This is a genomic window from Streptomyces sp. NPDC079020 (assembly GCF_044542225.1).
Taxonomy (GTDB): domain Bacteria; phylum Actinomycetota; class Actinomycetes; order Streptomycetales; family Streptomycetaceae; genus Streptomyces.
Map to the genome: position 1 here is coordinate 401431 of NZ_JBITUB010000007.1, position 57671 is coordinate 459101.

General features: G+C 70.2%; 45 protein-coding genes and 8 pseudogenes (2 of these 53 only partly in view). 29 read left to right on the forward strand and 24 right to left on the reverse strand.

Annotated elements, in window-relative coordinates; genetic code table 11:
• Nucleotides 1-67: the final stretch of a phosphatidylserine decarboxylase gene (locus tag ACIGJO_RS17820; protein ID WP_399958908.1), read on the forward strand. Its footprint begins 581 nt before the window's first position; only the last 67 of its 648 coding nucleotides appear in the window; its start codon lies off the left edge, out of view; it ends in the stop codon at nt 65-67.
• Nucleotides 68-89: 22 nt separating this feature from the next.
• Complete coding sequence (pssA, locus tag ACIGJO_RS17825) at nt 90-917, forward strand: CDP-diacylglycerol--serine O-phosphatidyltransferase (RefSeq protein WP_399959008.1); 828 nt, start codon at nt 90-92, stop codon at nt 915-917.
• A 75-nt stretch (nt 918-992) separates the two neighbouring features.
• On the opposite strand, the gene ACIGJO_RS17830 is transcribed toward pssA, so the two are convergent.
• The 6 genes from ACIGJO_RS17830 to ACIGJO_RS17855 all read right to left on the reverse strand — a co-directional run bounded on the left by ACIGJO_RS17830 (nt 993) and on the right by ACIGJO_RS17855 (nt 7098).
• Nucleotides 993-1781 (reverse strand): PIG-L deacetylase family protein, encoded by a 789-nt coding sequence (locus ACIGJO_RS17830; RefSeq protein ID WP_399958910.1) that lies wholly within the window; start codon nt 1779-1781, stop codon nt 993-995.
• Nucleotides 1782-2198: 417 nt separating this feature from the next.
• Nucleotides 2199-3452 carry an ABC transporter substrate-binding protein gene (locus ACIGJO_RS17835; protein ID WP_399958912.1) on the reverse strand — a complete coding sequence of 418 codons (1254 nt, stop codon included), beginning with the start codon at nt 3450-3452 and terminating at the stop codon, nt 2199-2201.
• Nucleotides 3449-4582, reverse strand: coding sequence for a branched-chain amino acid ABC transporter permease (locus ACIGJO_RS17840; RefSeq protein WP_399958914.1), 1134 nt, complete (start codon nt 4580-4582; stop codon nt 3449-3451). The genes ACIGJO_RS17835 and ACIGJO_RS17840 overlap by 4 nt, the downstream gene beginning before the upstream one ends.
• Entirely contained in the window at nt 4575-5465 is an 891-nt protein-coding gene (locus ACIGJO_RS17845) for a branched-chain amino acid ABC transporter permease (RefSeq protein WP_073722837.1), read from the reverse strand. The genes ACIGJO_RS17840 and ACIGJO_RS17845 overlap by 8 nt, the downstream gene beginning before the upstream one ends.
• Nucleotides 5462-6202 (reverse strand): ABC transporter ATP-binding protein, encoded by a 741-nt coding sequence (locus tag ACIGJO_RS17850; RefSeq protein ID WP_399959010.1) that lies wholly within the window; start codon nt 6200-6202, stop codon nt 5462-5464. The genes ACIGJO_RS17845 and ACIGJO_RS17850 overlap by 4 nt, the downstream gene beginning before the upstream one ends.
• 98 nt (nt 6203-6300) lie before the next feature.
• Nucleotides 6301-7098 (reverse strand): ABC transporter ATP-binding protein, encoded by a 798-nt coding sequence (locus ACIGJO_RS17855; RefSeq protein ID WP_399958916.1) that lies wholly within the window; start codon nt 7096-7098, stop codon nt 6301-6303.
• Nucleotides 7099-7505: 407 nt separating this feature from the next.
• On the opposite strand from ACIGJO_RS17855, the gene ACIGJO_RS17860 reads away from it, so the two are divergent.
• Nucleotides 7506-8285 (forward strand): PucR family transcriptional regulator, encoded by a 780-nt coding sequence (locus ACIGJO_RS17860; protein WP_399958918.1) that lies wholly within the window; start codon nt 7506-7508, stop codon nt 8283-8285.
• Between the two features lie 250 nt (nt 8286-8535).
• Here ACIGJO_RS17860 and ACIGJO_RS17865 read toward each other — a convergent pair whose 3' ends face one another.
• The gene (locus ACIGJO_RS17865) at nt 8536-9651 is read right to left on the reverse strand and encodes a glycerate kinase (RefSeq protein ID WP_399959012.1); all 1116 of its coding nucleotides are present in this window, start codon (nt 9649-9651) and stop codon (nt 8536-8538) included.
• A 134-nt stretch (nt 9652-9785) separates the two neighbouring features.
• Here ACIGJO_RS17865 and ACIGJO_RS17870 point away from each other — a divergent pair, with 134 nt between their 5' ends.
• Together ACIGJO_RS17870 and ACIGJO_RS17875 are read left to right on the forward strand one after the other, a co-directional pair.
• Nucleotides 9786-10280 (forward strand): NUDIX domain-containing protein, encoded by a 495-nt coding sequence (locus tag ACIGJO_RS17870; RefSeq protein WP_399958920.1) that lies wholly within the window; start codon nt 9786-9788, stop codon nt 10278-10280.
• A gap of 155 nt (nt 10281-10435) precedes the next feature.
• Nucleotides 10436-11686, forward strand: coding sequence for a hypothetical protein (locus ACIGJO_RS17875; RefSeq protein WP_399958922.1), 1251 nt, complete (start codon nt 10436-10438; stop codon nt 11684-11686).
• 42 nt (nt 11687-11728) lie between these two features.
• On the opposite strand, the pseudogene ACIGJO_RS17880 reads toward ACIGJO_RS17875, so the two are convergent.
• Nucleotides 11729-11863: pseudogene (locus ACIGJO_RS17880) on the reverse strand ((2Fe-2S) ferredoxin domain-containing protein); the annotation flags it as partial.
• A 52-nt stretch (nt 11864-11915) separates the two neighbouring features.
• Nucleotides 11916-12809, reverse strand: a complete 894-nt coding sequence (locus ACIGJO_RS17885; RefSeq protein WP_399958924.1) for a recombinase family protein — start codon at nt 12807-12809, stop codon at nt 11916-11918.
• 175 nt (nt 12810-12984) lie between these two features.
• Here ACIGJO_RS17885 and ACIGJO_RS17890 point away from each other — a divergent pair, with 175 nt between their 5' ends.
• The 6 genes and pseudogenes from ACIGJO_RS17890 (at nt 12985) to ACIGJO_RS17915 (ending at nt 23047) form a co-directional block, all read left to right on the forward strand.
• Nucleotides 12985-16206: a Tn3 family transposase gene (locus tag ACIGJO_RS17890; protein WP_399958926.1), complete on the forward strand. Its 3222-nt coding sequence runs from the start codon at nt 12985-12987 to the stop codon at nt 16204-16206.
• Between the two features lie 69 nt (nt 16207-16275).
• Nucleotides 16276-19773, forward strand: a pseudogene (locus tag ACIGJO_RS17895) (AAA family ATPase); the annotation flags it as partial.
• Between the two features lie 515 nt (nt 19774-20288).
• A pseudogene (locus ACIGJO_RS17900) lies at nt 20289-20453 on the forward strand (hypothetical protein); the annotation flags it as partial.
• A 30-nt stretch (nt 20454-20483) separates the two neighbouring features.
• Nucleotides 20484-21623, forward strand: a complete 1140-nt coding sequence (locus ACIGJO_RS17905; RefSeq protein ID WP_399959014.1) for a WD40 repeat domain-containing protein — start codon at nt 20484-20486, stop codon at nt 21621-21623.
• Between the two features lie 152 nt (nt 21624-21775).
• On the forward strand, nt 21776-22468 hold the full coding sequence (locus ACIGJO_RS17910) for a serine peptidase (protein WP_399958928.1): 693 nt from the start codon (nt 21776-21778) through the stop codon (nt 22466-22468).
• Nucleotides 22469-22699: 231 nt separating this feature from the next.
• The gene (locus ACIGJO_RS17915) at nt 22700-23047 is read left to right on the forward strand and encodes a hypothetical protein (protein WP_399958929.1); all 348 of its coding nucleotides are present in this window, start codon (nt 22700-22702) and stop codon (nt 23045-23047) included.
• An 8-nt stretch (nt 23048-23055) separates the two neighbouring features.
• On the opposite strand, the gene ACIGJO_RS17920 is transcribed toward ACIGJO_RS17915, so the two are convergent.
• Nucleotides 23056-23949, reverse strand: coding sequence for a recombinase family protein (locus tag ACIGJO_RS17920; RefSeq protein WP_399958924.1), 894 nt, complete (start codon nt 23947-23949; stop codon nt 23056-23058).
• Nucleotides 23950-24370: 421 nt separating this feature from the next.
• Nucleotides 24371-25024 (reverse strand): TetR/AcrR family transcriptional regulator, encoded by a 654-nt coding sequence (locus ACIGJO_RS17925; protein ID WP_399958931.1) that lies wholly within the window; start codon nt 25022-25024, stop codon nt 24371-24373.
• 154 nt (nt 25025-25178) lie between these two features.
• Between ACIGJO_RS17925 and abc-f the strand changes: the two genes are divergently transcribed.
• The 3 genes from abc-f (at nt 25179) to ACIGJO_RS17940 (ending at nt 28759) form a co-directional block, all read left to right on the forward strand.
• On the forward strand, nt 25179-26798 hold the full coding sequence (gene abc-f, locus ACIGJO_RS17930; RefSeq protein WP_399958933.1) for a ribosomal protection-like ABC-F family protein: 1620 nt from the start codon (nt 25179-25181) through the stop codon (nt 26796-26798).
• Nucleotides 26799-26846: 48 nt separating this feature from the next.
• Entirely contained in the window at nt 26847-27500 is a 654-nt protein-coding gene (locus ACIGJO_RS17935) for a CatB-related O-acetyltransferase (protein WP_399958936.1), read from the forward strand.
• A gap of 89 nt (nt 27501-27589) precedes the next feature.
• Complete coding sequence (locus tag ACIGJO_RS17940; RefSeq protein WP_164254423.1) at nt 27590-28759, forward strand: macrolide family glycosyltransferase; 1170 nt, start codon at nt 27590-27592, stop codon at nt 28757-28759.
• 38 nt (nt 28760-28797) lie between these two features.
• On the opposite strand, the gene ACIGJO_RS17945 is transcribed toward ACIGJO_RS17940, so the two are convergent.
• From ACIGJO_RS17945 to ACIGJO_RS17955, 3 genes are all read right to left on the reverse strand, one after another.
• The gene (locus ACIGJO_RS17945; protein WP_399958938.1) at nt 28798-31818 is read right to left on the reverse strand and encodes a Tn3 family transposase; all 3021 of its coding nucleotides are present in this window, start codon (nt 31816-31818) and stop codon (nt 28798-28800) included.
• Nucleotides 31819-31961: 143 nt separating this feature from the next.
• Nucleotides 31962-32144 (reverse strand): hypothetical protein, encoded by a 183-nt coding sequence (locus tag ACIGJO_RS17950; RefSeq protein ID WP_399958940.1) that lies wholly within the window; start codon nt 32142-32144, stop codon nt 31962-31964.
• Between the two features lie 42 nt (nt 32145-32186).
• Nucleotides 32187-32333, reverse strand: coding sequence for a hypothetical protein (locus ACIGJO_RS17955; protein ID WP_399958942.1), 147 nt, complete (start codon nt 32331-32333; stop codon nt 32187-32189).
• A gap of 847 nt (nt 32334-33180) precedes the next feature.
• On the opposite strand from ACIGJO_RS17955, the gene ACIGJO_RS17960 reads away from it, so the two are divergent.
• Entirely contained in the window at nt 33181-34425 is a 1245-nt protein-coding gene (locus ACIGJO_RS17960; RefSeq protein WP_399958944.1) for an IPT/TIG domain-containing protein, read from the forward strand.
• 625 nt (nt 34426-35050) lie between these two features.
• Here the strand turns inward: ACIGJO_RS17960 and ACIGJO_RS17965 are convergent.
• Both ACIGJO_RS17965 and ACIGJO_RS17970 read right to left on the reverse strand, forming a co-directional pair.
• Nucleotides 35051-35864, reverse strand: a pseudogene (locus ACIGJO_RS17965) (SDR family oxidoreductase).
• Nucleotides 35865-35952: 88 nt separating this feature from the next.
• Nucleotides 35953-36429, reverse strand: a pseudogene (locus ACIGJO_RS17970) (recombinase family protein).
• A 775-nt stretch (nt 36430-37204) separates the two neighbouring features.
• Between ACIGJO_RS17970 and ACIGJO_RS17975 the strand changes: the two are divergent.
• From ACIGJO_RS17975 to ACIGJO_RS18005, 7 genes are all read left to right on the forward strand, one after another.
• Nucleotides 37205-37363, forward strand: coding sequence for a hypothetical protein (locus ACIGJO_RS17975; RefSeq protein ID WP_399958946.1), 159 nt, complete (start codon nt 37205-37207; stop codon nt 37361-37363).
• A 130-nt stretch (nt 37364-37493) separates the two neighbouring features.
• Nucleotides 37494-38237 carry an IPT/TIG domain-containing protein gene (locus tag ACIGJO_RS17980; protein ID WP_399958948.1) on the forward strand — a complete coding sequence of 248 codons (744 nt, stop codon included), beginning with the start codon at nt 37494-37496 and terminating at the stop codon, nt 38235-38237.
• 177 nt (nt 38238-38414) lie between these two features.
• Nucleotides 38415-39017 (forward strand): IPT/TIG domain-containing protein, encoded by a 603-nt coding sequence (locus ACIGJO_RS17985; RefSeq protein WP_399958950.1) that lies wholly within the window; start codon nt 38415-38417, stop codon nt 39015-39017.
• A 200-nt stretch (nt 39018-39217) separates the two neighbouring features.
• Nucleotides 39218-40663, forward strand: a complete 1446-nt coding sequence (locus ACIGJO_RS17990) for an IPT/TIG domain-containing protein (protein WP_399958952.1) — start codon at nt 39218-39220, stop codon at nt 40661-40663.
• Nucleotides 40664-40740: 77 nt separating this feature from the next.
• Complete coding sequence (locus ACIGJO_RS17995; RefSeq protein WP_399958954.1) at nt 40741-41073, forward strand: IPT/TIG domain-containing protein; 333 nt, start codon at nt 40741-40743, stop codon at nt 41071-41073.
• Nucleotides 41037-41507: an IPT/TIG domain-containing protein gene (locus tag ACIGJO_RS18000; RefSeq protein WP_399959016.1), complete on the forward strand. Its 471-nt coding sequence runs from the start codon at nt 41037-41039 to the stop codon at nt 41505-41507. Before ACIGJO_RS17995 ends, ACIGJO_RS18000 begins: the two co-directional genes overlap by 37 nt.
• Before the next feature lie 294 nt (nt 41508-41801).
• The gene (locus ACIGJO_RS18005; RefSeq protein ID WP_399958956.1) at nt 41802-41930 is read left to right on the forward strand and encodes a hypothetical protein; all 129 of its coding nucleotides are present in this window, start codon (nt 41802-41804) and stop codon (nt 41928-41930) included.
• 186 nt (nt 41931-42116) lie between these two features.
• On the opposite strand, the gene ACIGJO_RS18010 is transcribed toward ACIGJO_RS18005, so the two are convergent.
• Nucleotides 42117-42548: a hypothetical protein gene (locus ACIGJO_RS18010; RefSeq protein WP_177328312.1), complete on the reverse strand. Its 432-nt coding sequence runs from the start codon at nt 42546-42548 to the stop codon at nt 42117-42119.
• Nucleotides 42549-43014: 466 nt separating this feature from the next.
• Between ACIGJO_RS18010 and ACIGJO_RS18015 the strand changes: the two are divergent.
• The 6 genes and pseudogenes from ACIGJO_RS18015 to ACIGJO_RS18040 form a co-directional block, all read left to right on the forward strand.
• Nucleotides 43015-43284 (forward strand): annotated as a pseudogene (locus ACIGJO_RS18015) (hypothetical protein); the annotation flags it as partial.
• Nucleotides 43285-43521: 237 nt separating this feature from the next.
• Entirely contained in the window at nt 43522-44310 is a 789-nt protein-coding gene (locus ACIGJO_RS18020; RefSeq protein ID WP_399958959.1) for a DUF4158 domain-containing protein, read from the forward strand.
• Complete coding sequence (locus tag ACIGJO_RS18025; RefSeq protein ID WP_399958961.1) at nt 44232-46544, forward strand: Tn3 family transposase; 2313 nt, start codon at nt 44232-44234, stop codon at nt 46542-46544. The genes ACIGJO_RS18020 and ACIGJO_RS18025 overlap by 79 nt, the downstream gene beginning before the upstream one ends.
• Before the next feature lie 175 nt (nt 46545-46719).
• On the forward strand, nt 46720-47061 hold the full coding sequence (locus ACIGJO_RS18030; protein WP_399958963.1) for a hypothetical protein: 342 nt from the start codon (nt 46720-46722) through the stop codon (nt 47059-47061).
• A 317-nt stretch (nt 47062-47378) separates the two neighbouring features.
• Entirely contained in the window at nt 47379-49361 is a 1983-nt protein-coding gene (locus tag ACIGJO_RS18035) for a tetratricopeptide repeat protein (RefSeq protein WP_399959018.1), read from the forward strand.
• A gap of 113 nt (nt 49362-49474) precedes the next feature.
• A complete protein-coding gene (locus tag ACIGJO_RS18040; protein WP_399958965.1) occupies nt 49475-50050 on the forward strand; it encodes a recombinase family protein in 576 nt (191 codons plus the stop codon).
• Nucleotides 50051-50123: 73 nt separating this feature from the next.
• Here ACIGJO_RS18040 and ACIGJO_RS18045 read toward each other — a convergent pair.
• Nucleotides 50124-50399, reverse strand: a pseudogene (locus ACIGJO_RS18045) ((2Fe-2S) ferredoxin domain-containing protein); the annotation flags it as partial.
• A 333-nt stretch (nt 50400-50732) separates the two neighbouring features.
• Here ACIGJO_RS18045 and ACIGJO_RS18050 point away from each other — a divergent pair.
• Nucleotides 50733-51317 carry a TMEM165/GDT1 family protein gene (locus tag ACIGJO_RS18050; RefSeq protein WP_329946590.1) on the forward strand — a complete coding sequence of 195 codons (585 nt, stop codon included), beginning with the start codon at nt 50733-50735 and terminating at the stop codon, nt 51315-51317.
• Nucleotides 51318-51440: 123 nt separating this feature from the next.
• Here the strand turns inward: ACIGJO_RS18050 and ACIGJO_RS18055 are convergent, their stop codons facing one another.
• The 6 genes and pseudogenes from ACIGJO_RS18055 to ACIGJO_RS18080 form a co-directional block, all read right to left on the reverse strand.
• Nucleotides 51441-51959: a methylated-DNA--[protein]-cysteine S-methyltransferase gene (locus tag ACIGJO_RS18055; RefSeq protein ID WP_399958968.1), complete on the reverse strand. Its 519-nt coding sequence runs from the start codon at nt 51957-51959 to the stop codon at nt 51441-51443.
• A gap of 19 nt (nt 51960-51978) precedes the next feature.
• Entirely contained in the window at nt 51979-53451 is a 1473-nt protein-coding gene (locus ACIGJO_RS18060; RefSeq protein WP_399958970.1) for an AlkA N-terminal domain-containing protein, read from the reverse strand.
• A 219-nt stretch (nt 53452-53670) separates the two neighbouring features.
• Entirely contained in the window at nt 53671-54237 is a 567-nt protein-coding gene (locus tag ACIGJO_RS18065; RefSeq protein WP_399958972.1) for an O-acetyl-ADP-ribose deacetylase, read from the reverse strand.
• 60 nt (nt 54238-54297) lie between these two features.
• Nucleotides 54298-55713, reverse strand: a complete 1416-nt coding sequence (locus ACIGJO_RS18070; protein ID WP_399958974.1) for a phytoene desaturase family protein — start codon at nt 55711-55713, stop codon at nt 54298-54300.
• 164 nt (nt 55714-55877) lie between these two features.
• Nucleotides 55878-56723: an inositol monophosphatase family protein gene (locus tag ACIGJO_RS18075; protein WP_399958975.1), complete on the reverse strand. Its 846-nt coding sequence runs from the start codon at nt 56721-56723 to the stop codon at nt 55878-55880.
• A 45-nt stretch (nt 56724-56768) separates the two neighbouring features.
• Nucleotides 56769-57671: pseudogene (locus tag ACIGJO_RS18080) on the reverse strand (oligopeptide/dipeptide ABC transporter ATP-binding protein); its annotated part runs 453 nt beyond the window's last position; the annotation flags it as partial.

Genomic DNA, 57671 nt, shown 5'->3' on the forward strand with positions numbered 1-57671 from the left:
TATCGATGTCGCGGTCGAGGTCGGCCAGGCCACCACCGCGGGGGTGACTCGAATTGACCGTGATTGATCCTGATACACAGGCGGGCTGGGTGCCGCAGGCCGCCGAGGAGAACGACCCCGACGGCACGGAGGACATGCCGCTCTCCATGCGGCTGTCGATAGCGGACACCCTCACTCTCGGTAATGCCACGTGCGGATTCATGGCGGTGTACTTCACCACCACGGGCATCCTCATCCCGCACCTCACGGGCAGCGACGAGTCGGGGATGGCCCGTCACTCGGCGGCCACCGCGGTGATCCTCATGCTCATGGCCGCGGTCTTCGACCTCTTCGACGGGCTCGTGGCACGCAAGCTGCGCTCCTCGCCGATGGGCGCCGAGCTGGACAACCTGTCGGACCTGATCAGCTTCGGGCTCGCCCCGGCCTACTTCGTGCTCGTGTACGGGATGGTCGCGGACGACGCCCACCAGCGGGTATCGGCACTGGCGGCGATCGTGGTGCTGCTGGCGGTCGTGCTCAGGCTGGCCAGATTCTCCTGCGTGACCATGAAGGACGGCATGTTCCAGGGCATGCCGAGCCCCTTCGGAGCACTGACGGTCGTCTCGATCGTGCTCCTGGAGCTGCCCTTCGTGCCGACGCTGCTCGCGATCGTCGGTGTGGCGTGGCTGATGGTGAGCCGGGTCGAGTACCCCAAGCCGCGGGGCGTCCTCGCGGTGGCGATGCTCAGCTGGATCGTGGCCGCGATGGGACTGCTCGCCGCATGGGCGTTCGACGCGCCCGGCGGTCAGCTGCTCCTCCAGACCGGCTGCGCACTCCAGGTCGTGCTGGGCGCGGTGATCCCGCTCTTCGCGACGGCCCGCCGGGTGAACACGTTCCGCGACAACCGGCGCGAGGCACGGGCGGCGCAGCTGCCGTGACCGCGCTCGCGCGACACCCGTGAGGGCCCGGATGCTCCCCAGCATCCGGGCCCTCATGCATGTGTGCCGCACGTCCTAGTGCCGTGAGGGTCCCCGCTCCGCCCGGCCGGTCGGGTCGCGCGGTTCCAGGGACCAGATCCGTTCGGTGCGCAGCGGCCCGTTGCGGACGAGGAAGTTGCCGTGGCCGGGGACGAGTGCGGCGAGCTGCGAGGCGTGGCACAGGACCGCCGCGCGCTTCGCCGCCCACTGCTCGTCCGTCAGCCGCAGCTCGTGCCGGAGGGTGACGTCGTGGTCGCGCAGGAGCTCCTGGTACGCGAGGCCGTACGCCTCGCTCCCGGCCAGGGCCTCGCACGCCTGCTCGGTGTCCCACTCGGGCAGATGCCCGGTGTACGGCAGGTCGGCGTACACCCAGGGCGCGGGGGCGCCCGCCTCGGCCAGGACCCGCATGGCGCGCAGCCGTACGGCTCGGTGGTCGCGCTGATTGGTGCCGAGCGGGGCGAGGACCCGGGTGCCGGGGGCGAGGCTCCTCAGGAGGTCGTCGAGAGCGGTCGGCCGGAGCCCGTCGCCGCTGTCGAGGTACGGGCCGTCGGGATGGTCGATGGTCACCTGCTCGACGCCGAGCAGCGCGCAGGACCGCGCGTCCTCGGCCCGGCGTACCGCATGGGCCTGCGCGCCGGTGGAGAAGCCGCCGAGGTCGTCCCAGTCGGAGGCCGGGGCGCCGGGGGCCGGGGCTCCGCCGTGGACGGTGACCACGGCGGTGGGACCCGGCAGGCCGGGCAGCAGTCCGGCCAGGGAGAGCGCGGCGTCGTCGAAGTGCGGCGAGAGGATGACGGTGCGCCAGGGGGGCGTGTGCGGCAGGGACATGAGGTGCTCCGGAAGGGGTGCGGCAGGGGTGATGGGCGCGACGGCCCGGTGGGCCGGACGCGGGCCCGGTCGCCATGGAGCTAATCATCACCAGCGCATCTTGGTCCAGACCAGAGACCGATACGTGACACGGATCGTGGCCGGCACCACGATCGTCTACGTGACCGTCCCCCCGGGCACCGAGGTCCTGGACGCCGGCCCGGCCCGGGCCCAGTGGTTCCAGGAGCGTACGAGAACGCCCGAGCGGGTCCGGCCGGGAATCGGCCGGACCCGCTCGGGCGTGCAGCGTGTGCTCGGTTGTTCAGCGCCCTGCCCGGCCGGGCCCGCGGAAGGCTCCGGCGGGCGGGGCTCCACGGATCACGGCGTCACAGGGCGGGGCTGCACGGATCAGGGCCTCACAGGGCGGGGCTGCACGGATCAGGGCTTCATCGTGAAGGACTCGGCCGCCGTGGCCACCGCGGCCGGGCGGATCACCTTGAGGCCACCAGGGGTCTTCGCGTCGGGCTTCATGATGACGCTCTGCCGGGTGGACGGCTCCGCCGGGTCCGAGAAGTCGTGCGACATCCCGAAGTCCGCTCCGTACCCCTTGATCGTGAGCAGCGCCTTGTCCACCCCCGCACGGGTCAGGTCCTTGGACTCGCACGCCTTCTTCAGCGCCTCGCCGAAGACGGACGCCCCCGTGTATCCGGCGACGACGCCGTTGTCCAGCCCGTCCTTGGGGTACTGCGCCGCATACTCCTTGGCGAGCTTGGCCGGGCCCGTGCCCGGGTCGCCGATCGGCAAGGTGGAGGCGGCGACGTAGTAGTCCTTGAGCAGGGCCGGGCCCGCCTGGGTCTTCAGCAGCTGCGGCGCGAACGCCGAGCTGTTGCCGACGACCGGGACATCGAAGCCGGTGGCCGCGGCCACACCGACGAGCGAGGCCGCCTGGCGCGGACCGGCGCTCACGACGACCGCCTTCACGCCGGCCTGCTTGAGTGCGGCGACCTGGGCGGTCATGTCGTTGTCGGTCGGCTTGATCTTCTGCTCGACGACGGTGAGGCCCAGTTCCTTCGCCGCGTACTTCGACCCGGCGAGGGCGTTCTCGCCGTAGTCGCCCTCGAAGTAGACATGGCCGATCCTGTCGCCCTTGGCGATGCGCTTCTCGGCCAGCAGGTAGTCGATCAGGTTGATCGTCTCGATGTCGTACGTGGCCCCGACGACCCGTACGTAGCTGGAGCCGAGCAGGTTCGCCGACCAGGCCTGCGGAAGGACGAGCCCCTTGTCCTGGCCGTCGATGCGCTGCTCGACCGCGGCGACGAACGCGGAGCCGATGAACTGGGTGAAGCCCAGTACCTCCGGCTCCAGTTCGGTGTAGGCGGCGATGGCCTTCTGCGGGTCGTAACCGTGGTCACGGACGGTCAGTTCGATCTTCCGGTCGCAGATTCCGCCCGCGGCGTTGGTCTGCTTCACCCACAGTTGCTGGGCCTGGGTGACGCTCTTGCCGAGCGAGGCGTACACCCCGGTCATGTCGGTCAGTGCGCCGAGGGTGATCTTCTCGGAGGTGACGCCCTCTCCGGTCTTCACCCCGCTCTTGTCCTTCTCGCCGCCGTCGCCCTCGGTGGCCTTTCCACTGCATCCCACGAGGGTGACGGTGAGGGCCGCGACCACGGCCGTGAGTGCTCTCAGTTTCATTTCTTCTCCCCAGAATTCTTCAGACGCGCGATGCCGCCGGGCAGGAACAGGACCACCGCGACCACCGCGGCGCCGTACAGATAGCGGGACGCCTCACCCGGTGCCAGTCCGCCCGTACCGGGCGCGGAGACAAGCGGGAGGGAGTCGCTGTAGTGAGTGAGCACCTGCGGGAGCAGGGAGACGAAGGCCGCGCCGACGACCGCTCCGGCGACGCTGCCGAGCCCGCCGATGACGATCATGGCGAGGTATTCCAGCGAGAGGATCATGCCGAAGTACTCGGGCACGGTCCGCTGGAAGAGCAGGGCGAGCAGGACGCCCGCCAGGCCCGCGTACATCGAGGACAGGACGAAGACCCCGGCCCGGTAGCGGGCCACCGGCACGCCCATCACGCCTGCGGCGATCCGGTGGTCCCGGATGGCGTTCATCGCCCGGCCCGGCCGCCCGCGCAACACTCCGCGGGCGAACAGTCCGCTGAGGAGCAGGGCGAGCAGGGCGACGTACCAGAGCTTCTCGGCGGACTGGAACGGCACGGCGGCGACGACGAGTTCGCTGTCGTCGAAGGTGAAGCCGAACACCGAGAGCGGCGGTACGGCACGGCCGTTGAAGCCACCGGTGAGCGAGCCCGCGTTGAACAGCACATGCTGGCCGATGAAGATCAGCGCGAGCGTGGCGATACCGAGGTACGCGCCGCGGAGCCGGCCCGCGATGGGGCTGAAAATCCCGCCCGCGGCTCCCGCCAGCAGCACGGCGAGGATCGCCGCGAGCCAGGCCGGGAGCCCGAGACCACTGAGCGCGTGCCCGTTCTCGGTGCCGCTCCCGCCCGCCAGGACGCAGTAGCCGTACGCGCCCACGGCGAGGAAGAAGGCGTGGCCCATGGAGAGCTGGCCGGTGGCCCCGGTGAGCAGGTTGATGCCGATGGCCCCGATCGCGGCGGCCATCGCGAAGAGTCCGGCCTGGAGCCAGAAGCGGTCCAGGTAGAACGGGAGGACCAGCAGCAGGACCGAGCCGATCAGCAGGACGTACGTACGGGGGCGGCGCAGCCGGCCGGTGAAGGTCTCCGCGGTCCCGGCGGTGCTCCCCGCTGCGGGAAGGACATCCGTGACGGCGGGTTCGGCGGTGGCGTCAGACACGGGCGAGCTCCTTCGTACCGAAGAGTCCCGCGGGCCGGATGAGCAGCACGATCACCATCACCAGATAGGGCGCCAGATCGCCGATGCCCCGGCCGAGGAAGGAGAGATCGCTCTGGTAGCCGGTGGCGAGCGACTCGGTGACACCGACGATGAGTCCGCCGGCGAGTGCCCCCGTCGTGGAGTCGAGTCCGCCCAGGATCGCCGCGGGGAACGCCTTGAGCGCGGCGAGCGAGGTGGCCCGTTCGAGGCCGGGGGTCGGGAACACGGTGAGGAAGAGCGCGGCGACGGCGGCGAGTGCTCCGGCGACCGCCCAGGCGGCGAGCGAGACCCGGCCGAGCTTGATCCCCATCAGGGCCGCGGTCTGCGGGTTCTCGGCGGCGGCCCGCATCGACACACCCCAGGAGGTGTAGCGGAAGGCGAGCAGGAACACCGTGATCAGCAGCCCGGCCGCGACGAACGCGGCGATGCGGGTCTGGGCGAGGGTGACACCTCCCACGGTGACGACCTCGTCGCCCCACGGGTCTCCGAGCGCCAGCACGTCCGTGCCCATGCGACGGGTGAGTTCGGTGGTGAGGAGGATGTCGACACCGATGGTGACGATGGCCAGGACGCTGTGGTCGCTGCCCCGGTAGCGGCGCATCACGAAGAACTCGATCGCCGCGCCGACGACCGCGGCACCCGCGATGCCGACACCGAGCGCCGGCCAGAAGCCGATGTCGTCGTGGAGCACGGCGGTGACATAACCGCCCGCCAACAGCAGCGACGCATGGGCGAAGTTGACGACCTCGGTCGCCTTGAAGATGACGACGAAGCCCAGCGCGATCAGCGCGTAGACCGAACCGATCGAGAGCCCGCCGAGGAGGAGTTCGATGAAGGTGGTCATTCCGGTGCCCCCAAGTAGGCCTGGACGACGGCCGGGTCGTTCTGGACCTCGGCGGGCGTACCGCCGGCGATCCTGCGTCCGAAGTCGAGTACGGTCACCGCGTCGGCGAGCCGCATCACCACCCCCATGTCGTGTTCCACCAGCACGATCGAGATGCCGAGGCTGTCGCGCACGTTCGCGACGACGGCCGCGGTGCGGCGTCGTTCGTCGGCGGTCATCCCGGCGATGGGTTCGTCCAGCAGCAGGACCTCTGGCTCCATGCACAGGGCGCGGCCGAACTCGACGAGCTTCTGCTGCCCGTACGGGAGGGCCCCGGCGGGACGCTCCAACTCCTTTTCCAGGCCGATGAATTCGGCGATCTCCCGAACCCGGTCCAGATGGCGCCGCTCCTCACGGGCGGCGGACGGCAGGCGCAGGCCGGTGGCGAGGAACCCGGAGCGGGTGAGCCGGTGCCGGCCGAGCAGCAGGCTGTCGGCGACCGTGGCGTGCGGCGGCAGGGCGAGGTTCTGGAAGGTGCGCGCGACGCCGAGTCCGGCGATCCTGTGCGGCGGGAGGCCGGTCAGCTCGGTGGTGCCGAGGTGGACGGTGCCCGAGGTGGCGCGGTAAACGCCGGAGAGCACGTTGAAGCAGGTGGACTTGCCCGCGCCGTTCGGGCCGATGACGGCGTGCACGGTGCCCGGTTCCACCGTGAACGAGACGCCGTCCAGGGCGGTGAGCCCGGCGAAGCGCACGGTCACATCGCGGACGGCGAGGGCCGCGGGGGCGGGCGCGGGGCCGTGGGCCCCGGTAGCGGTCCCGGCGGGTTTCGGTGCGCTGGGTGCGCTGGGTGCGTTCTTCACGCGGACCACCTGCTCAGGGTGCGGGCCGACCGGGCCGCCGGGTCGGCGTCCTCGGCGGCCGTCTCGTCGACGACGCCCAGATAGCGGCGGCGTACCTCGTCGGACGCGGCGAGTTCATCGGCCGGTCCGGACAGGGCGACCTCGCCGACGTCCAGGACGTACGCGGTGGAGGCGAGCCGCAGGGCGATGGCCGCGTTCTGCTCGACGAGCATGACGGAGGTGCCTGCCGCGTTGATCTCCTGAATGGTCTCGGCGATCCTGGCCGCCATCAGCGGGGCGAGGCCGAGGGACGGCTCGTCCAGCAGGAGCAGCCGGGGACCCGCCATCAGCGCCCGGCCCATCGCCAGCATCTGCTGCTCGCCGCCGGACAGCAGCCCCGCCCGCTGGTGCGCGCGCTGGGCGAGCACCGGAAACAGCTCGTGTACGCGGGCCAGCGCGGCGGTCACGTCCTTGCGCCCGCCGCGGGCCCCCAGTGCGCCCGCCCGCAGATTGTCGGCCACCGTCATCCGGGCGAACACCTGTCGCCCCTCCGGCACCTGGACCACTCCGGCGGCCACCACCTGGGCGGGCCGAAGCCCTTCCAGGGGCCTGCCGTCGAAGTGGATGGTGCCCGTGCCCGTTCCGCGGTGGAAGCCGAGGGTCCGCGACACGGCCCGCAGCAGCGTGGTCTTGCCGGCGCCGTTGCCACCGAGTACGGCGGTGATCGCGCCGGCCGGCACGTCGACGGAGACATCGCGCAGGGCCCGTACCGGGCCGTAGCCCACGGACAGCGCGCGGATCTCTAGCGTTGCCATGCGTCCTCCTCCTTCCGCCTTGTCGTGTTCGTGTTGTTGTTCGTTTTCGTGTGCGCTTTGGTGCTGGTGCTGGTGCTGGTGCTGGTGCTCGTGTCGTGGGTGCGTGCGCTGTGCCGCGCATGCACGTGGGGGGCGCTGTGGGGGCGAGCGCGGTGGGCGAGCGCGGTGGGGCGTGCCATGTCACGTGCCATGTGCCGCGTCGTGCCACCTGCCGCGTCGCCGGGGTGCCGCGTCGCGGGGTGTGCGCCGTGTGGTGCCACAGACCAGCACCGGAGCACACCGTGCGTCCACGGGGCGGGGCCGACTCGATGCGGGTGACCAGCGAGTGAAGGGCGCGGTTGTGCACGCGCACAGAGGACGGTGCCGCGCTTCGGCGCCCGCCGCGGCCGGTGGCATCCTCACCGCTCATGAGCGGCCGCAGAGCGCGCGAATGGGAACAGAGGATGCAGAGGCGCCGCAGGGACGAGCGGGGCCGGGCGCTGCTCGACGTACTGCTGGACGGCCGGGCGGTGCCGGGCCTCGCCCGGCGCACGGCGGCGTGCCTCGGGCTGCCCGAACGGGGGCGCTACGCGGTGGCGGTGCTGGGCGCCGACCGGGGTGATCCGGTGCGGCCGGCTCCCGTGCGGTGGGCCCTGGACACGGACGGCATGCGCTGGTGCTGGCGGACGCGGGCGGACTGCGAGATCGCCGTCGTCGCCCTGGGCGAGGGGAGTCTCGCCGCACCGGCCGCGCTGCTCGCGGAGCGCCGCGCGGGTCCGGCCGGGCTCAGTCCGGTGGTGGACGGTCTGGCCGAACTCGGCCTGGCCCGCAGGCTGGCCGGGTTCGCGCTGCTGACCTGTGCCCCGCGGGCGCGGGAGATCGTCCGGCTGGACGAGCGGCTGTCGACCGCGCTGGTGGTGAGCCGGCCCGAGCTGTCGGCCAGGCTGGTCAGCGAGGTGTTCGGTCCCCTGCTGGCTCTGGCACCCTCGGAGCGGACGCCGCTGGTGGAGACGCTGGAGGCGTGGCTGGAGTGCGGCGGGTCGGTGAGCCGGGCGGCGAAGCGGCTGCACTGCCACCGGAACACGGTGTTCAACCGCCTGCGGCGGCTGGAGGGGCTGACGGCGCGTTCGTTGTCGGTGCCGCGCGAGCTGACCGAGGTCATGCTCGCCCTGGACGCGTTCCGGCTGCCGCCGCCGTCACGGCCGTAGCCGGCGGGGATGCGGGAGGGTACGCGGGGGACGCAGGGAGGTGCGGTTCGCGTGGGCGGGAGACCGGGAACGGACCGCCGAACCCGGACCCGGTGGCCCCGGACCGCCGAACCCGGACCCGGTGGCCCCGGACCGGCGAACCCCGACCCGTGGACCCGGACCGGCGAACCCCCGGACCCGGTGGCCCCGCGGCCCCGCGGGGCCCGGGGTTCACCGGTCCGGGGGCCGTGACGCTGCGCGCCGCCCTGCCTCAGCTCAGGAAGTCGCGGGCGATCGCACCGGCGACCCGCTCCAGCAGTGGCCCGGCCTGGGCCATGCTGACGGCCGGGTCGGGCTCCAGCTCGGCGAGGGCGTAGGCACGCCGGATGCCCGCCCTGCCCAGCGCCTCCGGGGACAGCGCGAGCCTGCCGCAGACCGCGACGACATCGATCCCGGCGGCGCGGGCGGCCGCGGCGACTCCCGCCGGGGCCTTGCCGTGCAGCGTCTGCTCGTCCAGCGAACCCTCGCCGGTGATGACCAGCGTGGCGCGGGCGAGCGCCGGGGCGAAACCGAGGACGTCCAGCATGACCTCGATGCCGGGCCGGAAGCGGGCGCCGAGCGCGACCAGCGCCCCGTACCCGATGCCTCCGGCCGCGCCCGCGCCGGGCAGGGCCGCGTGGCCGGGGCCCAGGACCGAGGCGTAGTGGACGAGGGCCGCGTCCAGGACCGCGATGTCGTCCTCGGACGCCCCCTTCTGCCGCCCGTACACCTCGGGGGCCCCCTTCGGCCCGGTCAGCGGGTTGTCCACGTCGCTGGCCAGGATCAGGTCGACGTCCGCGAGGCGCGGGTCGAGCCCGGAGAGATCGGCCTCCGCCAGATCGGCGAGGCCTCCGCCGCCGGGGCCGACCGGCTTGCCGTCGGCGTCCAGGAAGCGGGCGCCGAGCGCGGCGAGCATGCCCGCGCCGCCGTCCGTGGTGGCGCTGCCGCCGACCCCGAAGACCAGGGTCCGGGCCCCCGCGTCGAGGGCGGCGCGCAGCAGTTCGCCCGAGCCGTACGTGGTGGCGGTGAGGGGGGCGAACACCCCTGCGGGGAGGTGCTGGAGCCCCGAGGCCTCGGCCATCTCCACCACCGCGGTGGACCCGCGCAGCGCGTAGGCCGAGGTCACCGGCTGCCCGAGGGGGCCGGTCACCCGCGCCTCACGGCGCTCGAATCCGGCGGCCACCGCCGCCGCGACCGTGCCGTCGCCACCGTCCGCGACGGGCAGGGCCTCGACCCGCACTCCGGGAACGACGGACCGCAGCCCGGCCGTCACCCGCTCCGCGACCTGTACGGCCGTGAGCGAGCCCTTGAACTTGTCCGCCGCGACGAGCACGCGGGCGGTCTCCATCTCTGCTCCGTCCGTCACCTTGCATCCCTTGCTTTCGAACAGGCAGTCGCGCCGCCCCGACCCTATCCGCACGACCCCTGATCTGCCCATGGGCGTCCATACGCGCGCCCGGAGCTGCCGCTACGCTGCCGGGGGTGACCTCCACCGACTACGCCGCGTACATCGCCGGACTCCCCCGTGTCCTGGCCGCCGCCGCCTCGCTGTTCCGCGACGGCCGGGGCCGGATCCTGCTCGTCGAGCCCAACTACCGTGAGGGCTGGGCGCTGCCCGGCGGAACGGTCGAGTCGGACACCGGCGAGGGTCCTCGGCAGGCCGCCCGCCGGGAGACGGCCGAGGAGATCGGGCTCGACCTGGAGCCGGGACGGCTGCTCGCCGTCGACTGGGCGCGCGGGACGGCCCGCCCGCCGATCGCCGCGTATCTGTACGACGGAGGAGTGCTCTCCGAGGAGCAGTTCGCGGCGATCCGGCTCCAGGAGGAGGAACTCCTGTCCTGGAAGCTGGTGCGGCCCGCCGAACTGGACGGCCATCTGCCGGCCCCCCTGCGGCGGCGGGTGGGGGCGGCGCTGGAGGTACTCGCGTCCGGTGCCGGGACGGTGGAGCTGGAGGACGGCGAACGGGTCGGTTCCTGACGGGCTCTCCGGCTGCACGCACCCTCGCATCGATCACCATGCCCATGTCAAGCTTGACAGGCCTCCGTACGTGACGGACTCGCTCGTTCACGCGCCATTGGTTCCTCGTGCATCCACGCCCGGCATCATCCGAGCTCCACGACAGGGGAGGGGTCATGCGCACACTCATGGGACGTATCGGCACACTGCGCGGGACAGCGGCAACGGCAGTGGTCTGCGCGGCGGTTGCCTGCACAGCACTGGCCGGCACCGGAGCGGGTACGGCCGCGGCGGCCGCACCCGCCGCCGTACGCGCGCCCTCGCCGCAGTCCCCGTTCGCGTCGCCGCCCACCGAGCCGTCCCCGCTGCCGTCCTCGGTCGACGGCGGCGCCTGGCGGTCAGGTCATGTCCAGGGCATGGCCATCGACCGCCGCAAGGGCTTCATGTACTTCTCGTTCACCGATCTGCTGGTCAAGACCGACCTCAGGGGCCGGCCGGTCGGCTCGGTCACCGGCTTCACCGGGCACCTCGGCGATCTGGACTTCAACGCGCGGGACGGCCGGGTCTACGGCTCGCTGGAGTACAAGGCCGCGAAGTCGTTCTACATCGCGATCCTCGACGCCGACCGCATCACCCGCATGGGCATGGACGCCCAGTCCACGGGCGTCGTCACGACTGTCCATCTCAGGGAAGTCGTACGGGACTTCATGGCCGACATGAACGGCGACGGGGTCTTCGACGGGGACACCGGCAACACTCCCGACCACCGGTACGGCTGCAGCGGCATCGACGGGGTGGCGTTCGGGCCGGAGTTCGGCAGGAAGCACGGGAAGCAGCGGCTGACCGTGGCCTACGGCGTGTACGCCAACACCGGGCGCGCGGACAACGACCACCAGGTCCTGCTCCAGTACGACATCGGCCGGTGGAAGAAGTACGAGCGTCCGCTCTCCGAGGCCGCTCCGCACACCAGCGGCCCCGCCCGGGTCGGCGGCAAGTACTTCGCGTACACCGGGAACACCACGTACGGCGTGCAGAATCTGGAGTTCGACGGGCACAGCGGCAACTGGCTGATGGCGGCGTACAAGGGCACCAAGCCCGGCTTCCCCAACTACACGGTCTTCGCGCTGGACGGCTCGAAGAAGCCCGTACGGGGCCCGGTCCGCGGGCAGCGGGAGCCGGAGCGCGGACTGCTGCTGCCGCTGCTGCGCGCGGGACTGCACGATGCGCCGACCGGGACGTACGGCTGGCCGGCTCCCGGGCAGTACGGCCAGTACGGACTGGTCTCGCTCGACGACGGGCGGTTCTACGTGGCCCGGAGCGGCACGGTCCAGGACGGCGGGGTCACCAAGCAGACCGCGCGAGCGGAGCTCAACACCTGGACGGGCCGCCCCCCGTCACCGTTCGGCCCGGTCGTTCCCGCGGTGTGACTCAGGGTGCAACCGGGTGTCATCGGGTGCCGTCGGCGGGGGCTAGTGATCCAGCTCGGCCCGGACGCGGCGCGAGGGCTTGAAGACGTAGAGGTCGAGGATCTCCGGGGCGTCCACGAGGCCGGGGCCGCCCGCCGCGGCCCAGGCCGAGATGTCCGCCACGGCGTCCGGGTCGTTGGGGTCCCAGTAGTTCTCGCCGAAAAAACAACGCTAAGGGCTGAGCCGCAGGTCAGCGTGCAGATTTCATCGCGGCTGTCTTCTCGTCGTGCTCGCGCAGCATCCGCATGACGGTCGCTGGTGAGGGGTGCTGGCCCTTTTTGGCGCCGGTGGTGATGATGAGCCGTTTGGCGATGTCGCGCAGGCTCATCTCCTTCTCGTCGCGCAGGTGAAGGGCCATGGACAGCATGGACTCGTCGGTGACGCCGGCGCCGCCGATGGTTTTGCCGCGTTTGCGGGCGGACTCGTGGCCTTCGAGGGTGCGGTCGCGAATGTACTCGCGTTCCATGCCGGACATGGCCGCCAGCACGGTGAACACGATGCCGGAGGGGTCGTGCGAGCCCTTCAATTCCCCGGTGAGGAACTCCAGGCCGACGTCGCTCGCCTTCAGCTCCTCGGCGAGCATGGCCAGTTCGATACCGCGGCCGAGCCGCTTATGCTCGTGGACGACGAGGGTGACGGCGACGCCGGAGGAGCGGATCTCACCGGCGAGCTTCACTGCGGCCTCCAGCTCGGGGCGCCGGGTGGCGCGGGTGGAGATCTTCTCCGAGAAGACCCGGGTCACCCCGGCCTCGGCGAGGGAGTCCAGCTGTGCGTCGAGGGACTGCCTCGCGGTCGAGGCACGGCAGTATCCGAGGCGTACGTGCCCGACCGGCTCGACGCCCCCGTTCACCGGCCGGGGCAGCTCGGTCCAGACCGAGCCCGGCTTGCGCACGGCGGGGGTCGGCACGCTGAGGGCCTTGGCGAGTTGGGGCACGAGGCGGAAGCGGGCGGTGTGGTACTGGATGGCCACCTTGCCCTTCCCGGTGCGGCAGGGCGAGCTCGCCGGGGCGGCACAGGTGGACATCGGGCAGGCGTGCGCTTCCACGCGCTTGAAGTCGTCGCTCACGACCTCGGAGCGTTTCATGAGGGCGTTTCAGATGTCCAGCTGTTTGCAACAACTCATGAAGGGGTGCGACCGAGATACGCGCCAAAGGGGCAACGGGATGATCTTGAAGTCCTGAGCGCTCTCTGCCCGTCACCCATTCGGCTCAGTGTCGTTGGTGGTGATGTTGAGCGTCGTCTGGGGCCTGGGGTGGGTTGTGACATCGATTGAACGGACCGCGTATCCGCGGTTCAAGCGGCTGATCACCGCGCATGAGCTGCATCTGTTCTTCTCTCCGAGCCGCGATGAGCTGGAGTGGGCGGCCGATGCCACGGACTGCGATGAGCATCTGCTGGCGCTGCTGCTGATGCTGAAGTCGTACCGGCGCATGGGGTGCTTCCCGGCGCTGGAGAACGTCCCGGAGATGGTGGTGGACTTCGTCCGGCGGGCGGTGGAGCTGCCGGAGGGCACGCTGCCGGTGTACCGGGCGGAGCGGACCGCCAAGCACCACCGGGGCCTGGTCCGCAAGCAGGCCGGCGTGACGTACGACCAGGCCAGGGCCCGGGGAATCGTCGAGCAGTCGATCCGCAAGGAGGCCGCGGCGAAGAACCGCCCGGCGGATCTGATCAACATCGCGCTGGAGAAGGTGGTGGAGGCCGGGCTGGAGCTGCCGGGGTTCTCGACCTTCGACAAGATGGCCTCGAAGATCCGCACCGAGGTGAACGCCTCGATCTGCGTGGGTGTCCACGACCGCATGAGCGCTGCTCAGCGGGCGGGGCTCATGCGGCTGCTGGAGGAGCGTGACAGCGACGGGACGACGCTGTTCAACCGGCTGAAGAAGCCCGCCAAGGACCCGACCTGGTCGCACTTCAAGAACCTGGCCAAGCGTCTGGAATGGCTGGACGAGCTCGGCGACACCGATGTGTGGATGGACGGGGTCGCCGCGGGGAAGATTACCGACTTCGCGGGGGAGGCGGACGCGGCGGATGCCTCGGAGCTGCGGGACTTCGTTCCCGTCAAGCGCATCGCGCTGGTCGCGGCCCTGACGCACAAGGCGCGGATGCGGGTGCGGGACGACCTGGCGACGATGTTCTGCAAGCGTGTGGCGACGAAGATCAAGAAGGCCAAGGCGGAGCTGGAGGAGATCCGGCTCGCCGAGCGGGAGATCGTCGAGTCCCTGGTCGGGAACTACCGCACGGTGCTCAAGCACATCGACGAGGGCGGCCCGGCCCAGGAGGCGCTCACGAGGGCCGCGGCCATGACCGCCGAGGTCCGCCAGGCCCTGGAGGGTCTGGATGAGGAGGCGTCGGTGGACGAGGTCGCGACGCGGCTGGAGGGCAGGGTCTCCCCGGCGGTCCTCGCCCTGGTGAAGGCCCAGGTGGTGCAGGCCGGCGGGCTCGGCGCGGTCACCCGCGCTGTGGAGGGCTTCGGCGGGTTCGCGAAGCAGTATGAGCAGATCGAGAAGGTCTCCGCCCATCACGGCAACTTCTGGGAAGTGCTGCTGTACGGGCAGATCGGCCGGGACCGGGCGGTGATGTTCGACCTGGCCGACAACGGCAGGCTGAAGTTCACGGCGACCAGCGAGGACAGCCGGGTGCTGGACGCCCTCGCACATGCCCAGCGGCACCAGGCGGCCCGCGGCGAGTACATCACCGCCTTCAACGAGGAGGGCAAGGAGGTCGACATCTCCTTCGCCACCCAGAACTGGCGCAAGGCCGTGGTCGACAAGACCCGGACCGGGCAGTTCGTCCGCAAGCACTTCGAGGCGATGGTCTTCACCGCGCTCGCCGAGGAACTGCGCACCGGCGACGTCGCGGTGGTCGGCTCGGAGGAGTACGCCGACTGGTCCGAGCAGCTGCTGGCCTGGGAGGCCGTTCAGGAGACGCTGGGGTCCTACCTGGTGGAGGTCGGACTCGCCGAGGCGGGCGAGAGCGCCGAGTTTGACGCGAGGTTCTTCCGCAGGCAGCTGGAGGACAAGCTGCGAGGCGCTGCCGCTGCGGCGGATGCCGGGTATCCGGAGAACGACGGCCTGGTGATCGATCCGGAGACGGGCGTCCCGTCGTTGAAGGCGTTTAGGGCGGACGGTCAGCGGCCCTCGGCGAAGCGGCTGGAGCAGGAGATCAAGGCGAGGATGCCGGAGCGTTCCCTGATGGGGATCGTGGCCCGGACCGCGTACTGGGTGGAGTGGTGGCGCCGCTTCGGCCCCCCGTCGGGCAACGAGCCGAAGCTCACTGACCCCTTGGGCCGCTACGTGATCGTCACGTTCGTCAAGGGCACCAACATGGGCCCGTACGAGGCTGCCCGGCACATCCCCGGCGTGAGTGGGCACGAGCTGTCGTACGTCGCCAACAAGCACTTCTCGATTCAGCTGCTGAACGAGGCGATCGCCGACCTGGTGAACGCGCACGCCCGCCTCAACATCTCCCAGGCGTGGGGCGACGGGACCGCCGTCGCTGCGGACGGCACCCACATGGATACGTACCTCGACAACCTGCTCTCCGAGACGAGCGTCCGGTACGGCAAGCCCGGCGGGATCGCCTACCACCACGTCTCGGACACCTACATCGCGTTGTTCACGCACTTCATCCCGTGCGGGGTGTGGGAGGCCGTCTACATCATCGAGGGCCTGCTGAAGAACACCTCCGAGGTGCAGCCGACCACCGTGCACGCGGATACCCAAGGCCAGAGTTTCCCTGTCTTTGCGCTCGCCCACCTGCTGGGCTTCGACTTGATGCCCAGGATCAGGAACTGGAAGGAACTGACCTTCTACCGGCCCTCCAAGACCACGGAGTACGTGCACATCGACGCCCTGTTCGGTGAGCCGGGCAAGAACGTCATCGACTGGGGCCTGATCGAGTCCCAGTTCCGCCACCTGATGCGCGTGGCCGTCTCCGTACGCGAGGGCACCATCTCATCCTCCACACTGCTCAAGCGCCTGCGGTCGGGGTCGAGGAAGAACGCCACCTACGCCGCCTTCCGCGAGGTCGGCCGCGTGATCCGCACCGTCCAGCTCCTGCGCTACCTCTCGGACGCGCCGCTGCGCCGGCGGGTGACCGCGGCGACCAACAAGGTCGAGTCGTTCAACCGGTTCTCCCAGTGGATCGGCTTCGGCAACCGCGGCGTCATCGCCGACAACGACCCCATCGAGCAGGAGAAGGTGATGAAGTTCAACGCGCTACTCACGAACGTGGTGATCTTCCATAACGCCCTGGATATCGCGGAGATCGTGCGGCAGCTGCTGGAGGAGGGATGGGAGATCGATCCGGAGGACCTGGCGCACATCTCGCCGTACCTGACCGAGCACGTCAACCGGTTCGGCGAGTACTCCACTCACGAGCTCGGCATTCAGCCCGAGGCGTACGACCCGAAACTCGACGTCGACTTCACCCCGCTGCGCGAGCAGGATCTGCCCGCTGCCGGCCTTGGTCAGGCTGCCTGAACGTCTGTCCCAGGAGCTCCTCCTCGTGTGCGCCGGCCCGACAGCCGAAGCGGCGCCCGAAGTCCTCCCATGGCTTCGGGAACTGATCCAGCGCGCTGTACAGACCCGGGTTCGGCTCTCGTTCGGTGGGTGTGGCCGGTCGATTCCTGGCAGACTGAACACTTGGTTCGGGAGGGGGCGTGGGTGACCGTGGGGCGTGCAGTGTTGGTTGGCATCGGGCGTTTCGATGCGGATCCGTCGGAGGGTGAAACTCGGGTCGGGGATCCGAGTTTGCCGGATCTGCCGTTCGTGGACGAGGTCGTGCCGCCGGTCGCGGCGGCGCTGAGCCGGTTGGGGTATACGACCGATGTGCACCGGGACGTCGGCGCTGCCGCGTTGAGGGCTGCCGTGTTCGACGCGATCGGATCTGTTCGGGTCATCTATGTGGCTTCCCACGGGGCGCCGGACTCCTCGAACCCGCATCGTGTGGACGTGGTGCCCGCGGACGCGCGGTTAGGGTCCGGCACGAACGCCGCCCAGTGGGTGGACGACGCGCAGAAGTTGGGAGTGCCGACGCTGTTCCTGCTGGATTTATGCCGGTCCGGCCTTGCGACGGAGCTTCCGCACCTGGTGCACCGGTCCCACGCGCCGGTGAACGCGTGGGTGCTCGCTGCGTCCAGCGGCGGCGAGGACGCCTACGACGGACGGTTCAGCATCGCGTTGGCCCAGGTGCTGGAGGAGGTCGCCGACAACGGGCTGGACACCGACCCGGCGCGGTCGCACGTGCAGTTTCAAAAGGTGGCACGGCAAGTTGCGCACCGTGTCGCGCAGATGCCGGGGATGGCGCAGAGTGTGCAGAGCACGGCGATGGTGCTATCCGCGGACGAGCCGGCCCTCCCGTTCTTCCCGAATGGTGCCTTCGACCCGGCCGAGGCAAGGCTGGCCGAGGTGGATCCGGCGCTGCGGGTTTTCCTCGGCCAGCAGGACAAGCGACACTTCGCCGACAAGGCCAGGAAGCAGTTCGTCGGCCGACGTTCCCAATTACGTGCACTCGCGCCGTGGCTGGACGATGTCGAGGCGGGCGGTCTTCGGGTGGTCACGGGCAATCCCGGGGTGGGTAAATCCGCGTTGCTGGGCGCGCTCGTGTGTGCGGCACATCCGGAACTGCAGGAGGTGGCGCATGTGCGGGAGCGGTTGTTGTCACGTGATTCGGGGGGGTGCCCCTCGGTCCACGACCGGCTGGCCGCGGTCCACGCCCGCGGCCGCTCCGCGGATGAGGTGCTCACCACCATCGCCCGCCAACTGCGTCTCGGCTCCGCGGCGGAAGCCGGCAATGCCACCACACTCGTGAACCTGCTTCCCGACACCGGCGAGGTACCGGCGGTGATCGTGGACGCCCTGGACGAAGCATCCGAACCAGATAGGACCTGCACGGAGCTGGTCCGCCTGGCGCGCGCGGTGCGCAGCGACGGCCAGCCGGTGGTGCGCCTGACGGTGGGTACACGCCCGTGGCCGCAGTTCTCCGCGCTGCTTGACCTCGCACGCGCCGGTGACGGCCTGATCGATCTGGACGACGCCGACCCCGACGAGGTCCGTGGCGACCTGGCAGCCCACCTCACCGGCCGCCTCATGATGATGAAGCCCTACGAACCGGCCCGCATGCGCGCGATCCGCGACCGTCTCGCCCACGCCGTCGCGGACCGCCTCGCCCCACGCCCGGGTGAACCCGCGCCGTGGGGCGCGTTCCTGGTGGCCGGAATCTTCGCCCGCTACCTGAAGCGCGATCCCGCCCCGGACAGTGTCGAAGCGGCCGCAGCGCTGGGCCACTCGGCGCCCACGACGCTGCCCCAGGTCCTCGACCTGGACCTGGACACCCACCCCCACGGACAGCAGCTGCGTGCCATCCTTGCGGCGATCGCCCGGGCCCAGGGCCAGGGCATGCCCCTGGAAATCGCCCTGCCGCTCGCGGGCCTGTTCACCGACCTCGACCTCCAACACGCCCGCCGGAACCTGCTGCCCGAGGTCCTGTTCTACCTGCGCACCACCCCCGACCACGACGGCACCCTGCTCTACCGCCTCTTCCACCAAGCCCTCGTCGATCACCTCAACCCACCCACACCCGACCCCACCACGCCCACACCCGACGACGTCCTCACCCACCTGCTGGCCACCCACACCACACACGACGGCACCCGCCGCACCTGGGAGACCGCACCCCCCTACCTCCTGCGCCACGCCCCGGCACATGCCCAGGCCGCCGGCCGCCTGGATGAACTCCTCACCGACGCCGAGTTCCTGGTCCACGGCACCCCGGACGCACTCCTCACCGCATTCCCCCGCGCCCACACCGACCAGGCACTGCTCTCCCGCGCCGTCTACCGCAACTCCATCGGTGAACACCGCAACACCGACCACGCCACCCGCCGCCGACTCCTCGCGCTGGACGCGGCACGCTACGGCGCCAAGACCCTCACCTCCGCCCTGATGGATAGGGCTGAGGCGGGCACATGGACGCCCGTCTCAGCAACAGGCGGCGGCCTCGCCCTCGCCTGCCGCGACACCCTCACCCAGACCGCCTGGGTGAGCGCGGTGGCGTGCACGGTCCTGGACGGGCACCCCGTCGCCGTCACCGGAGCCGACGATCGCACTGTGCGGGTGTGGGACCTGACTACCGGCCGCCAGATCGGTAAACCTTTCACCGGCCACACCGACGACGTGAACGCGGTGGCGTGCACGGTCCTGGACGGGCGCCCCGTCGCCGTCACCGGAGCCGACGATCGCACTGTGCGGGTGTGGGATCTGACTACCGGCCGCCAGATCGGCGAACCCCTCACCGGCCACACCGGCACGGTGTACACGGTGGCGTGCACGGTCCTGGACGGGCGCCCCGTCGCCGTCACCGGATCCTACGATCACACCGTGCGGGTGTGGGATCTGACTACCGGCCGCCAGATCGGCGAACCCCTCACCGGCCACACCGACAGGGTGAGCGCGGTGGCGTGCACGGTCCTGGACGGGCGTCCCGTCGCCGTCACCGGATCCGGAGATTCCATCCACAGTACTGTGGTCAACGATGCGACTGTGCGGGTGTGGGACCTGGCCACCGGACAGCAGGTTGGCGAACCCCTCACCGGCCACACCGACGACGTGAACGCGGTGGCGTGCACGGTCCTGGACGGACGCCCTGTCGCCGTCACCGGATCCTACGATCACACTGTGCGGGTGTGGGATCTGGCTACTGGCCGCCAGATCGGCGAACCCCTCACCGGCCACACCGACAGGGTGCACGCGGTGGCGTGCACTGTCCTGGACGGGCACCCCATCGCCGTCACCGGAGACCAAGACTGCACCGTGCGGGTGTGGGACCTGACCACCGGACAGCAGGTTGGAGAACCCCTCACCGGCCACACCGGCACGGTACTCACGGTGGCGTGCACGGTCCTGGACGGAAGCCCCGTCGCCGTCACCGGAGCCCACGACGCCGTGCGGGTGTGGGACCTGAACACCGACCGCCCGATCGGCGAACCCCTCACCGGCCACACCGGCACGGTGTACACGGTGGCGTGCACGGTCCTGGACGGGAGCCCCGTCGCCGTCACCGGATCCGATGATCGCACCGTGCGGGTGTGGGACCTGACCACCGGCCACCCGATCGGCGAACTCCTCACCGGCCACACCGGCACGGTGTGCACGGTCCTGGACGGGCGCCCCGTCGCCGTCACCGGATCCGAAAACGCCATGCGGGTGTGGGACCTGACCACCGGCCACCCGATCGGCGAACTCCCCAGGGTCCACACCTACTTGGCGTACACGGTCCTGGAGGGACGCCTGGTCGCAGTCACCGTCACCACCTGGGAAGGAAGCACCACCGTGCGGGTGTGGGACCTAGTCACCGGCCGCCAGATCGGCGAACCCCTCACCGCACGCACCCACTACCCTCGGCGTTTGGGCAGCGCCGCGCATTCGGTGGCGTGCACGGTCCTGGACGGGCACCCCATCGCCATCACCGGAGGCGGAGATTACGCTGTGCGGGTGTGGGATCTGGCCACTGGCCGCCAGATCGGCGCCCCCCCCCCACGGGCCACACCGGCACGGTGTACACGGTGGCGTGCACGGTCTTGGACGGGCGCCCCGTCGCCGTCACCGGAGGCCAAGACTGCACCGTGCGGGTGTGGGATCTGGCTACCGGCCGCCAGATCGGCGAACCCCTCACCGGCCACACCGACGACGTATCGGCGGTGGCGTGCACGGTCTTGGACGGGAGCCCCGTCGCCGTCACCGGATCCTACGATCACACTGTGCGAGTGTGGGACCTGACCACCGGCCACCCGATCGGCGAACCCCTCACCGGCCACACCTACGACGTGAACGCGGTGGCGTGCACGGTCCTGGACGGGCACCCCATCGCCGTCACCGGAGGCCAAGACTGCACCGTGCGGGTGTGGAACCTGACCACCGGCCGTCCAATTGGCGAGCCCCTCACCGGCCACACCCACGGCGTGAGAGTGGTGGCGTGCACGGTCTTGGACGGGCGCCCCGTCGCCGTCATCGGATCTGAAGACGTCGTGCGGGTGTGGGATCTGTCTACCGGCCGCCCGATCGGCGAACCCCTCACCGGCCACACCGAAACGGTACTTACGGTGGCGTGCACGGTCTTGGACGGGAGCCCCGTCGCCGTCACCGGATCCGACGACGCCGTGCGGGTGTGGGACCTGGCCACCGGCCACCCGATCGGCGAACCCCTCACCGGCCACACCCACGGCGTGAGAGTGGTGGCGTGCACGGTCTTGGACGGGAGCCCCGTCGCCGTCATCGGATCTGAAGACGTCGTGCGGGTGTGGGATCTGGCTACCGGCCGCCAGATCGGCGAACCCCTCACCGGCCACACCGACTGGGTGAAGTCGGTGGCGTGCACGGTCCTGGACGGGAGCCCCGTCGCCGTCACCGGATCCCACGATCACACTGTGCGGGTGTGGGACCTGAGCACCGGCCGCCAGATCGGCGAACCTCCCACCGGCCACACCGGCGACGTATCGGCGGTGGCGTGCACGGTCCTGGACGGGAGCCCCGTCGCCGTCACCGGATCCGACGATCGCACCGTGCGGATGTGGGACCTGACTACCGGCCACCCGATCGGCGAACCCCTCACCGGCCACACCGACGACGTGAACGCGGTGGCGTGCACGGTCCTGGACGGACGCCCCGTCGCCGTCACCGGATCCCAGGATCGCACCGTGCGGGTGTGGGATCTGAGCACGGGGGAATGCATCGACCGGATTCCCCTGCCCGCTCCCTGTCGTGCACTCGGGATGGGAACCGGAGATCGATTGGTTGTCGGGCTGGGTCCGGATGTTGTCTTCCTGACGCGCGCCTTGCCCCGATCTGTGACACGCCGCACGCGCGGACCTGATGGCACCACCGCCCCGGAGGATTCGTGACACACGCCATCGTGGGCGTCCACGGCATCGGCAACTTCCGCCGAGGCCGGCAACCGTGCGAGGCTGCCCGAATCCTCGGAACGGAATGGCACACCCGTCTCGCCAGCGCGCTCCGCAGCGCCGGTGCCGGTGCACCGGCACCCGAGATATCCATGGCGTACTACGCCGACCTGCTGCGCCCGACCGGCCGGCAGGGCGGTGGCGACGGCCTCGACGACCTGGACCCGCACGAGATCGAGTTCGCCCGCCAATGGCTGGACGCTTTCGATTTGCCTGCGGGTACCGCCGCAGGGCGGTCGACCGTCCCGGTGCGCCAGGCCGTCGAGACCCTCGCCCAGATGCGGCTTCTCGGCCCGCCCGCCACGAGGTGGTTCGTCGCGCTCTTCTGCCGGGAGGTCCACGCCTATCTCAAGGACCCCAACAGTCCGGCCCGTGCCGCTATCCGGGCCCGGGTCACCGACGCCCTTGAAACGACGGGCGCGCGCGTGGTGATCGCACACTCCCTTGGTTCGGTCGTCGCCTATGAAGCGCTGTGGGACCGTCCCGACCTGGAGGTTGACCTCCTGGTTACCCTCGGCTCACCGCTGGCCCTGCCGCACGCGGTCCTGCCGCGTCTGTGGCCGGCACCGGTCAATGGCCGCGGCGCCCGGCCGCCGGGTGTCGCCCACTGGGTCAACCTCGCCGACCCCGGTGACATCGTCGCCGTCCCCGCAGGCGGCATAGGCCGCACTTTTGAAGGCGTCGACACCGACGAGCACACGACCATCGGCGCCTTCGACTTCCACCTCGCCAAAAACTACCTCGCCCACCGACGCCTCGGCGAAATCCTGCGCGCCACACCCTGACACCACCCGCGAACCGTTCAGACCGACACGGCCGCGTCTTTTGGTGCCTGATGGCCCGCCAGCGCTCTGCCGCAGTAAATGCCGGATTTACTGCGGCGGAGCCCCTACCGTGATCATCGCGACCTGCGGCGGGCATTCCGGCCGCCGGGGTGAGGTGTACCCCTCACCGGAGCGGGCATCGCGAAGTCCTCCGCGCGGATCTACCGGATCTCGCTGACAACCTGGGGGTGGATGCTCACCGGCGAACCGGCGCCGACCGGACCCGCCCGCCGGGGCGCGAAGCCGCCCGTCTTCCCCGTCGCCGCGATCGACGACCCGGCACTGCCCGAGGTGCTGGCCGAGCTGGCGGCCGCGCGGGCGGACGAGATGGACGCCGACACCGTCAACCGGGAGCTGTCCATCGCGCGCAAGGCGATCGGCTGGTGGCAGCGCCAGGGCTGGATCGCCTGCGACCCGACGATCGGCATCGAGCGGCGGCCGGCGCCGCCCGACCGCACCAAGGCCCTTGCGGAGAACCAGATCGCCGCCCTGTGGCGGGGTCCCAGTAGTTCTCGCCGAAAAAACAACGCTAAGGGCTGAGCCGCAGGTCAGCGTGCAGATTTCATCGCGGCTGTCTTCTCGTCGTGCTCGCGCAGCATCCGCATGACGGTCGCTGGTGAGGGGTGCTGGCCCTTTTTGGCGCCGGTGGTGATGATGAGCCGTTTGGCGATGTCGCGCAGGCTCATCTCCTTCTCGTCGCGCAGGTGAAGGGCCATGGACAGCATGGACTCGTCGGTGACGCCGGCGCCGCCGATGGTTTTGCCGCGTTTGCGGGCGGACTCGTGGCCTTCGAGGGTGCGGTCGCGAATGTACTCGCGTTCCATGCCGGACATGGCCGCCAGCACGGTGAACACGATGCCGGAGGGGTCGTGCGAGCCCTTCAATTCCCCGGTGAGGAACTCCAGGCCGACGTCGCTCGCCTTCAGCTCCTCGGCGAGCATGGCCAGTTCGATACCGCGGCCGAGCCGCTTATGCTCGTGGACGACGAGGGTGACGGCGACGCCGGAGGAGCGGATCTCACCGGCGAGCTTCACTGCGGCCTCCAGCTCGGGGCGCCGGGTGGCGCGGGTGGAGATCTTCTCCGAGAAGACCCGGGTCACCCCGGCCTCGGCGAGGGAGTCCAGCTGTGCGTCGAGGGACTGCCTCGCGGTCGAGGCACGGCAGTATCCGAGGCGTACGTGCCCGACCGGCTCGACGCCCCCGTTCACCGGCCGGGGCAGCTCGGTCCAGACCGAGCCCGGCTTGCGCACGGCGGGGGTCGGCACGCTGAGGGCCTTGGCGAGTTGGGGCACGAGGCGGAAGCGGGCGGTGTGGTACTGGATGGCCACCTTGCCCTTCCCGGTGCGGCAGGGCGAGCTCGCCGGGGCGGCACAGGTGGACATCGGGCAGGCGTGCGCTTCCACGCGCTTGAAGTCGTCGCTCACGACCTCGGAGCGTTTCATGAGGGCGTTTCAGATGTCCAGCTGTTTGCAACAACTCATGAAACGTGATCGCCGCAGGCGGACCTCCGGGCGTCGCCGTGTTTCACGAGCGACCACCTATGAAACACCGACCGCGCAGACTGGCACGGCCGGTCACCCGGATGAGACCTAGCTGGTGCTTCAGTTGGCACTTGAGCACTTCAGATGAGGTGCTTGGCGAGACAGATCCGGTGAGCTTTGCCGCACGGAGGCATCACTGCGGGTGCTGCCGCCCTGATGCCAGACAGCATCGACGTCCGCACCTCACCGGGCACCGGATGCAGCCCCTGCGGCCCACTCCTTGGTGAATGCGGCCTGGCCCCCGTCCACCGGCGCCCGGCCTCCGGACTGCCCCGAGCCGCCGCACTGCCCGATCAGCGCTGCGGCCCGGGCAGGCCGACCGTCAGGATTCCTCGCCCTGCGCAGGGCGGGTGAACGCTCCGGCGGCGGCGGCCAGGGTTGCTGTGGTCGCGGCGTGAGCGGGCAACTGCGGATCAGGAGCGGTCCGCAGAAGTACTAGCTGGTGGTAGAGCGGTGCGGTGGCGGCGATCAGCAGACGCCGCGCGTCCGTGTGCGGCGGGAGTTCACCACGTTGGACGGCGCGCTCGACGAGGACCTCGCAGCGCGCGTACCGGTCCTCCCACAACTGCTGCTGGGCGTGGGCGGCTTGCGCGGAGCGGAACGAGGCGGCCATCAGGGCTTCGGGGATCGACGGTTGTGCGACCAAGGACTCCTGGATCTCGTCGTTGAGGGCTGTCAGATCGCCGTGCAGGGAACCGGTGTTCGGAGGCTGCCAGTCGTCCTCGCCGGCTGCGTCGAGGACGTCGGCGAGCAAGCCACCGACGTCCTGCCAGCGCCGGTAGACCGTGGCGCGGTGCACGCCAGCGCGGGCCGCGACGCCCTCCACCGTGAGCCCCTCGTAACCGTGTTCACCGAGTTCGGCGCGCACCGCGTCGAGTACTTGGGCACGGATGCGGGCGGTGCGGCCGCCCGGTCGGCGATCGGGCGGTGCGGTGGGGCGGGCACGTTCCGGCGGGTTGTCCGGTGGTTCTGTCATCGGGAATCCGGTTGCTCGGCGGGACTAGATCATGACAGCATCTTAAAGTGACAGTTGTCGCACTAGTGGAGTTGCCGATGCTCTTCCGAAGCGTTCTTCCTGCCTTGCGGTCCCAGGCGACCGTTTCGTCCCCGACAGCTTCGGAGTTGCTCGTATGTCCACACAGATCACCGCGCTCGCAGTCAGCAAGTCCTTCGACGGCAGGTCCGTTCTCGACTCGGTGAGCTGCTCGCTCGCGAAGGGTGAGTGCACCGGGATCGTCGGCGAGAACGGGTCCGGCAAGACCACCCTGCTGCGGCTGCTCGCCAAGCGGGAGCGCCCCGACCAGGGGGAGATCATCCTGCAGGCCGACGGTGGCGTCGGCTACCTCGCCCAGGACGGGGGCTTGCCAGCGGATGCGACGGCTCAGCAGGTCATCGATCGGGCACTGGGCGATCTTCGTGCGATCGAAGCGCGGATGCGCCGCCTGGAGGCAGCGATGGCCGACGGTGACGAGTCGGCGCTCGACGCGTACGGCGAGGCCGTCTCGGCCTTCGAGCTGCGCGGCGGCTACGACGCCGATGCCCGGCTGGAACGTGCCCTGCACGGCCTCGGCCTGAGGCAGGTGGGCCGTGACTCGACCATGGGCAGTCTCTCCGGCGGCGAACAGGTCCGGCTGCGTCTGGCGGCGGTGCTGGCAGCTGTCCCGGAGGCGCTGCTGCTGGACGAGCCGACCAACCATCTGGACGATGCCGCCCTGGTATGGCTGGAGGAGCACCTGTGCAGTCGGCGGGGCACCACAGTGGTTGTTTCGCACGATCGGGGCTTCCTCGAACACGTCGCTACAAGCCTGCTGGAGGTGGACGGGGACCGACGCAGCGTCGTCCGGTACGGCAACGGCTACGCCGGCTACCTCGCGGAGAAGGCGGCGGCGCGGCGGCGCTGGGCCCAGCACCACGACCGGTGGCGTGCCGAAGTCGACCGGGTGCGCGACTCGGCTTCGGGTACCGCCCGCCGGGTGGCCCCCGGCCGGGCGATGAAGGACGGCAACAAACTGGCCTACAACCAGGCCGGTGCCCGTGTGCAGCAGTCCCTGGCCAGCCGCGTCCGCAACGCCGAGGAACGGCTGCGCCGTCTGTTGGCCGACCCGGTCCCGGCCCCGCCGGAGCCTTTGAACTTCTCGCCTGTGCTGCGCGCCGGACAGCTGCAAGGCGCCGTGCTCGACGCCGTCGGGGTCGCTGTCGCCGGCAGACTCGACCCGATCGATCTGACAGTCCGGGCGGGCGAGCGCCTGCTGGTCACGGGCGAGAACGGCGCGGGCAAGAGCACCCTGCTGCGCGTCCTGGCCGGCGACCTGGCCCCCGGCCGCGGGCACGTCAACAGGCGCGGCCGGATCGGGTACCTCCCGCAGGACCCGGACCCCGGTTCGGCGGACGAGACCCTCCTGGCCGCCTACGCCCGTGGGCGGGCGGGGGAAGCCGACGACCACGCCGAACGGCTTCTGGCCCTCGGGCTGTTCGACCGGTCCCGGCTGGCGGTGCCGGTCACGCGGCTCTCCACCGGCCAGCGGCAGCGGCTCGCCCTGGCGCGGTTGGTCAGCCAGCCTGCGGACATTCTGCTGCTCGACGAGCCCACCAACCACCTGTCTCCAGCCCTTGCCGAGGAACTGGAGACCGCCTTGGCCGGTTTCGCCGGCACCGTCGTCCTCGTCAGCCACGACCGGTTGCTTCGGCGACGCTGGAGAGGAACCCACCTGGCTCTGCGCGCCGCCCGAGTGCCTGTGATCAGAGGCTGAGGTTCCTGTCCGACCCCTACGCCCGTTCCAGAGAGGAATCGACTCACGATGCCGACTGCTCCCGCCGACCCCACCGTCCTGCACCCGATGCCCGAACAGCAGCGGGTGGTGCTGCTCAAGCCGCTGGTGAAGTCGCCACTGATCGAAGTCGGCGAGTACTCCTACTACGACGACCCGAACGACCCTACTGCGTTCGAGACGCACAACGTCCTCTACCACTACGGCCCCGAGAGACTCGTCATCGGTAAATTCTGCGCGCTGGGCACCGGAACACGATTCATCATGAACGGCGCCAACCACCGTATGGACGGCCCCTCGACCTTCCCCTTCCCCACCATGGGCGGCTCCTGGGCCGACCACTTCGACCTGCTCACCAACCTGCCCAGCCGGGGCGACACCGTCGTCGGCAACGACGTCTGGTTCGGCCACAGCGCGACGGTCATGCCCGGCGTTCGGATCGGCCACGGCGCGATCATCGCCTCCGGCGCCGTGGTCACAGGCGACGTACCCGACTACGGCATTGTCGGCGGCAACCCTGCCCGACTCATCCGCACCCGCTACGACGCCGAGGACGTCGCCCGCCTCCTCGCCGTCGCCTGGTGGGACTGGCCCGCGGATCACATCACCGAGCACGTACGGACGATCATGTCGGGATCGGTCGCCGAGCTGGCGGCAGCCGCCCCGCGCACTCGTCATCCGTGACACCGACGGATGCACCTCGATCCCGCCCATGCCCACCCCGCACCCGAAACGAGTGATCGCCCGTGTCCCGTCGCCGTGCCCACATCGCGATGGTCGGCATCCCGGCCGTCAGCCACGTCCTGCCGAGCCTAGAGATCATTCGCGAGCTGGTGGCCCGCGGCCACCGGGTCACCTACGCCAACGACCCAGCCGTGGCGGACCGGATCGCGGACACCGGCGCCGAACTGGTGCCCTGCACCTCCGTGCTGCCGGTTGCCGACAACAACTGGCCCGACGACCCCATCGCCGCGGCGAACCTTTTCCTCGACGACGCCATCCAGGCACTCCCTCAGCTGCGCGCCGTCTACGACCACGCCCCGGCGGACCTGTACCTGTACGACATCGGCGCCTACGCCGCGCGCGCCCTCGCCGAAGGGCAGGGCCGGCCCCTCATGCAGTTGTCCCCGACGTTCGTAGCCTGGGACGGCTATGGAGAGGAGATCGCGGCGCACCTGTGGAAGTTGCCGGGTGCCGACGCGTACCGGGCGAGGTTCGCACACTGGCTCGCCGACTGCGGGGCGACCACCACGGACGTGGACGCCTTCTCCGGTCCTCCCGCACGGGCCCTGGCCCTGATCTCTCGGGCGATGCAGCCGTACGCCGACAAGGTCGACACCGACTCGGTGACCTTCGTCGGGCCCTGCTTCGACGCACGTGAGGACGCGGGCAGCTGGACACGGCCGGCGGACGCGGAGAACGTACTGTTGATCTCCCTGGGCTCGGCGTACACGCGCCAACCGGAGTTCTACCGCCAGTGCGTCGCGGCGTACGGAAACCTGCCCGGCTGGCACATCGTGCTCCAGATCGGCAAGTACACCAACCCGCACGAAATCGGCGACATCCCACCCAACGTCGAGGTGCATTCCTGGGTCCCGCAGAGGGCGATCCTGGAGCAGGCGGACGCCTTCGTCACCCACGCCGGAATGGGCGGCTGCGGCGAAGGACTCCTTGCGGGCGTCCCGATGATCGCCGTGCCGCAGGGCGCCGAACAGTTCGTGAACGCGGACCAGCTCGTGGAGCTGGGCATTGCTCGCCGCATCGACACCCCGGACGCTACTGCCAAGACACTGAGAGCGGCCCTGAACGAACTGGTCACCGACACGGAAGTCGCTCGCCGATCGGCACAGTTGCGCGCCGACGCCCGGGCCGAGGGCGGCACCCCGCGCGCCGCCAACCTCATTGAGAACATGCTGGCCATCGCTGACGGACCGGCGGGCTGACTGGCGTTGTAGCTGCAAGCAGGGGCCGACTGCTGTTTCTACAGCCCGGCTTCGGGGTCGTCCGTGTCCACGGTCCGCAGCGGCCGGTGGCCCCGGTCGTCGAGCTGGGCGAGTTCGCGCTCGTAGTCGACGGTGATCGAGCCGTAGTAGTTGACCACCGAGCTACGGGCCGGGGAAATGTGCGCCAGCACCTCGGAGTCCACCTCGCGGCCGGCAGTACGGAGTTCATCGACGGCCAGGCCCATGTACTCGGTGTGCCAGCAGACCACGCTGTTGGTCACGACGGTCAGGCACCACGCCTGCTCGTTCTGCTGCTCGGGCTGGCGCCGGGCGACCTTGCCCTCGCGGGCGTAGTGGAGCTGGCGGCGCAGGGCGTGCAGGGACTCGCCCTTGTTCAGCTGGCGGGCGATCTTGCGCCGGTAGCTCTCGTCCGACAGGTACTTCGCCGCGTAGATCGTTCTGCGGATCGCCCCGTACTCCTTCAACGCGGCGGCCAGCGCGTTCTGCCGGGAGGACGCGGACAGCTTGCCGACGATCAGGGATGCGGTGGCGTGCCCGTACTTCAGCGAGCCCGCCAGACGCAGCAGGTCGTCCCAGTGATCGGCGACCAGGTCCAGGTTGGCCTTCTTGGTCAGCAGCGGCCCGGCGGTCGGAAAGCGTTCCTCGTAGTCGGTCTTCGCGCCCATCCGGTACAGGGTGATCTTGCCCAGGTCTCGGATGCGGGGCGAGAGCTGCTTTCCGACCAGGTCGAAGAGCCCGAAGTTGACCAGGGTCACGCCGTGCGTATCGGTCGCGTGCTCGCTGATCGGCAGGTCGGTGGCGTTGCCCAGGATCTCGTCCAGCACGTAGTGGGCCTCGCGGTGCGTGGCCACGATGACCTTCGTGCCGAAGGTGGAGTGCTGGTCGGAGACGTGGGTGTAGGTGGAGATGCCCTCCGAGACGAAGTACTTGTTCAGATGCCGGGCGGTGATCGACTTGCCCCGGGTGGGGAAGCGCTGCCCGTCGGAGGACGACAGCGTGCCGGAGCCGAACATGGTCGTCATCGGCAGTCTGTGGTGGTAGTTGACCAGGACGATGTTCGCCTCGCGCAGCGTCTCTTCCCGGATGTACCACTCCGCGGTCCACGCCAGCACGTCGTACGGGATGCCGCAGGACGCGGCCATCCCGTGCAGTCCGAGGTTCGTGGAGAGCCCGATCAGGCAGGCGATCAGGTTCCTTTTGAGCTGTGGGGAACGGGCCTGTTTGCCGCCGGCGTGGGTGAAGCAGTCCAGGAACCCGGTGTGCCGGTCCATCTCCACCAGCAGCGAGGCGATCGGCACGTTCGGCAGCATCTTCTCCAGCTCGCCGTGCAGTTCCTCGGCCTCGGACGGGATGTCCTCCGCCGTCAGCGGGGAGATGACCAGCTCCCCGGTGCCGTTGAGCCGCACGGGCCCGTCACCGCGCTTGAGGACTCCCTCCAGGTCGGTGAGGGCCTCGTCCAGCTCGTCCATCACCAGCGGCAGGGCCTCGGAAAAGTCGGGGCTCTTGCCGACCAGGCGGCAGAACTCGGCCCGGTGCGTCTCCCACTGGGCGGGCTTGAACAGGTAGGCGGCCGGGTTGTCGTAGCGGCGCGAGCCCGGCACGTACACGTCCCCCGACCGCAGGCCGTCGCGCAGAGCGAGCAGCGTGCACAGCTCCCAGTAGTGCCGGTAGGCGGTCACGTCGCCCTTCGCCGCGGCCTCGTCGAGGTAGCCCTGCCACCGGGTCGGCACGAACAGCGTGGGGGCGTCCTCGGGGACGTTGCGGGCGCCGGTGGCGTTCAGCTCCCGCAGGATGCCCAGGGCCTCGATCAGCGGCTTCGCCTCGGTGCCTCCCTTGAACCGCACCGTCTCCAGGACCTTCGGGGCGAACTGCCGGATGTAGGTGTAGGAGCCGTCCAGCAGCGCCAGGTGCCCGTGGTCGCGCGGCAGCCGCACGGTGGCCCCGGCGTGCGCGGCCCGCAGTCGGCTCATGCCGATCTTCCCGCGCAGCAGCGTCCCGACCTCCTCGTCCGGGATACCCGTGTCCGCAAGGACGGGCAGGATCTCGTCCAGGAGGGCAAGCCGGTCCTCCGACAGCTTGGCCCGCTCGGCGAGCACCTCGCGCAGCTTGATCTTCGCCCGCGACTCCGAGCCCGACAGGGTCTGGTCGAAGAGCTGCACCACCGAGTCCAGGACATCGACCGCGGACTGCGCCAGCAGCGTGAGCAGGATCGGGTGACGCCGGTTGGGCTCGCGCCGCACCAGGGCCTGCGCCGTCAGACGGCGGCCGATCTGGGCCAGGTAACGGCGGCGTTCGGCGGGCAGCGCGGAAAGATCCAGTACGTCGGCGCCCAGTCCCCGCAGGAACGTCAGCTTCTCGACCTCGCCCTTCACGCTTGTCGGCGACCCCTGCACCGGTCCCGTCACCATCCAGTGCAGCCGCGTCGAGCCCAACGTCGGCTCGACCACCAGCAACCCGTCCAGCCCCCGCACCTGCTCGCCGGTGAGCAGGTGGGCCACCCGGCCGTGGGTCTCCTCCTCCGCGGCCTGGCGCGCGGTGGCGACCTTCTCCAGGAGTGAGACCACACCCGGCCGGATCACCTTCGCCGAGCGCAGGTACTCACACCCCAGCCGGAACAGCAGGCTCGGGGAGTCGTGTTCCATCGCGCGGGCCAGCAGGAACTCGTCCAGCTCCTTGAACTCGATCGCTTTCGCGGGCTTCCACGACAGGTACTCGGCAATCTCCCGCAAGTGATCCGTACGCGTCTGCTCGCGCTCCCCGTAACCCGCCAAGTCGGCGACGGCGACCCGGAGCTGCCTTGCCAGACGCCCCACCGCCGCAGTCGGCGCGGAGGGGACGTCGTCGGGAACGAACCCCAGCCAGGGCAGAGTCGAGAGCTGGACGGCGGCGCCGAGTACGTTCTGGGCCCGGCGGAACTTGCCGAGGAACGCCTGATCGGCCGAGGTGAGCGTGAAGTAGCGGATCAGGTCGTCCTTGCCGATCGCCGGGAAGGACCGTAACCCCTCCAGCTCCTCATCAGAAAACACCCGCGTGGCCATCGGCCCCTCCCGCCCCATTCGATCAGCACAGTCGGGCACCACCGATACCCGGCCAGGCGGCGCGGGCAGACGAAAACCCCCGAACTGGCCGCGCCAGGGCGGGGGTTGCTCTACCCTCCTGCACTCGTGACGCAGGCCAATTCCTAATCGCACAGGTTCGCCATGGTCGGATCGGCCTTGATCCGCTTCGAGCTCCGCACCGCGCCGAGCACCGCGGCCGGCAGCTCATCCGGCCACTCCTCGGGCTCGACCATCATCTGCCGGCCGACGGTGAGCACGGACATCAGCAGCCCCTTGGCGACCTGCTGCTGAAGCGCCTCGCGCATCCCGCCCTCGCGCGGCGTAATGCCCGCGGCCTCCCGCACCGCCTACTCGCAGTCCCTGCCCAGGTACGGGTGCGCCGGAGCGGACAGCGTCATCATCAGGATCAGCGCCTCGTGCGCGAGCCTGTCGCAGATCCGGTTCCACGTCTCCCGGTCGTAGCGGCCCTTCGATCGCGAGGGTGCCCCCTCCATCAACTTCTCCACCTCGGGGCGACCTCGCCCAGGAGCTTCTGGAGCTGCTCGTCTTTCAGGTCGTTCAGCGGCGGCTCGTCAGCACTCAGCATGGCCGCAACGCTACCGACCCGCCCACGGCCACTGCGCCGTTTCACCGAGATCAGCCCTGATCAGGGGCCGTCGTACGGCTTAGCGTTGTTCTTTCGGCGAGAACTACTGGGACCCCCTGGACGTGGAACCGCCCGAGGGGCAGGCCATGGGCCGGCTGCGGATGGCCGCGTGACCGCCTTCGGGACGTACGGCCTCTCTACCAGTGCATCTGCGGCCGCGGACGGCTTCAGCACATCTCGCACGGTGTCGGGGTGCCGGTAGGAGTCGCGTCACCACCCGCAAATGCGCGTTTCGCAGTGCCGAACCCGGTCACGACTAACCGCCCCTTGCGGCTGGTGACGCGACTCCTACCGGCACCCGAAGGCCCGCGAACCCGCTGCAGCAAAACCGGTGTTACGCCCGGGGTGTCCGCCTGTCCCTGGCGCACGACTGACGTGGCTTCTCCCACCATCGGATGCGCAGGCGGCATGGAGCGGGTGGACCGGTGGCGCACCCCGGCGCGTGGTGATTCCGTCCGGCTCATCTTGTGATTGTTCTACTCGCTACTTGTGCCTGGGCGGGGGTATACGCACTCCTTCCTCCGGCTTCGCGGGTTCGGTTCAATCAGTCGAGGCCAGATGTCGCCTACTCCAACTGTTCTTTCCGTCCGCCCCGACAGTCTCATTTTCCTGCCCATGGGGTGACGGGGCCTCTCCGTGCAGGACATCCGGCGCGTGCGCGGAATTCACCCGCCGCGAAGAAAGAGGGTAATGGCATGTCAGTACTTATTGCTGAAGTCGTCCCGGATTCGGGACCGGATTCAGGCGGCAACACCGTTACGATCAGCGGCTGCGGGCTGGCTGACGTCGCTGCTGTCAGCTTCGGTGATGTTGCGGCGACGAGCTTCACCGTGGACTCCGATAATGCGGTCACGGTTGTGGCACCGGCGGGGACCGGAAGCGTTCCGGTGACCGTCACGGCGGGCACTGGCGCCAGTGACAGCGTCGTCTACACCTACATCGGGTCGTCGACAGCAGCGCCGGTTGTTACGGCGATTGCTCCGCAGGCGGGGGATCCGGCCGGGGGCAGCGACATCATCGCTGTCGGTTCCGGGTTCACCGGTGCCACCGCAGTCTCCTTCGGCGACGTTCCCGCGGCCGGCTTCACCGTGGCCTCGGACACCATCATCGCGGCCACCACCCCGCCCGGGGCCGGGAGCGTCCCGGTGACCGTCACCACCGACAGCGGCACCAGCAACCCGGTCACCTACATGTACAGCACCTCCCTGCCGCCCGCCCTGGTATCTGCCGCACCCAAGAACGCCCGCCCCGGCCGCACCATCGTCATCTTCGGCTGCAAGGTCAACCGCGCCACCACCGTCCGTTTCGGACAGACCCCCGCAACCAGCTTCGAGGTCCTCTCCGACAACGTCATCCTCGCCGTCGCCCCACCCGGAAAGGGAACCGTACCCATCACCGTCACCACCCCCAGCGGCACCAGCAACCGCATCCCCTTCACCTACGTCACCGCGCCGGTTGTTACGGCGATTGCTCCGCAGGCGGGGGATCCGGCCGGGGGCAGCGACATCATCGCTGTCGGTTCCGGGTTCACCGGTGCCACCGCAGTCTCCTTCGGCGACGTTCCCGCGGCCGGCTTCACCGTGGCCTCGGACACCATCATCGCGGCCACCACCCCGCCCGGGGCCGGGAGCGTCCCGGTGACCGTCACCACCGACAGCGGCACCAGCAACCCGGTCACCTACATGTACAGCACCTCCCTGCCGCCCGCCCTGGTATCTGCCGCACCCAAGAACGCCCGCCCCGGCCGCACCATCGTCATTTTCGGCTGCAAGGTCAACCGCGCCACCACCGTCCGTTTCGGACAGACCCCCGCAACCAGCTTCGAGGTCCTCTCCGACAACGTCATCCTCGCCGTCGCCCCACCCGGAAAGGGAACCGTACCCATCACCGTCACCACCCCCAGCGGCACCAGCAACCGCATCCCCTTCACCTACACCTGACAGTGAGGATGCACACGGCACCGCTTGGCATCCGACGCTCCGGCCGCCCTTGGGCTGAAGCATCGGCCTTCCGGGCGGGGCCGCCGGACGGCGCGGAGACTGTCCGCGCCCTGTGTGGTGGTTCGCCGCTCGACCATCAAGTCCCGCACTCAAACCATCAACCGGATCCGCACCCTGATCGTCACAGGACCGAGCGAGGCCCGCGAGCGGCTACGCGAGCCAGCCACTGCCGACGGCATCAGGCATCCGGTCCGCTCCCGACTCGGCACGACCATCAGCGACCCAGCCTGCGCGGTCCGGATCGCCCACCGGCTACCAGGCCCTCGCCGAGGAGGTCATCGATGCCGGCACCGAGCTGAAACCGCTCGTCGCCCAAGCGGTTCCCGAACTGGTGTGGTATCGCCCTGCATGGACACCGAGACCGCTGCCCAACTCCTCATCACCGCGGGCGACAACCTTGACCGGCTCATGTTCGAAGCGTCCGTCGCGCGCCTGCGCGCGGCAGTCTCGCTCCCCGTTCCTGTGTTCGCCGCCTTCCGCTGGAGGGCGGCATCCCAATGGCACCCTCGAGGCCTCATGTGGCAGGTGCATGATGAGCAGTACATCGAAAGTTTCCCTGTACGAGTCAGCGCTCGCGCGCCAGGAAGTCGCGGGCGCCGCGCAGCGTGGTACGCAATGTGCGTTGCGTTCGTGTGCTGTCCAGGCGGACGTCCAGCGCCCCTGGTGAGCCGGTGTCGACACGGCGGCCAGCGGTCAGGGCGGAAGGGTCCAATCCATCGCGGTGGGCGATCAGGACACCGAGCTCATGACGGTTGACTGCGTCTTTTCCCGCGAGGTGGCAGACGCCTGCGTGGCTGGAGGTGGCCAGCGGCGAGGTCGGCGACATGAACGGGACACCGGATGTCATCGGTGAACAGCACTCCCTCTCGCCGCCTGGAGGCCAGCTCATGGATGAACAGCTCGTGCACGGAGTGACCGTCGCCGATGATCAGCGAGGTGCGGGCGATGACGGCGGACGGGGCCAGCAGGCGAATCGCAGTCTCGGCCGCAGCCTTCGTGGCGCCGTACGGGGTGATGGGATCCGGCAGAGCGGTTTCGTCGTAGCGGACGTCGGCGCCGGAGAAGACGGCGTCGCTAGACATATGGACCAGGCGGGCTCCGCGCCGCGTGGCGGCCATCGCACGGCGGACCGCGCCGTCGGCCGTGGTTGCCCAGTCGGCCTTGCGATACGCCGCATTGATCACAACGTCCGGCTGGGTCTCCTCGACGGCCGGTGCAATTTCCTCGCCTCGGCGTAGGTCCATGGGAAGTCACCGGATCCTGGGAATGTCGCTGACGCGGGTCGCGAAGGTCGCCGTCACGGCGTGCCCGGCCTGCGCTGCCTGCAGGGCCAGCTCGCGGCCGAGGAAGCCGCTGCCGCCGACGATCAGGACGTGCATGGGCAGCCACGATAGGGCCCCAGCGGTCGGCTACGTCATTCGGCTGCCGGGTTGGCTGAAGCGCTCGGCCACAACATGGGATGCGCACCTACCCCATCGCGTCGCTCTTCAGTAACGATCGGCCCATCTTGACGGACCTCGAAAGTCTTACGCGGCCAGGTCGAAGACAGTGTCCTTGACCTGGCAGGTCACAGCCCTGCTTGATCGGCGAGCTTGAGATAACGGCGAGCACGGACAGCATCCCGAACATGGCCCGGCCCTCCATGGTGGAGGTGTCGATGCCTTGCTCGATGACGTGCAGGTCGATGCCGCGCTCGCGCAGGTCCGCGCCGAGGGTCGCCAAGTGGAGGATGGAGCGGGAGAGCCGGTCGAGTCAGGTGACCTTCAACGTGTCGCCTTCGCGCAGCAACTGGAGGACGAGGTCGAGCTTTGGGCGGGACGCCTTCGCGCCGCTCGCCCTGTCGACGTGGATGCTGTCGCGGTCGACGCCGGCCCGCAGCAGGGCGTCGATCTGATGATCGGGGTTCTGGTCGGCGGTCGAGATCCGGGCGTAGCCGATGAGCATGTGTCGGAATCCACCATGCGGACCGTTCACCGACGTTGATTCCCGACGCGGGTTGTCGACACTGTCCACCTGCAGGTTCTCGATCACGGGCCCGAGTGTCGGTAAACGGTCGTTTGCCGACACTTGAGCTGGCGATCACGGCGCGGCGGCTGGCGAGGCAAGGGTGAGGGGAAACAGGCGAGGCCCGCTGTAGCCGCGCCTTGGCTGGATTCCGCGGAGGGTCAGCCTGCCGATACCGCTGGGACTCCAGTGGGAGGGATTCCTGTTGGCAATGGGCCCAGTTCGGGGTGCCCGCCGGGTGGGTGGGACGGTTGTGCGCGCAGTGGTACGTGACCCGCCTCGACCGTCGCGCGCTGCGCCATTCGGGTGACGTTCTGTCATGGCTCTTGTCGGGGGGTTCACTCCGGTGGGCTACTGGTGATGTTCAATCCGGTGGGCCGCCCATCCTCTCCGGGAGAGTGGCAGCCCGTCTGCCGCCGATCAGGCCGAGAGTTCTGAAGGGCGGCGTCACCGGGGTGCTGCCTGGGGGCTCTCCTGGCACAAGACGCGTATTCCCGAGCTGGTGCTGTTTGTTGGTGCCACAGCGTGGGGTGGCTCGCGCAACCTCCTTCAGGGCTTTAGGGGGCGTCATGCCAATCGTCCGCATCCTGCCATCCGTTGTCGCCGTCTTGGCCCTGGCCACGGGTCGGGGGGCGGTATCGCGAACCTGGGTGGCACGGTCTCCCTGGTCTCCAGCTCCGTCGCCGGTGGCGGGATCTACACGGACAACGGCGCGGTGGCCCTGACCGCGAGCTTCGTGACCGGCAACACCGCCACCACCAGCGGTGGCGGCATCAACGTCAACTCCGCCGGGGTGACGACGCTGGCCAGCACGGTCAGCGGCAACACCCCCGACAACTGCGCCCCGTCAGGCAGAGCCGTCGGCTGCACCTGACGGTCCGGCCAGGGCCCGGCCGGATGCTCCACGAGGCAAACCCGTCACCGATCGCGGCAGGACAGCCGCCCGGTGCGGTTCGCCACTCCCACGCACACACCATCCAACACACCATCCAAGGAGTACCACCATGCCTATCTCACCCAACCAGGGATCCACCGGAGGCGGTACCACCGTCACCATCACCGGGACCAACCTCGGCGGCGCCACCGCCGTGAAGTTCGGGTCCAAGCTGGCCACCATCACCGCCAACACGGCGACCTCGGTCACCGTCACCTCACCGTCCGGGACGGGCACAGTCGGCGTGACCGTGACCACTCCGGGCGGCACCAGCAACCCGCTGTCGTTCTTCTACGTCGGCGCGCCGTTCAAGTCCAGCCTCAGCCCGGACTCCGGTGCCACCGCCGGCACCAACACGGTCACCATCAACGGCACCGGTCTGTCCACCGCCACCGCCGTGCACTTCGGAGCCGCCACCGCGACCCCGACCGTGGTCAACGACAGCCAGCTGACCGTCACCGTCCCCGCGGGCACCGCGGCCGGTCCGGTCGGTGTCAGCGTCACCACCGCGGGCGGCACCAACAACGGCCTGTCCTACACCTACGTCGACGGTCCCACCCTCGGCACCCCGTCTCCCGCCGCCGGTCCGGCATCCGGCGGCACCGCGGTGACCATCCCCGGCACCAACCTCACCACCACCCAGTCGGTCACCTTCGCCGGTGTACCGGCACCCTTCGGCGTCATCGACGACACCACCATCTCCGCGGTCACGCCCCCCGGAGCAGCAGGCGCCGTCGACATCACCGTCACCACCACCGCCGGCAGCTCCACCAGCACCGGCGGCTTCACCTACATCGCCGGCCCCGGCATCTGATCCAGCCCCGGGCCGCCCAGGCCCGGGGTACTGGACCGGGACCCCGGACCGCCGGCCCAGGCGGCGCTGACTCCTCTGTCTGGGCCGGCTCCACCCGTACCCGCCCCAACCAGTTCCGGCCTGACCGCTGTCCCACGGTCAGGCCGGAGCTCTAGTCGTCCGCCAAGGAGCACGTTCGTGAACCGTCCCGCACACCCACCGGCCCCGGCCGGCGCACAGCCCCAGGCTGCGGCCAAACCCACCGTCACCTCCGTCTCTCCCGCTTCGGGATCCGCGAGCGGCGGTACCTGCGTCACAGTGACCGGCACCGGATTCACCGGCGCCACCGCAGTACGGTTCGGTGCAACCGCGGCACCCTCGTTCACGGCTGTCTCCGGCACCCAGATCACGGCCACCACCCCCCTAGGCACAGGCACGGTGCAGGTCACCGTCACCACCCCGGCGGGACCAGCATCTCCGGCACTGTGTACTTCTACGCCGACACGCCGGTCCTCACCTGCGTCAGCCCCGGTGCGGGCTCCCTCGCCGGGGGCAACACGTCACGCTGACCGAGGCCCCCTCATAGAGGCAACAGCGGTGCACTTCGGGACCACCACCGCCAGTGCCTTCACACCCGTCTCCGACAGCCAACTCACCGTTGTCGCCCCGCTCGCGCCCGCAGGACCGGTTCAAGTCACCGTCCACCCCCGTCGGCACCAGCCTTGCACCCACCTACATCCGCGTCCCCACCCGCCACCTTCCTCCACACGGCCAGCACCGTTCTTGTACGCCGCCCGGTAAACGCGCCCCACAGGGCGTGATGGACCCGTGTCACCCGCGGGCAGCCCAGCGGCCACCCGGTTGACGCGATGTTCACCGCCCCGGTCGCCCGTGCCGCCCCACGCCCGGATGACCGGCACCGCTATCGACGACGCCGGTATCAGGCCGGGCCTGGGGCGACCGGCCGCGTGAAGGGCGACCGTACTGCAAAGGAGCACCACATGAACACTGAATCCACGGCGCAACGAGTGAGCCGGCTGGCCGGCGGCCCGATGTCCTTCGACGAGCAGGTCGCAATGGCACCACTGGCGCCGGTCACGGTCCCGGTGGGGACGGCCCCGGTGGACGTGGTCATGACCCCGAGCGGCCAGAGTGCGTATGTCACCAATTTCGCCTCCAGCAGCGTGTCGGTGATCAGCACGGCCACCAAGGCGGTGACCGCCACGATCCCCGTCGGTCTCGGCCCTTGGGGCGCTGCGGCCAGTCCGGACGGGCAGCGCGTCTACGTCGCGAACTCCGGCGCCGGCTCGGTCAGCGTGATCGGCACCGCCACCAACACCGTCACGGACACCCTGCCGGACTTCCCCAACCCGATCGGGGTCGTGGTCCTTTCCGACAACAGCCGCGTGTACGTCTCCTGCCAGGGGGCGAACGCGGTCCACGTCGTCGACACCGCCACCCTCGGCACCGCCGCGATCATCAACGTCGGCACCGGGCCCCGGGCCGTGACGGCCACCCCCGGTGGACAGCGCGTCTACGTCAGCGAGGAGGGCTCGAACGCGATCAGCGTGATCGACACAGCCACCGACACCGTCATCGGCCGGATCACCGGCTTCCTCTTCCCCCGCAAAGCAGCCGTCACCCCTGACGGGCAACGCCTGTACGTCCCCGACTACGGCGGCAACACCGTGGATGTCGTCGACCTGGCGACCCTGACGGTCATCGCCTCCATCCCCGGCTTCGCCCTGCCCTTCGCCGCCACGGTCACGCCGGACGGCCTGCTCGCCTACGTCAGTAGCCACGGGGACGGCACGGTGCGGGCGATCAGCACGGCCACCAACACCGTCGTCAGCACCTACAGCGGCCTGAGCTTGCCCTACGTGGTCGCGGTCGCACCGAATGACCGGAGGCTCTACGTCGCCAACAACGGCAGCTCCACCGTCAGCATCCTGCCCGGGGTCGCCGGCCTGTTCCCCAACCAGGGGCCCACCGGCGGCGGAACACCGGTGACCATCATCGGCACCCACCTGACAGGGGCCACCGCGGTGCACTTCGGCACCCGGCCGGCGACGAATGTGGTGGTCGTCAACGACAACGAGATCACCGCAGTCTCCCCTTCCGGCCAAGGCGTGGCCGCGGTCACCGTCACCACACCGGGCGGCACCAGCAACCCGGTCCCCTTCTACTACATCCAGCCACCCCGCATCTACACCCTCACCCCGGCCTCCGGATCGGTCACGGGAGGCACCGTCGTCACCGTGACGGGCCTGAACCTGTTCACCACCACCAAGGTGACCTTCGGCCCCACCGCCGTCACCCCGACCGTGCTCTCCGACAGCCAGCTCACCGCCGCCGCCCCGCCCCACATCGCCGGCACGGTCCCCGTGGTCGTCACCACCCGCGGTGGCGTCGCCGATGATGCCACCTTCACCTACACCACCCCCTGACCCGGCCCACGACCCCGTCCCAGACCCATCTCTCACGACAAGGAGCACCCGCTCTCTCACGACAAGGAGCACCCGCCATGCCCATCTCCCCGAACCAGGGTTCCATCGCCGGCAGCACCGTGGTGACCATCACCGGCACGAACCTCGCCGGGACCACAGCCGTGCGCTTCGGCACCAGGCCGGCCACCGCCGTCACCAATGTCTCCCCCACCCAGATCACCGCCCTGTCCCCCTCAGGAACAGGCGAGGTCGCGGTGGCCGTGACCACCCCCGGCGGCACCAGCAACCCAACGCCGTACTTCTACATCGCCCCGGCCCTCCTCACACCGTCAGCCCGGCATCGGGACAGTTCATCGGCGGGAACTCCGTCACCATCACCGGCCTCAACCTGTCCACCACCACCGCGGTGACCTTCGGCGCCAACACGGGCACGATCACCGCTGCCGACGACTCCGCACTCACCGTCACCGTGCCCACCGCGAGCGGTGTCGGCACCGTGCCGATCACCGTGTCCACGGCCGGCGGCACCGCCGACGGCATCACCTACACCTACCTCGCCAACCCCGAGTTGACGGCCCTCGCACCCGCTTCAGGGCCCACATCGGGCGGCAACCTGGTCACCCTCACCGGCATCCACCTGGCATCGACCGAGGAGGTCGTCTTCGGCCCCGACGCCGTACACGTAGGCGGCCAGAACGCCTCGTTCACCGTCATCTCCGACACCGAGATCGCGGCTGTCGCACCCCCCGAAACCGCAGGCCCCGCCGACGTGATCGTCAAATCCCCCGGCGGCCGGTCCAGCCTGCTCGTCGGCTACACCTACCTGGCCGGCCCCACTACCTGACCCCCGGCCCCGAACACCCACACAGAGGGCCGGACTTGGAGTCGGCGACACGCACGTCGACGACACCCGAAATCGGAGTGTCGCCGTAGCCAGTCGGAGCGGACCGAACCAGCCCGTTGCGAACGGCGGCGCGGTCCGGACGGTCCAACAGGAACTGCTCCAGCTCAACGAACCGGAGACCTGAGCAGTCGTCCACAGCGCCAAGATTACGCTGCTATCCCTTCCGGCCCTTTCTCGGATGACTCCCGGTCTCGCACTCCTCGACGGCTACGGCACGTTTCCGACGTATTCCGGTTGCCCTCCCTCCTCGCCCGCTGCCAGCCGCTCGACGGCGGCCAGAGCGCCCCGGTCGTCCCGGCCCAGCGCAAAGCCCGCCGCGAGTACGCGAACCGCGTCAACGCTCTCACGGGCGACACCCCGTAGCGAGCCGCCCGGCCTCCAAGATCACCCCGTGGCGGGTTTCTGGTGTATCTGGGCCATGCCCCATACCGTCCCAGAAGCGGCGGTGGATGTCGTCCCTGCCTGGCCGCGTGGCGGGCCAGGACCAACAGGCGGGACAGAGGGCGGGAGCCCTGTTCATGGTTCCCGCCCTCTGGCATTCCTGGCAGGTCAGACGGCGATCGGGTCAGCCTCCGACGTGCAGTCAGATCCGATGATGGCAACTGTCGGGAACCTGCCGTCGCCGTACAGGACGGGGACGGAGACCGATTGAGTGCAGTACTCCTGGAGCGGGGAGATCCCTGCGCCGCGCAGGATGACCGGACCGGAGCCGAGGTAGGCGTTGGTGCCGCCGTCGATGAGGGTCCTCTCACCACGGCAGGTGATTCCGACAGCCTTGGGTACGCCCGGCAGCCCGGACTTCCTCGCGAGCTGCTGCACAGCGTCATAGAACGCTTCATTGCCGGGCGGTACGTGGGCGAGGTCGACGGCCTGGCTGCACCGGAGGGCGGGCGTACTGTCGGGGGCGGCGCTGGCCGCAGGGGCGAGCGCGAGGCCCGCTGCGAGGGCGAGAGGGACGGCGAGCAGGGCTGTTTTCTTCATGCGCGTGGATGTCCTTTCCGACGGGTGTGTGTAATGCGGCGTTTCTTTCACGGGCGAGATGGCCCTGTTCTCCCGAAGCTACGACGAAGTGACAAGTAGCTCTCTGTAATCAGAGTGACGCTCGGTCAGGGAAAGCGAGGTGAGGTCCGGGAGGGCGGCTCAGTCGACCTCGTCACGGCTCGGCGCGAAGAACAGATGCAACTCATGCGCGGCGACCAGCCGCTTGAACCGCGTATCCGCGGTCCTCTTGATCGAGGTCACAACCCACCCCGCCCCAGAAGAAACCCAACATCACCACCAACGACACCGAGCCGAACAGGTGACGGGACAAGGCGCTCAACAACTCAAGATCATCCCGGTGACCTCCTCGTCGCTCCGGGAGGGCCGCCCCGACCTCACCCATGCCCTGGCGACCAGACGATTCAAAGGTTTTTGCAAGGTTTCCCGTAGCCAGGTGCCGCGGCGGCGGGAGGTGTTCGCGAAGAACTCCTCCAAGTGGGGCGACCCGCGGGCGAAGCTTCTGGACGGGGAGGCGTGGGAGCAGGCCAAGCCGACCGTGCTGGCGTCGCTCGCGCTGCCCGCGGAGGCGGGCGAGCACCCGGCGGCGCGGGCAGCGTTGCTGGACGGCACCTACCGTGAGGTGGCCGGGCGGGTGCCGGCGAACTCCCAGATCGTGTTCGACGACGACGGACGGCTGCACTTCGCCGCCCTGGAGCCGGAGCGGGGTCCCCGTAGTAATCGCCGCAAAAACAACGGATATGGCTGCAACGGCTTCTGAGCTGCCGTGACGTGTCCGGTGACCTCGCCCCGGCGGTCGGCACCCGCCGTCGGCCGCTCGGATCCGCCGACGGCGGGGATCAGTAGCCCCTGTGCACCGTGTCTTGGGAGGGGGTGGGTCGTTCACCATGCAATGCGGTAAGCCGCCGATACGACGGGATGGCCCGCACGCGAGTGGTTGTGATGGGGGTTCTCGGTGGCGACCCGTGTGTTCGCGGATGATGAGCTGGCGCGGATGCGCGGGTTTCCGGAGATCAACAAGGAAGAGCTGATCCGGTTCTTCACGCTGACGCCGACGGACGTGGGGTTCATCGATCCGGGCCACGGCCGTAGTCCGAAGGACCGGCTGGGGCTGGCGGTCCAGCTGTGCACGCTGCCGTGGCTCGGGTTTGTCCCGGACGACGTAGCCTCGGCACCCCCGGCGGCGGTCGCCAGGCTCTCCGAACATCTACAGATTTCTGTGGGCGAGCTGCGGCTCTACGGCGAGCGGAAGCAGACCCGTACCGGGCACCTGCGTGAGGTGACCCGGTACCTGAACTGGAAGTCCGCGAAGACGCTGGAGCTGAAGGAGCTGGACGAGTTCCTGCTCGCTCGCGCGATGGAACACGATTCCCCGTCGCTGTTGTTCCGTCTGGCCTGTGAGCACCTGGCGTCCTCGCGGGTGGTGCGGCCCGGGGTGGTGAAGCTGCTGGAGCGGGTGGCCACGGCGAGGGCGGAGGCCGGGCGGGAGACGTACCAGCGGGTGCGGCATCTGCTGACGCCGAAGCTGATGGGTGAGCTCGATGGGCTGCTGGCCGTGGACTCGGCGATCGGGACGACGCGGCTGAACTGGCTGTCCAAGGGTGCAACCGGGGACTCGGCGAACGCGGTGAAGGCCGAGCTGGACAAGCTGGGCTTTCGCGCGGCATGGACGCCCACACCCTCGACCTGGCAAGTCTGCCCGCGGAGCGGCGCCGGTTCCTGGCGGTGGTCGGGCGTCGGCTGACCGCTCAGTCGCTGGACCGGCGCGAGCCGCAGCGCCGTCATCCGATCCTTTTGACGGTGCTCTCGCAGTCCGCCGCCGATGTGCTGGACGAGGTCATCAGCCTGTTCGACCAGGCCGTCTCCGCTCGGGAGTTCCGGGCGCGCATCAAGATGCGGGACGAGCTGGCGGCCCGCGCGGCTGCCGGGGAGGGACGTCAGGCGCTGCTGGACGAGATCCTGCCGGTCCTGGTCGACGCCGGGATCGAGGACGAGGTGGTCGGCGCGCTGCTGCGGAACACCATCGGCATGGACCGGCTGCGGGCCGCGCTCGCCCAGGCCACCGGCAGGCTGCCGCGCGACAACGGGCATCTGGCCATGCTGGACAACTCCTACTCCTACCTGCGGCAGTTCACCCCGGACGTGCTGAAGGCGATCAGCTTCACCGGCGGCACCGGGGTCGAGGCCCTCATGGAGGCCGTGGCGATCCTGAAGAAGCTGAACGCGGACGGGGCCCGGAAGGTCCCCGACCATGCACCGACGGACTTCGTGCCCGCCAAGTGGGCCGGTTACCTGGAGCAGGCGACGCGGGACCGGGATGTCACGGCGTACCGGCACTTCTGGGAACTGACGGTGCTGCTGAGCCTGCGGGACGGGCTGCGCAGCGGGGACGTATACGTGCCGTCCTCGCGCCGGTACGCCGACCCCGCCTCGTACCTGTTCACGGCCGCGCAGTGGGAGGGGCAGCGGGAGCAGTTCTGCCAGCTGGTCGGCAAGCCGACCGACGCCCGCCTCGCGCTTCACGGGTGTAAGGAGGAGCTGGCGGCCGCGGTGGGCGACCTGGAGAAGGTGCTGGGCAACCGGAAGGCGGGCACCGGTGAGGTGCGGCTGTCGCCGGAGGGGGAGCTGATCATCCCGCCGCTGTCGGCGGAGGACATCCCGGCCGAGGCCGCCGAGCTGAAGGAAGAGCTCTCGGAGTTGCTGCCGCTGGCCCCGATCGCCTCGCTGCTGGTCGAACTCGACCGCCGTACCGGCTTTCTGGACTGCCTCACCCACGCCGGCGGCAAGCAGACCCGCTCGCCGGAGCTCAAGCGCAACCTGCTGGCGGTCCTGATTGCGAACGCGACGAATCTGGGCCTGGTCCGGATGGCGGAGGCGTGCGGGATCTCTTACGACATCCTGGCCTGGACCCAGGAGTGGTACATCCGCGAGGAGACCCTGGCCGCGGCGAACGCCGCGATCGTCAACTACCACCACCGCCTCCCGCTGACCCAGGCCTTCGGTGGCGGCACGCTGACCTCCTCGGACGGGCAGCGGTTCCCGGTGAAGGGCAAGTCGACGACCGCCCGGGCGATGAAGAAATACTTCGCCGGCCGAGGCCTGTCGACGTACACGCACGTCTCCGACCAGCACACGACGTTCGGCACGAAGGTCATCGTGGTCACGCGCCGGGAGGCGCACTACGTGCTGGACGAGATCATGGGCAACAAGACCGACCTGCCCATCACCGAGCATGCCACCGACACGCACGGCGTCACCCTGGTCAACTTCGCACTGTTCGACCTGGTGGGCATGCAGCTCTCACCGCGCATCCGGGACCTGGGGAAGATCACTCTGTACCGGATGGACCCGCAGCGCGACGTCAACAACGCCTGGCCGGTGGCGGGACCGCTGCTCACCCAGAAGATCAATATGGGGTTGATCGAGGAAAACTGGGACGATCTGCTGCGGCTGGCCGGGTCGATCAAGTTCGGGCACGCCACCGCCTCACTGATCGTGGGCAAGCTGTCCGCCTCCTCCCGTCAGAACACCCTCGCCGCGGCGCTGAAGGAGTACGGGGCGCTGCGACGCACCATCTACGCCGCCCGCTATCTGGCAGACGAGACCTACCGAAGGAAGATCGCCCGGCAGCTCAACAAGGGCGAGTCCCTGCACTCGCTTCGCCGCAGCCTGCTGTACGCGCACGAGGGCGCGATCCGGCACCGCCACCTGGCCGCGCAGACCGAACAGGCCTGGTGCCTGACGCTGCTGACCAACGCGGTGGTGACCTGGACGACGGAGTACTACGGCCTGGCCATCGCGCAGATGCGCGCCGAGGGCCGGGCGGTCGACGACGAGCTCCTCGCTCACATCTCCCCGGCCCACAGCGAGAACGTGAACTTCTTCGGCACGATCAACGTGGAAGTCGACACCGAGCTCGCCAAGCTCGACCCGGCCGGTTACCGGCCGTTGCGGCCCCGCCGCCCGGAAAACGCCTGACGCTATCCAGCGGTGACGTCTGCCGTCCGCGAGGGAGGCTCACCGGAACCGGTGGCCGCGGGTATGCGTTCTTGCTATTGCTAGCAGTGAGGCCTCACGTGACGCTGTGGGCTGACGGTCTGTCGGGGATGGACGGGGAGGGGTGAACGTGTCGCGAGGTTGGAAGATCACGGTCATGGTGGTTGCGGCGGTCGGTGTCGTGTCGACACCGTTGCTCTGGCTGCTGGACAACCCTGATACCGGTCAGCTGGTCGGCGCCTCGGTGCAGGCCGCCACCGGCATCGCCGCCCTGGTCTGGGCGCTACTGCAACGGCCGCCCGCCCCGGCCCCGGTTCCGGGACCGGCGGACCTGGCTGTCAACACCGGGAACGCTGACGGAACTGACGGCGGCACGGCTCACACCGGTGTGCGGCGCCCCGGCGGCGCGGGAACCGGGTCGGCGAAGGCAGAACGAACCGGGGATGCCACCGCGCAGGGTCCCGGCAGCAGTGCCGGCACCGGCATCGACTACAGCTGACTACCCGACAGTCCCGCAGCACTTCACGAGAGGGACCCCCTTCTGCCATGAGTATCTGGAAGCGCCGCTCCACGGCGGACCCCGATGAGCCCGGGCCCGAAACCGAGGAGGGTGGATCAGTGCGGCCGGTGGTGGTTACGGATACGGGCGATGCCCGTGCCCAGGACGGGGGAACCGCGCTGACCGGCTACCGCGGACCGGTTCCAGAGCCTGCTGGCCCTTCGACCGGGGAATCGGTGCAGGTGTCTGGGACCGGGGATGCCATCGCCTCCGGGGGCTCCACCGCCATCAGCGGGTACGTACACGACTTGACCGTCGTGCACCAGGCCGCCCCACGGGAACGGGCGTCCTGGCCGCGCCAGGTAGGCGTGATCCCGACCCGGGCGCAGTCCTTCCAGCACCGGGCCGAGGTCGAGCAGTTGCGGGCCGCGGTCGATGGCGGGGGCACGGCGGTGCTGTGCCAGGTCCTGACGGGAACCGGCGGGGTGGGTAAGACCCAGCTCGCGGCCGACTACGCGCGCGCCGCCCAGGAGTCCGGCGGAGTGGACGTGCTGGTGTGGATCACTGCCAGTACCCGTCAGGCGATCGTGTTCGGGTACGCACAGGCCGGCGTCGAGATCCTTGGTGCCGACCCGGGGGACCCGGAGCAGGCCGCGAGATTGTTCCTGGCCTGGCTCGAACCCAAACCCGATGCGAGGCCGTGCCGGTGGCTGGTCGTGCTGGACGACCTCGCCGGCCCGGCCGACATGCGGGGCCTATGGCCCCCCACCAGCTCTTCGGGCCGAACCCTCGTCACCACCCGCCGCCGGGACGCCGCCCTGACCGGTTCCGACCGGCGACTGGTCACCGTCGGCCTGTTCACCCCCCACGAGGCCTCCGCCTACCTGGCCGCTGCCCTGACAGCTCGCCACCGCCACGAACCGGCCGATGATCTCACCGCCCTGGCCGCCGACCTCGGGTATCTGCCGCTGGCCCTGGCCCAGGCCGCCGCTTACCTCATCGACTCCGGCATGGACTGCGCCGCCTACCGACAGCTGCTGGCCGACCGGGCCCGTACGCTGGCGGACGTCCTGCCCGAGCCCGACGCGCTCCCCGACGGCCACGCCACGACAGTCGCCGCCGCCTGGTCCCTGTCCATCGAACGCGCCGACCGCCTACGCCCGGCGGGCCTGGCCCGCCCCCTGCTGCAACTGGCCGCGATGCTCGACCCCAACGGCATCCCCGCGTCCGTTTTGACCGCGCCTCCGGCACTGGTCTACCTCACCGAACACCGTGCCCCCGGTGAGGAAACCAGTAGGAGCGGGGGACGACGGCAGGTCAGCGTGCAGGACGCAGCCGACGGGCTGCGGTGCCTGCACCGGCTCAGCCTGATCGACCACACCACCGCCACCGCACACCAGGCAGTACGCGTACACAACCTCATCCAACGCGCCGTCCGCGACTCCCTGCCAACAGACCAACACGATCGGCTCACCCATGCCGCCGCCGACGCCCTGACCGACACCTGGCCCGAGATCGAGCGTGATACCGCTCTTGCCGGGGCCCTGCGCGCCAACGCCGAAGCCCTCACCAACCAGGCCAAGGACGCTTTGTGGCACCCCGATGCCCATGTAGTCCTCTACCGCGCCGGCAGGAGCCTCGGTGAAAGTGGTCAGGTCACCGCTGCCATCACCTACTTCCAACGTCTGGTGCACGATGCCCACAATCGTCTAGGGCCCGACCATCCCGACACTCTGACCACCCGGAGCAATCTCGCCTCGTGTCGGGGGGAGGCGGGGGATGCGGCCGGGGCCAAAAAAGCCTTCGCCAACCTGCTGCCCGACCTGGAGCGTGTACTGGGGCCCGACCATCCCCACACCCTGCTCACCCGGAACAACCTCGCCTTCTGGCAGGGGAAGGCGGGGGATGCGGCCGGGGCCGAGGAAGCCTTCGCCAACCTGCTGCCCGACCGGGAGCGTGTACTGGGGCCCGACCACCCCGACACCCTGCTCACCCGGAACAATCTCGCCTTCTGGCGGGAGGCGGCGGGGGATGCGGCCGGGGCCGAAAAAGCCTTCGCCAACCTGCTGCCCGACCTGGAGCGTGTACTGGGGCCCGACCATCCCCGCACCCTGGCAGCCCGGAGCAATCTCGCCTCGTGTCGGGGGGAGGCGGGGGATGCGGCCGGGGCCGAGGAAGCCTTCGCCAACCTGCTGCCCGACCTGGAGCGTGTACTGGGGCCCGACCATCCCCACACCCTGCTCACCCGGAACAACCTCGCAGCCTGGCGGGAGGAGGCGGGCGAAGGCAACGTCGAGTAACGATCGTTCGTGAGACACGAAGATCGACATGACGTTCCCCCAGGTCGTGACTGTAACGCTTCCCGCGTACGCGCCTATGTAACGGTCACCCCCTTTCGCGATACGGTTCGATCATGAAAATCGGCGTTGCCCGTGTATCGACCCGCGACCAACACCCCGAAGCCCAGGAAGACGCGCTCCGCGCGGCTGGCTGCGAGAAGGTCTTCACCGACAAGGCATCCGGCAAGCTCGCCCGCCGGCCCGAACTCGACAAGGCACTGTTGGTCGCTCGCGAGGGCGACCAACTCGTGGTCACCAAACTCGACCGGCTCGGCCGCTCTCTGGAAAACCTGATCGAGCTGTCCAAGAATCTCCAAGAGCGCGGCGTTGGCCTGGTCGTCCTCGACCAGGGCATCGACACCTCCACCGCGGTCGGCAGGATGTTCTTCCAGATCTTGGGAGCGATCGCCGAGTTCGAGCACGCCCTCATGTCGGAGAGAACGATGGACGGCCTGGAAGCCGCCCGAGCCCGCGGACGTACCGGAGGACAGAAGCCCAAGCTGGGGCCTCGGCAAGTACAGCTCGCGCGGGAGATGTACGACTCCGGCGAGCTGACCGTCCAGCAGATCGCCGACGAGTTCGGCGTCACCCGCCCCACCATCTACCGCCATCTCAGCAAAGTCGCCAGCCAGTCCCAAGAGCCCGCGTAACCGAACATCGCTGAGGCGTATCAGTACCGGTCAGTGATATCCGTTGTTTTTGCGGCGATTGCTACGGGGACCCATCGTTGACCAGCCCCAGCCAGACCGGGCGGCCCCCGGCCCTGCGGCCCTCGGACGAGGGCTGGACGACGATGACATTGCCCTGCTCGCAGGCGTCCAGGCACTCCACCGCGCGCACCGTGGCGGCGCCGCCCAGGGACTGCCGCAGCTGGGCCAGCTGACCTGCGTGGTCCACGCCGGGGATCTTCTCCGTACCGCAGCAGCAGCCCCGGCAGACGCTGACGGTGGGCCGGGGCGGCCCCTCGGCGGGGGCGGCCTTGCGGGCGCGGCGACTCATGCGGGGCACTTCCGGTAGGGCGATGCTGATGATCACCCGGACTCTACCCAGCGGCCACCGCCTCGAACACCTGCACCCCCGGCGGACGGGTGGGGTAATGTTGATGGCTGCGAAGGGGAGTAGCCCCGCAAACCGGTCGTCGACACACTGGAGCCCCCGGGCTCCCGGTGGCCGGGCTCGTAGATGCTCACGGGCGGGCGAGACCTTCGGTCAGGTATGACACGCCCGCGCCTTGCGGGCGCTGCCGTCATGCCGGGCCGAGTGGTCCTCCGAAAGCCCGAAACGGCACTTCGCGGAGACCCGGGGCCCGGCTCTCACAGAAAGCCACCCGGAATGCATCTCGACCCCCTGGCGATCCTCACCGCCTTCGGGCTGATCTTCCTCGCGGAGCTCCCCGACAAGACGATGTTCGCCTCGCTGGCCATGGGTACGCGTATGCGTCCCCTCTATGTCTGGTTCGGCACCTCGTCCGCGTTCATCGTCCATGTGGCCATCGCGGTCGGCGCGGGCAGCCTGATCGGACTGCTGCCCGACTGGATCGTCAAGCTGGTCTCGGCCTCGCTCTTCGCCTTCGGCGCGTTCATGCTGCTGCGCAGCGGGAGCGGCGACGACGACGAGGACGGCGAGGTCAAGACGGTGACCGGCTTCTGGCCGGTCTACTCGACCGCGTTCATGGCGGTCTTCATCAGCGAGTGGGGCGACCTCACCCAGATCACCACCGCCAACCTCGCGGCGAGCAACGGCACCTGGTCCACGGCGATCGGTTCGGCCGCCGCCCTGATGTCCGTCTCCGCCCTGGCGCTGCTGGCGGGACGGTTCATCGCCAAGCGGGTGCCGCTGAAGACCGTTCAGCGCATCGGCGGTCTGTGCATGCTCGGCCTCGCCATCTGGTCGGTCGTGGAGATCTTCACCGGCTGACGCAGCTGACGAAGCCAACGCGGCGGGGCTGCGGGGACGGCGGAGCTGCGGGGACGGCGGGGCTGCGGGGACGGCGGGGCTGCGGGGACGGCGGGCGGACCGGCCCGCCGCCCGCCCGCCGGATCAGAACAGCGCCGGCACGTCGTTGTCCCTGCCGCTCTCGAAGGCGAGCAGCCGCCGCTTCCGGTCGAGCCCGCCGCCGTATCCGGTGAGGCTGCCGGACGCGCCGATGACCCGGTGGCACGGGACGACGATCGAGACCGGGTTCTTGCCGTTGGCGAGACCGACCGCCCGGGAGGCGTTGGGCTTGCCGAGCGCTTCGGCCAGTTCGCCGTAGGAACGGGTCTCGCCGTACGGGATCTTCAGCAGTTCCTCCCAGACTCTCCGCTGGAACGGGGTGCCGGCGAGACGCAGCGGCAGATCGAACTCCGTCAGCTCGCCCGCGAAGTACGCCTCCAGCTGGCGGATCGCCTCCGGGAACGGGCGCGGGTCGGAGACACCGAAGGTCTCCTCGGGCGGACGGTGACGCTGCTCCGTCATATAGACGGCGGACAGGACACCGTCCGTGGCGACGAGCGTCAGCGGGCCGTAGGGGCTGTCGGTGACCGTGTGGCACATGGTCACCGGGGTGCCGGCAGACATGGGAGAAGTCCTTTCGTGGTCAGGCGGGCAGGTGGTTGATGGGGTGGTCGTCGACGGTCCAGAGGTACTGGACCGCGTACGCCCGCCAGGGCCGCCAGTCCGCGGCGCGCGCGGTGAGGGCGGCGGGGGTCGACGGAAGACCGAGCCGCTCCGCCGCCCGACGAATGCCGAGATCGGTGGGCAGGAAGGCGTCGGGATCGCCCAGTGCCCGCATGGCGATCACCTCCACCGTCCAGGGGCCGAAGCCGGGCAGCGCGGCCAGATCGGCGCGTGTCCGCTCCCGGTCGGTGTCGGACCCCAGCCGGAGCGAACCCCCGGCGAGAGCGGCGACGAGTGTGGTGAGGGTCCTGCGGCGGCTGCGCGGCAGGGCGAGCGACTCCGGGTCGAGCTCCGCCAGCGCCTCCGGGGTCGGGAAGAGATGCGTCAGGGCGCCTTCGGGGTCGTCGACAGGGATGCCATGGGCGGTGACGAGCCGGGCCGCGTGCGTTCGCGCGGCGGCGGTGGAGACCTGCTGGCCGAGCACCGCGCGTACGGCGAACTCCGCACCGTCCACGGTGCGCGGCACGCGCCGCCCCGGGGCCGTGTCGACCAGCGGCGCGAGCAGGGGGTCGGCGCGCAGCCGCTCGTCGACGGCGACCGGGTCGGCGTCCAGGTCGAGCAGCCGGCGGCAGCGGCTGATGGCCAGGGTGAGGTCGCGCGGGTCGGTGAGGGAGAGCCGGCAGGCGATGTGGTCGGGCCGCGGAGTCAGGGCGACCGTGCCGTGGCCGTACGGGAGGGTGAGCGTACGGCGGTAGGCGCCGTCGCGCCATTCCTCGACCCCGGGGACGGCGGTCGCGGCGAGGTGCCCGAAGAGGTTGCTGGGATTGAGCGGCGCCCGGAACGGCAGACGCAGCGCTATGACACCGGGGACGGCGGACACCGCGGGGCCGTGGGCGGCCCGGGTGCGCAGCTCGCCCGGGGCGAGGGCGAAGACCTCGCGGACGGTGTCGTTGAAGGTGCGGACGGAGGCGAAGCCGGCGGCGAACGCCACCTCGGCCATCGGGAGCGTGGTGGTCTCGATCAGCAGGCGTGCGGTCTGCGCCCGCTGGGCACGGGCGAGGGCCAGGGGCCCGGCGCCCAGCTCGGCGAGGAGCTGTCGCTCGATCTGCCGGGCGGAATAGCCGAGCCGGGCCGCGAGCCCCGGTACGCCCTCGCGGTCGACGACACCGTCCTGGATGAGGCGCATGGCACGGGCCACCGAGTCGGCGCGGGCGTTCCACTCCGGGGAGCCGGGGCTGGTGTCCGGCCGGCACCGCTTGCAGGCCCGGAATCCGGCCTGCTGGCAGGCGGCGGCGCTGGGGTAGAAAGCCATGTTGCGGACCTTGGGCGGTACGACGGGGCAGCTGGGGCGGCAGTAGATCCGGGTGGTCAGGACCGCGGTGAAGAACCAGCCGTCGAAGCGGGCGTCCTTGGACTGGACGGCCCGCACGCAGCGCTCGGTGTCGGTGTGCATGGTTCAAGCATCGGTCACCGCCGAGGGCAGGGCTGGCGGAAATCCGACATCACGGTTGCGCGGAAATGCGACGTGCGGACCGGCGATATGCAACATGCGACACGCGACATGGCACGGTGCCGTGCGAGGCACGCTCAGCCCGTGTCGCGGCTCAGCCCATGTCACGACGCAGCCCATGTCACGACGCAGCCCATGTCACGACGCAGCCCGTGTCGCGGCTCAGCCCTGCTTCGCGAGGGCCTCTTCGAACTCCGCGTACGCGTGCGCGTCGAACAGCACGAAGCGCACCTCTTCCACGGGTGCCGCGGCCTCCGCCAGCACCGTGCGGATCGCGAGGCGCGCGCCGTCGTCCATCGGCCAGCCGTAGATGCCGGTCGAGATCGCCGGGAAGGCGACGGTTCGGGCCCCCAACTCCGCTGCCACGCGCAGGGATTCGCGATAGCAGGAGACCAGCAGCGCGGACCGGTCCTCGACACCGCTGAAGACCGGGCCGACCGTATGGATGACCCAACGGGCGTCCAGGCGACCGGCGGTGGTGGCCACGGCACGGCCGGTGGCCAGGCCCTTGCCGTAGTGCGAGGCGCGCAGGTCCCGGCAGGCGGCGAGGATCTCCGGACCCCCACGCCGGTGGATCGCGCCGTCCACGCCGCCTCCGCCGAGGAGCGAGGAATTCGCGGCGTTGACGATGGCGTCGACGGACTGGCGGGTGATGTCGCCCCGGAACAGCCGGACGGCCACGGGCTCGGACTCGGGCTCGGACTCGGGCTCGGACTCGGAGGTGCTCATGCGGACATCATGCCGTCACACCGGACCCCGCGCCCTCGTTCACCGCCCCCGCACCCTCGATCACCGGGCCCGGAGCCGCCGCCAGACGGCCTTCGCCGCGTGGTGACCCGACATGCCGTGCACGCCGGGGCCCGGTGGCGTGGCCGATGAGCAGAGGAAGACCGCCGGGTGGGCGGTGGCGTAGGGGACACGGGCGAGCTTGGGGCGGATCAGGGTCTGGAGTCCGGAGAACGCCCCGCAGGCGATGTCACCGCTGACGTAGTTGGCGTTGCGCGCGGCGAGCTCGGGCGGACCCGCGACCGCGCGGGCGAGCACCAGATCACGGAACCCGGGGGCGAACCGCTCCAGTTGGCGTTCGATGACCTCGGTTGCATCGCCCTCCCAGGCCGCCGGGACATGCCCGTACACCCAGAAGACATGGCGCCCCTCGGGGGCCCTGGACGGGTCGGTCAGGCTCGGCTGCGCGGTGATCAGGAACGGCACGCTCGGGTCCCGGCCCTGGACCGCGGCGCGCAGCGCGGTGTCGATCTCTCCGGCGGTGGGCCCGATGTGGACCGTTCCGGCGCGCCGGGCCTCCGGCGCCGTCCAGGGCACCGGGCCCGACAGCGCGTAGTCGATCTTGAAGGTGGAGGCCCCGTAGCGGTAGCCGCGGTAGGCGTCGCCGAGTCCGGCGATCCTGGCCATCGCGGTCGGTGAGGTGTCGAAGATGTAGGAGCGGGCGGGCGGGAGTTCGTCCAGCCGTCTGACCTCGGTGCCGGTGCGGATCGTGCCGCCCTGTTCGCGTACGTAGGAGGCGAGGGCGTCGGAGATGGCCTGCGAGCCGCCGCGCGGCACCGGCCAGCCGTTCTCGTGGGCGGCGAGTGCGAAGACCAGGGCGATGGCCCCGGTGGCGAATCCACTGGTCGGCGCTATGGCATGGGCGGCGAGACCGGCGATGAGCCCCCGGGCCCGGTCCCCGTCGAAGCGCCGCGAGAGCCAGGTCGCGGGCTGCAGCCCGAGCGCGCCGAAGCGGGCCAGCCGGTACGGGTCACGGGGCAGTCCGTCCCACGGGGTGCGCAGGAAGTCGGCGGCAAGGGTGTCCCAGTGGCCGAGGAAGGGGGCGACGAGCCTGCGGTAGGCCCCGGCGTCCCGCGGCCCGAGCGACATCGCGCTCTCCCCCACCGACCGGTTGAGGACGGCGGCCGTCCCGTCCGGGAAGGGGTGCGCGAGCGCCAGCTCCGGCTGGAGCCATTCCAGTCCGTGCCGGGCCAGGGGCATCCCCCGGAACGCGGGTGAGCCGATCCCCAGCGGGTGGACGGCGGAGCACGGATCGTGCCGGAAGCCGGGAAGGGTGAGCTCCTCGGTGCGGGCGCCTCCGCCCACGGTCTCCGCCGCCTCGTACACCTCCACGGCGAAGCCCCGGCGGGTCAGTTCGGCCGCGGCGGTCAGTCCGTTGGGGCCCGCCCCCACGACGACGGCATCGAGCATCGACGGCACCTTGGGACTCCTTCGTCAGCCGGTGGGCAAGGGCCCAGGATATTCGGGCCCGCGGACAGCGTGACAGCGCGGTGGCGGGGACGTCCCCGCCAGGCGGGGTCCGTTCCGCCGGACACGGTCCGCCCCGGGCCGGGGCCGGGGTCGTCCGGCGGCGCCGGTACGGCTCAGGCTCCGGTGCGCAGCGCGGTCAGGATGCGGGCCGCAGTGGCCTCGTCGCGGGCCGCCGTGAAGGGCAGGTCGTTGCCGCCGGCGATCCGGAAGGGGGCGCCGGAGAGGGTGGCCTCGGCGCCGCCCGCCTCGGTGACCAGGAGCAGGCCCGCCGCGTGGTCCCAGGCGAACTCCCAGTTGAAGGCGACCGCGTCCGACTCGCCGCGGGCCACGGCGAGGTATTCCAGGCCCGCCGAGCCGCAGGGACGCGCGCCGATGCCGTCGGTGCGCAGGCCGAGCAGCGCCCGCTTCTGGGCGTCGGTGGTGTAGTCGGGGTGGGACATCGCCATCTTCAGGACGGCGTCCGGGGCGGGCGAGCCCGAACGTATCGGCGCTCCGTTGAGCGTGGCGCCCCGGCCGCGTACCGCGACGGCCATCTCGTCCCGTGCGGCGGCGTACGTCCAGGAGGCGAGGACCTCGCCGTGGTGCGCGAGGGCCACGAGCGTGCAGAAGCCCGACTCGCCGCGGACGAACTGCCGGGTGCCGTCGACCGGGTCGACGATCCACACCGGGGCGTCGCCGCCCAGCGCGTCGTACACCGCCGGGTCGGCGTGGACGGCCTCCTCGCCGACGACGACCGATCCGGGCAGCAGTGCGGTCAGGGAGGCGGTGAGGTGTTCCTCGGCGAGCCGGTCGGCGGTGGTGACGAGGTCGTGCGGGCCGTTCTTCTCGATGATCTCGTCCGCCGCGAGCTGCCGGAAGCGCGGCATGATCTCGGCGGCGGCCGCGGCGCGGACGGCCGCCTCGACGTCGGTCAGCGGCCCGGTGTCCCCGGCGGTCTCGGCCAGAAAGTCATCGATCATGACTCCAGCTAAGCACGCGCCGCCGGGAGCACCTCGGGCGGGCGGTCAGCGCCCGACCGCGTACCCCTGCATCCCGCGCGGATTGGCGGCGGCGGACAGGACGCCGGTCTCCGGGTCCCTGGCGACCGCGCACATCCGGCCCTCGGACCAGGCGCTGCCGACCGTGACGTCATGGCCGCGGCGGCGCAGCTCCGCGACAACCTCCGGGTCCATGCCCTCCTCGACCGTGACACTGCCCGGACGCATGCCGCGCGGGAAGAAGGAACCGGGGAAACTGTCGTTGTGCCAGTTCGGGGCGTCTATGGCGCCCTGGAGGTCGAGGCCGCCGCGGACCTCGGCGCGCAGGGCGACGGCGAGGAAGAAGTGCAGCTGCCACTGGTCCTGCTGGTCGCCGCCCGGCGTGCCGAACGCCATGACGGGGACGCCGTCGCGCAGGGCGAGGGACGGGGTGAGCGTGGTGCGGGGGCGGCGGCCGGGGGTCAGCGAGTTCGGCAGCCCCTCCTCCAGCCAGGCCATCTGGAGCCGGGTGCCGAGCGGGAAGCCCAGCTCCGGCACGACCGGGTTGGACTGGAGCCAGCCGCCGCTCGGGGTGGCGGAAACCATGTTGCCCCAGCGGTCGACGATGTCGACGTGGCAGGTGTCGCCCCGGGTGCCGCCGTCGGTGGCCAGTGGGCAGCGGGTGTGGAAGCGGCAGCCGGGCGGAGGGTCGAGCGGGCTGGGCAGTTCGCCGTGCAGCACGATGCGTTCGCGTGAGCGCTGGAGCACCGGGTCGGGGACGGGGGCGGCGGACAGGAGCGCCTGGGTGTAGGGGTGCTTGGGAGCGGAGAACAGCTCTGCGGTCGGGGCCTGTTCGACGATCTGGCCGAGGTACATGACGGCGATCCGGTCGGCGAGGAACTCGACCGCCGCCAGGTCGTGGGTGATGAACAGACAGCCGAAGCCCCGGTC

Coding starts and splice junctions, on each gene's coding strand:
- ACIGJO_RS18060 (WP_399958970.1), bottom strand. CDS start 53,451: ATGCACACCGACACCGAGCGCTGCGTGCGGGCCGTCCAGTCCAAGGAC.
- abc-f (WP_399958933.1), top strand. CDS start 25,179: ATGTCCACACAGATCACCGCGCTCGCAGTCAGCAAGTCCTTCGACGGC.
- ACIGJO_RS17910 (WP_399958928.1), top strand. CDS start 21,776: ATGGCGTACTACGCCGACCTGCTGCGCCCGACCGGCCGGCAGGGCGGT.
- ACIGJO_RS18030 (WP_399958963.1), top strand. CDS start 46,720: ATGGTGGTTGCGGCGGTCGGTGTCGTGTCGACACCGTTGCTCTGGCTG.
- ACIGJO_RS17940 (WP_164254423.1), top strand. CDS start 27,590: ATGGTCGGCATCCCGGCCGTCAGCCACGTCCTGCCGAGCCTAGAGATC.
- ACIGJO_RS17935 (WP_399958936.1), top strand. CDS start 26,847: ATGCCGACTGCTCCCGCCGACCCCACCGTCCTGCACCCGATGCCCGAA.
- ACIGJO_RS17980 (WP_399958948.1), top strand. CDS start 37,494: ATGCCTATCTCACCCAACCAGGGATCCACCGGAGGCGGTACCACCGTC.
- ACIGJO_RS18065 (WP_399958972.1), bottom strand. CDS start 54,237: ATGAGCACCTCCGAGTCCGAGCCCGAGTCCGAGCCCGAGTCCGAGCCC.
- ACIGJO_RS17865 (WP_399959012.1), bottom strand. CDS start 9,651: ATGGAGACCGCCCGCGTGCTCGTCGCGGCGGACAAGTTCAAGGGCTCG.
- ACIGJO_RS17885 (WP_399958924.1), bottom strand. CDS start 12,809: ATGAAACGCTCCGAGGTCGTGAGCGACGACTTCAAGCGCGTGGAAGCG.
- ACIGJO_RS17915 (WP_399958929.1), top strand. CDS start 22,700: ATGCTCACCGGCGAACCGGCGCCGACCGGACCCGCCCGCCGGGGCGCG.
- ACIGJO_RS18075 (WP_399958975.1), bottom strand. CDS start 56,723: ATGATCGATGACTTTCTGGCCGAGACCGCCGGGGACACCGGGCCGCTG.
- ACIGJO_RS17855 (WP_399958916.1), bottom strand. CDS start 7,098: ATGGCAACGCTAGAGATCCGCGCGCTGTCCGTGGGCTACGGCCCGGTA.
- ACIGJO_RS17990 (WP_399958952.1), top strand. CDS start 39,218: ATGAACACTGAATCCACGGCGCAACGAGTGAGCCGGCTGGCCGGCGGC.
- ACIGJO_RS17995 (WP_399958954.1), top strand. CDS start 40,741: ATGCCCATCTCCCCGAACCAGGGTTCCATCGCCGGCAGCACCGTGGTG.
- ACIGJO_RS17860 (WP_399958918.1), top strand. CDS start 7,506: ATGAGCGGCCGCAGAGCGCGCGAATGGGAACAGAGGATGCAGAGGCGC.
- ACIGJO_RS17845 (WP_073722837.1), bottom strand. CDS start 5,465: ATGACCACCTTCATCGAACTCCTCCTCGGCGGGCTCTCGATCGGTTCG.
- ACIGJO_RS17830 (WP_399958910.1), bottom strand. CDS start 1,781: ATGTCCCTGCCGCACACGCCCCCCTGGCGCACCGTCATCCTCTCGCCG.
- ACIGJO_RS18010 (WP_177328312.1), bottom strand. CDS start 42,548: ATGAAGAAAACAGCCCTGCTCGCCGTCCCTCTCGCCCTCGCAGCGGGC.
- ACIGJO_RS17960 (WP_399958944.1), top strand. CDS start 33,181: ATGTCAGTACTTATTGCTGAAGTCGTCCCGGATTCGGGACCGGATTCA.
- ACIGJO_RS17950 (WP_399958940.1), bottom strand. CDS start 32,144: ATGCGCGAGGCGCTTCAGCAGCAGGTCGCCAAGGGGCTGCTGATGTCC.
- ACIGJO_RS18025 (WP_399958961.1), top strand. CDS start 44,232: ATGGACGCCCACACCCTCGACCTGGCAAGTCTGCCCGCGGAGCGGCGC.
- ACIGJO_RS17875 (WP_399958922.1), top strand. CDS start 10,436: ATGCGCACACTCATGGGACGTATCGGCACACTGCGCGGGACAGCGGCA.
- ACIGJO_RS17945 (WP_399958938.1), bottom strand. CDS start 31,818: ATGGCCACGCGGGTGTTTTCTGATGAGGAGCTGGAGGGGTTACGGTCC.
- ACIGJO_RS17925 (WP_399958931.1), bottom strand. CDS start 25,024: ATGACAGAACCACCGGACAACCCGCCGGAACGTGCCCGCCCCACCGCA.
- ACIGJO_RS17955 (WP_399958942.1), bottom strand. CDS start 32,333: ATGGAGGGGGCACCCTCGCGATCGAAGGGCCGCTACGACCGGGAGACG.
- ACIGJO_RS18055 (WP_399958968.1), bottom strand. CDS start 51,959: ATGTCTGCCGGCACCCCGGTGACCATGTGCCACACGGTCACCGACAGC.
- ACIGJO_RS17835 (WP_399958912.1), bottom strand. CDS start 3,452: ATGAAACTGAGAGCACTCACGGCCGTGGTCGCGGCCCTCACCGTCACC.
- ACIGJO_RS17920 (WP_399958924.1), bottom strand. CDS start 23,949: ATGAAACGCTCCGAGGTCGTGAGCGACGACTTCAAGCGCGTGGAAGCG.
- ACIGJO_RS18040 (WP_399958965.1), top strand. CDS start 49,475: ATGAAAATCGGCGTTGCCCGTGTATCGACCCGCGACCAACACCCCGAA.
- ACIGJO_RS18050 (WP_329946590.1), top strand. CDS start 50,733: ATGCATCTCGACCCCCTGGCGATCCTCACCGCCTTCGGGCTGATCTTC.